Source organism: Curvibacter lanceolatus ATCC 14669 (assembly GCF_000381265.1).
Lineage (GTDB): Bacteria > Pseudomonadota > Gammaproteobacteria > Burkholderiales > Burkholderiaceae_C > Curvibacter > Curvibacter lanceolatus.
In genome coordinates this window covers 1-55772 of sequence record NZ_KB906254.1, presented here as the reverse complement: position 1 = coordinate 55772, position 55772 = coordinate 1, and the positions used below count along the sequence as shown (strand labels likewise).

The 55772-nt window shown below is 64.6% G+C and carries 54 protein-coding genes, 4 tRNA genes and 1 other RNA gene (1 of these 59 running past the window's edge); 17 read left to right on the top strand and 42 right to left on the bottom strand.

Annotated features, from left to right (window positions below):
* From F624_RS0104545 to F624_RS0104535, 4 genes are all read left to right on the top strand, one after another.
* On the top strand, positions 1–221 hold the 3' portion of the coding sequence (locus F624_RS0104545; RefSeq protein WP_019573080.1) for a cell division protein ZapB. 16 nt of this gene lie to the left of the window's left edge; 221 of the gene's 237 nt are visible here — the last part of the coding sequence; its start codon lies beyond the left edge, outside the window; it ends in the stop codon at positions 219–221.
* Positions 218–598, top strand: coding sequence for a cell division protein ZapA (locus F624_RS0104540; protein WP_019573079.1), 381 nt, complete (start codon positions 218–220; stop codon positions 596–598). Before F624_RS0104545 ends, F624_RS0104540 begins: the two co-directional genes overlap by 4 nt.
* A gap of 96 nt (positions 599–694) precedes the next feature.
* A non-coding RNA gene (ssrS, locus tag F624_RS36455) (6S RNA) lies at positions 695–875 on the top strand.
* Between the two features lie 66 nt (positions 876–941).
* Entirely contained in the window at positions 942–1757 is an 816-nt protein-coding gene (locus F624_RS0104535) for a sulfite exporter TauE/SafE family protein (protein ID WP_019573078.1), read from the top strand.
* Between the two features lie 31 nt (positions 1758–1788).
* Here the strand turns inward: F624_RS0104535 and F624_RS0104530 are convergent, their stop codons facing one another.
* From F624_RS0104530 to hemN, 4 genes are all read right to left on the bottom strand, one after another.
* A complete protein-coding gene (locus F624_RS0104530) occupies positions 1789–4227 on the bottom strand; it encodes a sensor domain-containing protein (RefSeq protein ID WP_019573077.1) in 2439 nt (812 codons plus the stop codon).
* A complete protein-coding gene (locus F624_RS0104525; RefSeq protein WP_019573076.1) occupies positions 4224–5543 on the bottom strand; it encodes a cyclic di-GMP phosphodiesterase in 1320 nt (439 codons plus the stop codon). The genes F624_RS0104530 and F624_RS0104525 overlap by 4 nt, the downstream gene beginning before the upstream one ends.
* Positions 5544–5679: 136 nt before the next feature.
* A complete protein-coding gene (locus tag F624_RS0104520) occupies positions 5680–6426 on the bottom strand; it encodes a sulfite exporter TauE/SafE family protein (RefSeq protein WP_420536275.1) in 747 nt (248 codons plus the stop codon).
* 57 nt (positions 6427–6483) lie between these two features.
* Positions 6484–7869 carry an oxygen-independent coproporphyrinogen III oxidase gene (hemN, locus tag F624_RS0104515; protein ID WP_031254091.1) on the bottom strand — a complete coding sequence of 462 codons (1386 nt, stop codon included), beginning with the start codon at positions 7867–7869 and terminating at the stop codon, positions 6484–6486.
* Between the two features lie 117 nt (positions 7870–7986).
* Here hemN and fnr point away from each other — a divergent pair, with 117 nt between their 5' ends.
* Positions 7987–8778: a fumarate/nitrate reduction transcriptional regulator Fnr gene (gene fnr, locus F624_RS0104510; protein ID WP_273425464.1), complete on the top strand. Its 792-nt coding sequence runs from the start codon at positions 7987–7989 to the stop codon at positions 8776–8778.
* 190 nt (positions 8779–8968) lie between these two features.
* On the opposite strand, the gene F624_RS0104505 is transcribed toward fnr, so the two are convergent.
* From F624_RS0104505 to F624_RS0104465, 9 genes are all read right to left on the bottom strand, one after another.
* A complete protein-coding gene (locus F624_RS0104505; protein ID WP_019573072.1) occupies positions 8969–9265 on the bottom strand; it encodes a hypothetical protein in 297 nt (98 codons plus the stop codon).
* Positions 9266–9322: 57 nt separating this feature from the next.
* Positions 9323–9622, bottom strand: coding sequence for a FixH family protein (locus tag F624_RS0104500; protein ID WP_031254089.1), 300 nt, complete (start codon positions 9620–9622; stop codon positions 9323–9325).
* A gap of 12 nt (positions 9623–9634) precedes the next feature.
* The gene (gene ccoG, locus F624_RS0104495; RefSeq protein WP_019573070.1) at positions 9635–11110 is read right to left on the bottom strand and encodes a cytochrome c oxidase accessory protein CcoG; all 1476 of its coding nucleotides are present in this window, start codon (positions 11108–11110) and stop codon (positions 9635–9637) included.
* Between the two features lie 65 nt (positions 11111–11175).
* A complete protein-coding gene (gene ccoP, locus F624_RS0104490; protein WP_019573069.1) occupies positions 11176–12096 on the bottom strand; it encodes a cytochrome-c oxidase, cbb3-type subunit III in 921 nt (306 codons plus the stop codon).
* A gap of 20 nt (positions 12097–12116) precedes the next feature.
* Positions 12117–12254 carry a cbb3-type cytochrome oxidase subunit 3 gene (locus F624_RS0104485; RefSeq protein ID WP_019573068.1) on the bottom strand — a complete coding sequence of 46 codons (138 nt, stop codon included), beginning with the start codon at positions 12252–12254 and terminating at the stop codon, positions 12117–12119.
* A gap of 9 nt (positions 12255–12263) precedes the next feature.
* A complete protein-coding gene (ccoO, locus tag F624_RS0104480) occupies positions 12264–12902 on the bottom strand; it encodes a cytochrome-c oxidase, cbb3-type subunit II (protein WP_019573067.1) in 639 nt (212 codons plus the stop codon).
* 13 nt (positions 12903–12915) lie between these two features.
* Entirely contained in the window at positions 12916–14352 is a 1437-nt protein-coding gene (gene ccoN / locus F624_RS0104475; protein WP_031254084.1) for a cytochrome-c oxidase, cbb3-type subunit I, read from the bottom strand.
* A gap of 62 nt (positions 14353–14414) precedes the next feature.
* Positions 14415–14552: a cbb3-type cytochrome oxidase assembly protein CcoS gene (gene ccoS, locus F624_RS0104470; RefSeq protein ID WP_027476915.1), complete on the bottom strand. Its 138-nt coding sequence runs from the start codon at positions 14550–14552 to the stop codon at positions 14415–14417.
* Positions 14552–16972: a heavy metal translocating P-type ATPase gene (locus F624_RS0104465; protein WP_019573064.1), complete on the bottom strand. Its 2421-nt coding sequence runs from the start codon at positions 16970–16972 to the stop codon at positions 14552–14554. The genes ccoS and F624_RS0104465 overlap by 1 nt, the downstream gene beginning before the upstream one ends.
* A gap of 107 nt (positions 16973–17079) precedes the next feature.
* Between F624_RS0104465 and F624_RS0104460 the strand changes: the two genes are divergently transcribed.
* Entirely contained in the window at positions 17080–17523 is a 444-nt protein-coding gene (locus tag F624_RS0104460; protein ID WP_019573063.1) for a universal stress protein, read from the top strand.
* A gap of 54 nt (positions 17524–17577) precedes the next feature.
* Here F624_RS0104460 and F624_RS36210 read toward each other — a convergent pair whose 3' ends face one another.
* Positions 17578–18288 (bottom strand): pilin, encoded by a 711-nt coding sequence (locus F624_RS36210; protein ID WP_281170924.1) that lies wholly within the window; start codon positions 18286–18288, stop codon positions 17578–17580.
* Positions 18289–18461: 173 nt separating this feature from the next.
* Complete coding sequence (gene acs / locus F624_RS0104450; RefSeq protein WP_019573061.1) at positions 18462–20447, bottom strand: acetate--CoA ligase; 1986 nt, start codon at positions 20445–20447, stop codon at positions 18462–18464.
* Positions 20448–20648: 201 nt separating this feature from the next.
* Here acs and F624_RS0104445 point away from each other — a divergent pair, with 201 nt between their 5' ends.
* Positions 20649–21251, top strand: a complete 603-nt coding sequence (locus F624_RS0104445; RefSeq protein ID WP_019573060.1) for a YqhA family protein — start codon at positions 20649–20651, stop codon at positions 21249–21251.
* A 30-nt stretch (positions 21252–21281) separates the two neighbouring features.
* On the opposite strand, the gene fumC is transcribed toward F624_RS0104445, so the two are convergent.
* Positions 21282–22670, bottom strand: a complete 1389-nt coding sequence (gene fumC / locus F624_RS0104440; protein ID WP_019573059.1) for a class II fumarate hydratase — start codon at positions 22668–22670, stop codon at positions 21282–21284.
* Positions 22671–22838: 168 nt separating this feature from the next.
* Here fumC and F624_RS0104435 point away from each other — a divergent pair, with 168 nt between their 5' ends.
* Positions 22839–24389, top strand: coding sequence for a fumarate hydratase (locus tag F624_RS0104435; RefSeq protein WP_019573058.1), 1551 nt, complete (start codon positions 22839–22841; stop codon positions 24387–24389).
* Between the two features lie 92 nt (positions 24390–24481).
* A complete protein-coding gene (gene murI / locus F624_RS0104430) occupies positions 24482–25342 on the top strand; it encodes a glutamate racemase (RefSeq protein ID WP_019573057.1) in 861 nt (286 codons plus the stop codon).
* Between the two features lie 49 nt (positions 25343–25391).
* Here the strand turns inward: murI and F624_RS0104425 are convergent, their stop codons facing one another.
* From F624_RS0104425 to F624_RS0104395, 7 genes are all read right to left on the bottom strand, one after another.
* Positions 25392–25700, bottom strand: coding sequence for a high-potential iron-sulfur protein (locus F624_RS0104425; protein WP_019573056.1), 309 nt, complete (start codon positions 25698–25700; stop codon positions 25392–25394).
* A 174-nt stretch (positions 25701–25874) separates the two neighbouring features.
* The gene (locus tag F624_RS0104420) at positions 25875–26345 is read right to left on the bottom strand and encodes a YgjP-like metallopeptidase domain-containing protein (RefSeq protein WP_019573055.1); all 471 of its coding nucleotides are present in this window, start codon (positions 26343–26345) and stop codon (positions 25875–25877) included.
* A 111-nt stretch (positions 26346–26456) separates the two neighbouring features.
* Positions 26457–27077 carry a DUF6806 family protein gene (locus tag F624_RS0104415; protein ID WP_019573054.1) on the bottom strand — a complete coding sequence of 207 codons (621 nt, stop codon included), beginning with the start codon at positions 27075–27077 and terminating at the stop codon, positions 26457–26459.
* Between the two features lie 309 nt (positions 27078–27386).
* Positions 27387–27479, bottom strand: a tRNA-Leu gene (locus tag F624_RS0104410).
* A gap of 140 nt (positions 27480–27619) precedes the next feature.
* Positions 27620–27695, bottom strand: a tRNA-Gly gene (locus F624_RS0104405).
* A 60-nt stretch (positions 27696–27755) separates the two neighbouring features.
* Positions 27756–27831 (bottom strand) — tRNA-Gly (locus F624_RS0104400).
* 77 nt (positions 27832–27908) lie between these two features.
* Positions 27909–27984, bottom strand: a tRNA-Gly gene (locus tag F624_RS0104395).
* Between the two features lie 189 nt (positions 27985–28173).
* Between F624_RS0104395 and xth the strand changes: the two genes are divergently transcribed.
* Positions 28174–28947: an exodeoxyribonuclease III gene (gene xth / locus F624_RS0104390; RefSeq protein ID WP_031254076.1), complete on the top strand. Its 774-nt coding sequence runs from the start codon at positions 28174–28176 to the stop codon at positions 28945–28947.
* A 49-nt stretch (positions 28948–28996) separates the two neighbouring features.
* On the opposite strand, the gene ntrC is transcribed toward xth, so the two are convergent.
* From ntrC to F624_RS0104340, 10 genes are all read right to left on the bottom strand, one after another.
* On the bottom strand, positions 28997–30613 hold the full coding sequence (ntrC, locus tag F624_RS0104385) for a nitrogen regulation protein NR(I) (RefSeq protein ID WP_019573052.1): 1617 nt from the start codon (positions 30611–30613) through the stop codon (positions 28997–28999).
* A 40-nt stretch (positions 30614–30653) separates the two neighbouring features.
* Positions 30654–31733: a nitrogen regulation protein NR(II) gene (gene glnL / locus F624_RS0104380; RefSeq protein ID WP_019573051.1), complete on the bottom strand. Its 1080-nt coding sequence runs from the start codon at positions 31731–31733 to the stop codon at positions 30654–30656.
* Entirely contained in the window at positions 31730–32218 is a 489-nt protein-coding gene (locus tag F624_RS0104375; protein WP_019573050.1) for a hypothetical protein, read from the bottom strand. The genes glnL and F624_RS0104375 overlap by 4 nt, the downstream gene beginning before the upstream one ends.
* Positions 32219–32403: 185 nt before the next feature.
* Complete coding sequence (gene glnA / locus F624_RS0104370; protein ID WP_019573049.1) at positions 32404–33819, bottom strand: type I glutamate--ammonia ligase; 1416 nt, start codon at positions 33817–33819, stop codon at positions 32404–32406.
* Positions 33820–34051: 232 nt separating this feature from the next.
* Entirely contained in the window at positions 34052–34930 is an 879-nt protein-coding gene (locus tag F624_RS0104365; RefSeq protein WP_084679411.1) for a competence/damage-inducible protein A, read from the bottom strand.
* Positions 34869–35777, bottom strand: a complete 909-nt coding sequence (locus F624_RS0104360; RefSeq protein WP_019573047.1) for an EI24 domain-containing protein — start codon at positions 35775–35777, stop codon at positions 34869–34871. Before F624_RS0104360 ends, F624_RS0104365 begins: the two co-directional genes overlap by 62 nt.
* A gap of 82 nt (positions 35778–35859) precedes the next feature.
* Positions 35860–36843, bottom strand: a complete 984-nt coding sequence (locus tag F624_RS0104355) for a sterol desaturase family protein (protein WP_019573046.1) — start codon at positions 36841–36843, stop codon at positions 35860–35862.
* A 12-nt stretch (positions 36844–36855) separates the two neighbouring features.
* On the bottom strand, positions 36856–37692 hold the full coding sequence (locus tag F624_RS0104350) for a polysaccharide deacetylase family protein (protein ID WP_084679440.1): 837 nt from the start codon (positions 37690–37692) through the stop codon (positions 36856–36858).
* On the bottom strand, positions 37658–38650 hold the full coding sequence (locus F624_RS0104345; RefSeq protein WP_051107329.1) for a YVTN family beta-propeller repeat protein: 993 nt from the start codon (positions 38648–38650) through the stop codon (positions 37658–37660). Before F624_RS0104345 ends, F624_RS0104350 begins: the two co-directional genes overlap by 35 nt.
* Before the next feature lie 437 nt (positions 38651–39087).
* The gene (locus F624_RS0104340) at positions 39088–39831 is read right to left on the bottom strand and encodes a 16S rRNA pseudouridine(516) synthase (protein WP_019573043.1); all 744 of its coding nucleotides are present in this window, start codon (positions 39829–39831) and stop codon (positions 39088–39090) included.
* A 154-nt stretch (positions 39832–39985) separates the two neighbouring features.
* Here F624_RS0104340 and F624_RS0104335 point away from each other — a divergent pair, with 154 nt between their 5' ends.
* A complete protein-coding gene (locus F624_RS0104335; RefSeq protein WP_019573042.1) occupies positions 39986–40669 on the top strand; it encodes a response regulator in 684 nt (227 codons plus the stop codon).
* 24 nt (positions 40670–40693) lie between these two features.
* Positions 40694–42115: a sensor histidine kinase gene (locus F624_RS0104330; protein WP_019573041.1), complete on the top strand. Its 1422-nt coding sequence runs from the start codon at positions 40694–40696 to the stop codon at positions 42113–42115.
* A 22-nt stretch (positions 42116–42137) separates the two neighbouring features.
* Here F624_RS0104330 and F624_RS0104325 read toward each other — a convergent pair whose 3' ends face one another.
* Entirely contained in the window at positions 42138–43178 is a 1041-nt protein-coding gene (locus F624_RS0104325; RefSeq protein WP_043425549.1) for an ABC transporter substrate-binding protein, read from the bottom strand.
* 182 nt (positions 43179–43360) lie between these two features.
* Here F624_RS0104325 and F624_RS0104320 point away from each other — a divergent pair, with 182 nt between their 5' ends.
* Positions 43361–44338 (top strand): Bug family tripartite tricarboxylate transporter substrate binding protein, encoded by a 978-nt coding sequence (locus F624_RS0104320; protein ID WP_019573039.1) that lies wholly within the window; start codon positions 43361–43363, stop codon positions 44336–44338.
* Positions 44339–44409: 71 nt separating this feature from the next.
* Here F624_RS0104320 and F624_RS0104315 read toward each other — a convergent pair whose 3' ends face one another.
* The 4 genes from F624_RS0104315 to F624_RS0104300 all read right to left on the bottom strand — a co-directional run bounded on the left by F624_RS0104315 (position 44410) and on the right by F624_RS0104300 (position 49319).
* Complete coding sequence (locus F624_RS0104315) at positions 44410–46101, bottom strand: acid phosphatase (protein WP_019573038.1); 1692 nt, start codon at positions 46099–46101, stop codon at positions 44410–44412.
* Positions 46102–46210: 109 nt separating this feature from the next.
* A complete protein-coding gene (locus tag F624_RS0104310) occupies positions 46211–47218 on the bottom strand; it encodes a transporter (protein WP_019573037.1) in 1008 nt (335 codons plus the stop codon).
* Positions 47219–47268: 50 nt separating this feature from the next.
* Complete coding sequence (gene ppk2 / locus F624_RS0104305) at positions 47269–48180, bottom strand: polyphosphate kinase 2 (protein ID WP_031254055.1); 912 nt, start codon at positions 48178–48180, stop codon at positions 47269–47271.
* 113 nt (positions 48181–48293) lie between these two features.
* Positions 48294–49319, bottom strand: a complete 1026-nt coding sequence (locus tag F624_RS0104300; protein ID WP_019573035.1) for a sodium-dependent bicarbonate transport family permease — start codon at positions 49317–49319, stop codon at positions 48294–48296.
* An 86-nt stretch (positions 49320–49405) separates the two neighbouring features.
* On the opposite strand from F624_RS0104300, the gene F624_RS0104295 reads away from it, so the two are divergent.
* The 3 genes from F624_RS0104295 to F624_RS0104285 all read left to right on the top strand — a co-directional run bounded on the left by F624_RS0104295 (position 49406) and on the right by F624_RS0104285 (position 51183).
* Complete coding sequence (locus tag F624_RS0104295) at positions 49406–50371, top strand: LysR family transcriptional regulator (protein ID WP_019573034.1); 966 nt, start codon at positions 49406–49408, stop codon at positions 50369–50371.
* A gap of 86 nt (positions 50372–50457) precedes the next feature.
* A complete protein-coding gene (locus F624_RS0104290) occupies positions 50458–50808 on the top strand; it encodes a hypothetical protein (RefSeq protein ID WP_019573033.1) in 351 nt (116 codons plus the stop codon).
* Between the two features lie 57 nt (positions 50809–50865).
* A complete protein-coding gene (locus F624_RS0104285) occupies positions 50866–51183 on the top strand; it encodes a hypothetical protein (RefSeq protein WP_019573032.1) in 318 nt (105 codons plus the stop codon).
* 67 nt (positions 51184–51250) lie between these two features.
* Here the strand turns inward: F624_RS0104285 and F624_RS0104280 are convergent, their stop codons facing one another.
* Complete coding sequence (locus tag F624_RS0104280) at positions 51251–51781, bottom strand: hypothetical protein (protein WP_019573031.1); 531 nt, start codon at positions 51779–51781, stop codon at positions 51251–51253.
* Positions 51782–51970: 189 nt separating this feature from the next.
* Positions 51971–53149 carry an NAD(P)/FAD-dependent oxidoreductase gene (locus tag F624_RS0104275; protein ID WP_031254054.1) on the bottom strand — a complete coding sequence of 393 codons (1179 nt, stop codon included), beginning with the start codon at positions 53147–53149 and terminating at the stop codon, positions 51971–51973.
* A gap of 175 nt (positions 53150–53324) precedes the next feature.
* On the opposite strand from F624_RS0104275, the gene F624_RS0104270 reads away from it, so the two are divergent.
* Positions 53325–53969, top strand: coding sequence for a helix-turn-helix domain-containing protein (locus F624_RS0104270; RefSeq protein ID WP_019573029.1), 645 nt, complete (start codon positions 53325–53327; stop codon positions 53967–53969).
* 135 nt (positions 53970–54104) lie between these two features.
* Here F624_RS0104270 and F624_RS0104265 read toward each other — a convergent pair whose 3' ends face one another.
* Together F624_RS0104265 and F624_RS0104260 are read right to left on the bottom strand one after the other, a co-directional pair.
* The gene (locus tag F624_RS0104265; protein WP_031254053.1) at positions 54105–55253 is read right to left on the bottom strand and encodes a Fic family protein; all 1149 of its coding nucleotides are present in this window, start codon (positions 55251–55253) and stop codon (positions 54105–54107) included.
* Positions 55254–55532: 279 nt separating this feature from the next.
* Positions 55533–55772 (bottom strand): integrase core domain-containing protein (locus F624_RS0104260; protein ID WP_031254052.1); only part of this gene is annotated, 240 nt, incomplete at its 5' end.

Genomic DNA, 55772 nt, shown 5'->3' with positions numbered 1-55772 from the left:
TGCACCCCATTGACCAGATCGCCGATCGCGTTGAGCGGCTTCTGGTGCGCCACGAAGAGTTGCAACGCACCAACGCCTTGCTCACCGAGCAGGTGGCCGCCCTGGGGCGCGAGCGTGACAGCCTGAAGTCGCGGCTGAATGCCGCGCGCTCCCGTGTCGAGGCCTTGCTGGAGCGCCTGCCACCGCTGCCCACCGAACCGTCCGAGGACAAGGCCGCATGAAGCAAGTCGAAGTCCAGATCATGCAGCAGAGCTATCTGCTGGCCTGCCCCGATGGCCGAGAGTCGCGCCTGCTGGATGCCGTGGAGCGACTGGACACCGCCATGTGCAAGATCCGCGATGCCGGCAAGGTGCGGGCCCGTGACCGCATTGCCGTGCTGGCCGCCCTGAACTTCGCCTTTGAGCTGGCCGATCGCGAAAACGCCGAACTGCAAGCCCAGGCCCAGGCCCGACAGGCCCCCACATCACAGCCTGCACCGCAGCCCGCAGCAGCCGACAACCTGACCGCAGGCGCGCTCAGCGAGCACGATACCCAGCGACTGAACCAGTTGATCCGCCAACTCGACAACGCCCTGGGCGGCGACGGCCACCTGATCTGAATCAGCCCAACGGGTGGCCTGTCAAGCAAAGCCCCCGCATCGATGAAGATCTAGGCCCTCTTGGCGCCAGCACCCCTTCGGCGGGCCTACAATGGCAACCGTCTGCAGTGCATGCCGGGCTTTATATTTCCTTGAACCAATGCTCTTTGAGCCCGGGCTTGGTACATCGGCTGGTGAGCGTGATCGTCTCGCGTCAGATGAACCCAACGCCAGTCTGCCCTTGCCCACCTGAACCCCCGGTTCAGGATGCCGGTCCGGTGGCACTTGCAGACACCTATCTCCTGAACAAGCCGGCCTAGCGCCGGCTTGTTTTTGTCTGCCGTCGCCTCCAGGTGCCATCGCCATGCTGCTTGAGCCCATCCTGATTCTTGAACTGGCCCTGCTGGGCATTTTCTCGGGCTTTCTGGCAGGCTTGCTGGGCATCGGCGGCGGCATGCTGATGGTGCCCTTCATCACGGCCATCCTGGGGCGCCAGGGCGTGTCGGCCGACCTGGCCGTGAAGATGGCGATTGCCACTTCGATGGCCACCATCATGTTCACCTCCATCTCCAGCGTGCGCGCGCACCACAAGCGCGGCGCCGTGCGCTGGGAGCTGGTGCGTGGGCTGGCACCCGGCATCGTGCTGGGGGGCGCACTGGCCAGCCTGGGCGTCTTTGCCTTGCTCAAGGGCAGTGCGCTGGCGATCTTCTTTGCGCTGTTCGTGGGCTTTTCGGCCACCCAGATGTTTCTGGACAAGAAGCCCGCCCCGGCGCGCCAGATGCCGGGCATGGCCGGGCAGTTGGCCGGTGGTGGCGTGATCGGCTTTCTGTCGGGTCTGGTGGGTGCGGGGGGCGGCTTTGTGAGCGTGCCCTTCATGACCTGGTGCAACGTGCCCATCCACAATGCCGTGGCCACCTCGGCCGCGCTGGGGTTTCCGATCGCAGTGGCCAATGTGGTGGGCTACGCGATCGCAGGCCAATCACTCACCCAGTTGCCGCCCGCCTCGTTCGGCTACATCTGGCTGCCCGCGCTGGGCGTGATCGCGGCCTGCAGTGTGCTGACCGCGCCCCTGGGCGCCAAGGCCGCCCATCAACTGCCGGTGAAAAAGCTCAAACGGGTGTTTGCCAGCCTGCTGTACCTGCTGGCTGCCTACATGGCCTGGAAGGGGCTGAGCAGCTGAGCACACACCAACACCGCGAGGCGCGCACGCCTCAGGCGTTCGTGGCACCCCCCTGGAGAAAACCCGAAAACTGCGCTGCAGTGACGCCAGGTGAAAACAGATAGCCCTGGTATTCGTCGCAGCCCAGTTGCTGCAGAGCCGCCCGCTGGGCTTCGGTTTCAACGCCCTCGGCGATCACGGACAACTTGAGGGCCCGGGCCAGCCCGATCATGGCCGCGACGATGGCCACATCGCTGTCGTCGCCAGGCAGGCCGCGCACAAAGGATTGATCGATCTTCAGCTTGCTGATGGGAAACTTCTTCAGGTAGGCCAGGCTGGAGTAGCCGGTGCCGAAGTCATCAATGGCCAGGTGCACCCCCAGGCCTGCGAGCGCCCGCAGCCGCTGCAAGACCTCGTCGGCATCCTGCACCAGAATGGATTCCGTGAGCTCCAGCTCCAGCAATGCCGGTGGCAGACCGAACTGGGCCAGCACCTGGGCCACACGCTCCACAAAATCGGGCTGCCTGAACTGCAGGGCCGATACGTTGATCGACACCTGAAGCGGCGTGCCGGCCCGCCACCAGGTGGTCGCCTGCCGGACAGCCTCGGCCAATACCCAGGCACCAATCTGCACAATCAGTCCGGACTCTTCTGCCAGCGGGATGAACTGTCCGGGCGACACGGCACCCCGCTCGGGATCGGACCATCGGATCAAGGCCTCGGCGCCGATGAGGCAGCCCGAAGCGAGATGAAGCTGGGGCTGATAGTGCAAGTGAAAGGCCTGCCGCTCAATGGCCTGGCGCAGCGCCGTCTCCAGCTTCATGCGGGAAAGCATGTCCACATTCATCTGTGGCCGGTAGAAGCGTATATGCCCCCGCCCCGCACCCTTGACCTCGTACATCGCGGTGTCAGCCTGCTTGATCAACTCGTCCAGGGTGTTGCCGTCACCAGGGTACATGGCCACCCCGATGCTGCAGCCGATGCTGAAATTCATGTCGTCCTGCAAAAACGGACGGGACAGCGCCTCCAGCACGCGCGAGGCGACGCGCTCCGCGCCCGCCACGTCCACGTCATGCAGGTACAGGACGAATTCATCCCCCCCGAGACGACACAGGGTGTCCACATCGCGCAGGCAGGAGCGGATGCGATCGGCCACCTGAATCAGCACCCGGTCGCCGAACTGATGTCCCAGCGAGTCGTTGATGTTCTTGAAACGATCAAGATCCAGGAAAAACACGGCAAAACTGGAGGCATGGCGCCGCGCCATGTTCAGCGCGAAATCCACTCTTTGAGACAGGAGCAAGCGATTGGGCAGCCCTGTGAGCGCATCGCTGTAAGCGAGTTGCTCGATGCGCCGCTGCGCTGCCTGTTGCTCGGTCAGGTCGCGGAAAAAACCGATACTCTGGCGCATGCCGGTCCGCTCGTCATGGAGCTGGACCCAGGACAACTGCACTGGGCAGCGGCTGCCATCGTCGCGGCACAGGCCGACCTCGCCCTCCCAGAACCCTTGCTGCTCACGTCGCTGCCGGATGCGATCCAGCAGCTCAGGGTCGGCAGGATCGGCAAACAAGGCACCCGCCGCACGTCCCACCCAGAGCGCCGCCCCGCCAGCCGTCTCTGCACCTGGGTCTGCCTGGGCCAGGCGCAAGAAGGCAGGATTGACCGCCATCAGGACATCCTCGGCAGTCGCAATGAAAACGGCATCCAGGCTGCATTCAAACACCTTGGCGGCACGCCTGAGCTCGGCCTGCGCAGCGACCTGATCCGTGATGTCCCGAAAAGAAAAAACGCGGCCCACCGCTCGCCCACGACTGATCTGCGTCACGCAGGAGCGTTCCAGAACGCGACCATCCTTCAACAACAAGGTGTCGCTGACCTGCAGGTCGGGGCTGGCCGCCAATTCGGCAAGCTGGCTCTGGTAAAGCACGGGGTCGAGCACGGAAGCCAGCAAATGAGCGTGAAGCGCATCATCGTCGCGACGGGTGTGCAGGGCTTCAGGGATTGCCCAGATCTGACTGAAGCGGCGGTTGAAGGCCCGGACCTCGCCACGCAGGCTGCACACCAGCATGCCATCGGCCGTCGAATCCAGCGTGGCACGCAACTCGGCCACCAACTGCTCGAACTCATGCGCCGCATGCTGCTCGCGGCTCCGGTCCAGCATCACCACCTGGTAGGCGAGCACCCCGTCGGGGAGTTTGGCAACCGTGACACGCCGCTCCACGGGCAGCACCGAACCGTCCGGTCGCCGCAGCAAGGTTTCCGACCACAGCCCGGGATCCTCATCGGGCCGGACCGTGGCCCAGAAAACCATGTCCTCAGGCGAGACCGCCAGATCGGTCACCGGGCGCCCCAGCACCGCCTCGGGTGCGACATGCCCCAGCAGCACACAGGCCGCCTGGTTGACCCAGCACAGGGTGAGCCCTGCGGCCTCCACCAACCAGACCGACTCCAGCAGACCATCCAGGTTGGGCCCGGCCTGGGCGTCGGTCACTGCTCGGCTCCAGCCGGAGAAGGCGCCTCCACGGCCCGTTCAAAAAAGTAGCAGATGCGCTGACGCGGCGACAGATAGTCAAGGGCCGCCTTGGGCAGTTGCGAGGCCTTGAGGCTGCGCTTGATGCCCAACTCGGGCACCTGCTCCAGGTCCAGAATCAGCGCCTCGGAGCGCGGCACCACCGGGTCGTGCACCAACACACGGGGCCGCAACGGGCGGGAGGAATTGACGGACACCACCAGGGCGAAGCGGTCGTTCACCAACTGGACCACCGAGCCGGGCGGATACACCCCCATCATGCGGATGAACGCCCCGAGCACGGAGGTGTCAAACCGAGCTTTCATCTGCGCGAAAATCACCGACAGCGCCTCGTGAGGCGTCAGTGCGATGGCCAGGCGCGCGGGGTTGCACAGGTTGTCATAGCGATTGACCAGGGCCACGATCTTGCCCAGGGTTTCCAGGCGATCCACCTTGTGCCGCATCGGAAAACCGCTGCCATCCGCCATCTCGTGGTGCTGGGAAATGCCCTTGATCACGCCAGGCGAAAGCCCCATGCGCTGCGCCAGCAGCACACCCTGCTCGACGTGTTCCTGGTACATGCGGTACTCGGCGGTGGTGAATTGGTCATCAAATGAGCGCACCCGGTCAGGCAACTCAAGCTTGCCGATGTCATGCAGCATGGCCACCAGACCCAGGTCCTTCAGGCTGGCTTCTTCAAGGCCAAGGGCCTTGCCCAGCAGCAGAGAGATCACCATCACATTGATGGGGTGGGTGGCGCTGCGGTCGCCCGACACCTCGGTCAGGAGACGGATCACCGACTCGCCATTGGCCAGCAACTCGGACACACAGGAGCCCACCAGTTCTTCGCTCTGGCGCCGGGCCTCCTGGGGGCTCAGCCGCAGTTGCTCTCCCACCCTCTTGTACTGGCGGGTAGCATCAAAGAAACGGCGTTCACAGACCTCCAGGCAGCGCTCTTGCGCCAAGCGTGCGGCAAGACGGGCCTGGCGGGCCCGGTCAGCGCCCGAGCCCTGGGGTGTGGCAGGCATCTGATCGGGCGCCGATGCCTCCAGCGCAGGCTCACCGGCCACGGCCGGCAATGCCTGAGGCGGGACCTCATCGACTTGCACGTCGCTGCGTGAGGGCACATAGCGGATCTGACTGAGCCCGAGCGAACGCAGGGTCTGGATCTGCTCGTCAGAGGAGATCTTGAAACTGCCCATCGGAAAGGGATGATCCATCCAGCCGAGCTCAAGCTGCACAAACATGCCTTTGCGCAGTCGCTGAATGTCGATGAGCTTGCTCTTACTGTCTTCCATGGATTCGAGAATAGCTGACCAGTGAGTCAGTGTTACGAAACCATTATGGCGGGATTTTGAGACAACATTTACCTTCAGCAAAGATCCCGATTCAAACCTGTTTCATATGAGACTCAGGGCACGGGCGACCAAGCTGTCACTGACACCATTCGGCCACGCGATGGGCGACGTCCAGCCACAAGGACCAACCCGCCAGAGCGCACAGGAACAGGCCTGCCAGCCGCGTGCCCCAATCCTGCCGCCAGCCGTTGACCCGCTGCTGCAGCGAGCGCCAGAGCCAGGGCCCAGCCAACAAGGACACACTGCCACCGAGGGCGAACAAGGCCATGACCAGGGCACCCTCTGCGGGCCCACCCGCCAACCCGGCCACCAGCAGGGCCGAATACAGCAAGCCACAAGGCATGAAGGCCCAGGCCACACCTGTTGCAAAAACGCCACTCCCACGCGCCGTCAAGGGTTGTACACGCAGCCAGACAGCGCGAGCCGCCCCCTGCACCCAGGCCGGCTGCTCAGCCCGGATGACGAGCCAAAGCCCCCAGGCAAGCACCGCGACGTGGAACAGGCTCCAGACAGGCCGCAGCACCGCCGTCTTGCCACTCAGCCAGGCCAATGCGCCCACTGCCACGGCCGCCAGGGCACCAGCTCCGGCATAGCCGATCAGTCGCCCGATCTGGAACAAGCCTTCACGCCAGGTAGGCAGACTGCTCGGCCGCAAGCCGGCCAACCCTCCGGCCTGCCCTGCCGGCACCCATTGAATCGGCCGAGCGGCGCCACCCGAGGAGCGCCCCAGGGCCGCGCACGCCGCACCACACATCGCCACGCAATGGGGGCCCCCTGCCAAGCCCATCAGCAAAGCCGTCCAAGCCAGAGAGCTCAACACCATCGGTCTCCTTGCAGACAAGCGTCAGCGCAGCCCTGCCGGACCTGCTGACGTCGAGGCTCAGATGATGCGTGAGAAACGGGCACGGTTGCGATCGGCCTGCAAATAGCGGTCAAAGACCATGGCGATGCCACGGATGAAGAACCAGCCATTCGGCGTGACCTCGATGCCCGAGTCGTCCATGGTGAGCAGGCCTTCCTTGGCCAGATCCTGCAACAGGTTCATTTCCGCCGAGAAATAGCTGCGACTGTCGATCAACCAGGCCAGGTCGATCGATTCGAAGACCAGACGGCCCTGACACATGAGCGCCATGATGACGGCACGTCGCACCAGGTCGTCCCGCGACAAGGCCAGGCCCCGCACCACAGGCAGGCGCCCCTGGTTGAGGTAGTCGTAATAATCTTCCAGGGTCTTGGCATTCTGGCTGTAGGTGGACCCGACACGCCCGATGGCCGAAACCCCCAGGCCGATCAGATCGCAATCAGGCTGAGTGCTGTAGCCCTGGAAGTTGCGATGCAAGCGGCCCTGGCGCTTGGCCACGGCCAGCGCGTCATTGGGCAAGGCGAAATGATCCATGCCGACATAGACATAGCCCGCCTCGATGAAGGCCGACAATGAACGCGACAGCATCGATACCTTGGCCGGGCCACCCGGCAACTCGGCCGGGACGATGCGACGCTGGGGCTTGAATCGCTCCGGCAGATGCGCGTAGGCGTACAAGGCAATGCGATCGGGTCGCAACTCGTTCACCTGGGCCAGAGTCCGGTCAAAGGACTCGGGGGTCTGCCGCGGCAGGCCATAGATCAGGTCGACGTTGATCGACTCAAAGCCGATGCGACGCGCCTCCGCCACCAGCTCGAACACCTGCTCGGCAGGTTGGATGCGGTGCACGGCCTTTTGAACGGCGGGATCAAAGTCCTGCACGCCAAAGCTGAGGCGGTTGAAACCCAGGCGGGCCAAGTGAGACAGACGATCCCGTGTGACCGTGCGTGGATCGACCTCGATGGAATACTCACCCCCAGGCGCCAGCGAAAAATTGCGCCGCAGCATGGCCATGAGCTCGCTCAAGCCGTCGTCGGTCAGAAAGGTCGGACTGCCGCCGCCCAGATGAAGCTGACTGACAGCCTGACCCGTGCCGATCTGCTGCACATGCAGATCCACTTCGCGCCCCAGGTAGCGAAGGTACTCGTCAGCTCGCTCGGGGTGCTTGGTGATGATCTTGTTGCAGGCGCAGTAGTAACAAAGCGACTCGCAAAAAGGAATGTGGATGTACAAAGAAAGGGGTAGGGCCAATGCCGCCGCCCCTCCACCACGGCGCTGATCCAGAGCTTGCCGGTAATCTGCCTCCGTGTAAGCCTCAACAAAGCGGTCGGCCGTAGGATAGGAGGTGTACCTGGGCCCCGGCACATCAAACCGACGCAACAGCTCTGGCGAAACGACATTCATGTGGCATTTTTCCTTCTGGACACCATAATGTGCATCAGCCATGGAAAGAGGACTTGATGTGGATCAAGCGAGCAACGCGCACCCAAAGTCACAATTTGAGGCATATCAGGAGGAGCCATGTTTGACACACCTGTAACTACCGAGCTTGCAAAACCGTTAAGCTCAGGCGCTGACTCTTCAACTAGGCGAATGAACCCACAAACCATCAAAGTTGCCTGCTCCAACTGCAATCTGCGCGAGTTGTGCATGCCCATGGGCTTGAAGCCCGAAGAACTTGAACGCATTGATGAGGTGGTGGCGATCCGGCGCAAAGTGAAGCGCGGCACGACGCTGTTCCGCAATGGCGAGAAATTCACGTCGCTGTATGCGATCCGCACCGGTTTCTTCAAAACCTGTGTGGCCACCGAAGACGGCCGCGATCAAGTCACGGGCTTCCAGATGGCTGGCGAGATCATCGGCCTGGATGGCATTGTTCAAGACCACCATACCTGCGACGCCGTGGCTTTGGAAGACGCCGAAGTGTGCGTGATGCCGTTTGACCGCATCGAAGAGCTGTCGCGTGAAGTGACGGCACTGCAACACCACGTGCACAAGATCATGAGCCGCGAAATCGTGCGCGAGCACGGCGTGATGCTGCTGCTGGGCAGCATGCGTGCCGAAGAACGCCTGGCCGCCTTCCTGCTCAATCTGGTTCAGCGCCTGCACGCACGCGGGTTCTCCCAATCGGAGCTGGTGCTGCGCATGACGCGCGAGGAAATCGGCAGCTACCTGGGTCTGAAGCTTGAAACCGTGAGCCGCACGTTCTCCAAATTTGTGGACGAGAACATCGTCGAGGTCAAGCAGCGCCATGTGCGCATTCTGGATACCGACGCTCTCAAGCGCATCGTGAATTCACAAACCTGCCAATAACCCGCCAATAAGGCGAGGGGGCTTGCCCCCTTGGTTTGTCGAAAAACACCCAGGCCTTGTCGCAGGGCGAAAAAAAACACCCGGTCAGCCGGGTGTTTTCACGTCATGAGGCCGGGCTGGCCTGGCACAAAGCAGGCCTGAATGAGCGCCCGTCATGCAGCCCCGAACCCCACTTCAACCCCACTTCAGCTCAGATGCAGGAAGCCTCTTGCTTGGGGCAGCCATCAGGTCGATCCGAGCCCGGCAGCGGGCAGCGATTGACCTCGAACGGAGACTGCGCCAGCAGGGTGGTCAACCCACTGGAAACGATCGCACACGCCCAGAATGCAAAGAAAGCAAGGGTGTACACCCCTTGGCGAGACAGCTCCACAGGCTGGCCGAACCAAGTCAAGTCGTTGGGATCGACGACGGCAAAAACCAGTATTTCAAGCACCCCGGCCACCAAAAAGGCAGGCCAGGCGATCCACATCAAGCGCTGATTCAGCATGAGGCTCTCCGGTTGTTTGAACCATCGTAGCCCTCAGCAGCGCAATAAGTAAGAGGCTTAACGCTTGGGCTCGGGAATATCCTGAGTCGGGGTGGCAGCATGGTTGCGGCCTTGCAGAGCCGGCATCATGGCTTTGGCGTCCACATCGGGCAAGGTTCGGTTGATTTCGATGCCTCGCTTGTAGTAATCAGACTCGATGACAGGATCCGGCGTGCGGATGGCCAGCCACAAGGTGACAAAACCCGCCACCACCACGATGGCGGGCCCGGAAATGATCATCCAGACATGACCGTGGGTCCACCAGGGGCGCGGTGTCGGCTCAGCAGCTGAAGACTTGGAAGAGACGGAAGAGTTCATAAGACATTGACCTCAGCGAGGCACCAGGAAAACTGACTTTTCAGACACATGGGCACCCCCACCGGCTTCGCCGACGGCGAAGTACACAGTATGGGACCCTGGAGGAACAGCGCCATAAGGAATCTGCAGGCGCACCGGCACCCAGCGCGACTGGGCAGGCTCGATGACCACCTGCTGCTCAGAAGCCACCTCGATGCCCTCCAGGCCCGTGGCCTGGATCACGTAGGTCTGCTCTTTTTCGGTCGCATTCATGATCTGCAGACGGTAGACGTTCTCGAGTTTGCCCCCGGACACGATGCGCGAAAGCGCCGCCCGGTCACGCACGATGTCGACCTTGAGCGGAGTGCGGAGCACCAGACTGACCAGCAGCCCCACCGTGAGCGCCAGCAGCACCACCCCATACAAAATGGTGCGCGGCCGGAACACGCGCTGCATGATCTCGGGCCGACCCCACTTGTTCGAGACCGCATTCTGAGTGGAGTAACGGATGAGCCCACGCGGGTAGTTCATCTTGTCCATCACGGTGTCGCACACATCCACACAGGCACCGCAACCGATGCATTCGTACTGCAGGCCTTCGCGGATGTCGATGCCGGTGGGGCAGACCTGCACGCACAGACTGCAATCCACACACGAGCCCAGACCCAGCGCCGCGGGATCAGCCTTGCGGGAGCGCGATCCACGCGGGTCGCCCCGGGCCTCGTCGTAGGTGACGATCAGGGTGTCCTTGTCGAACATGGCGCTCTGAAAACGCGCATAGGGGCACATGTACTTGCACACCTGCTCGCGCATGAAGCCGGCGTTGCCATAGGTGGCAAAACCATAGAACAGCACCCAGAAGATCTCCCAGCCACCCATCTGGGTGGTCAGGAAGGCCATGCCCAGATCACGGATCGGCGAAAAATACCCCACAAAGGTGTAGCCCGTCCAGACCGACAGGGTCAGCCAGACGATGTGCTTGAAGCTTCGCTTGACGATTTTTTCGAGGCTCATGGGCGACTCGTCCAGGCGAATGCGCGCCTGACGATCACCTTCGATGTGGTGCTCGATCCAGAGAAAGATCTCGGTGTAGACGGTTTGCGGGCAGGCATAGCCGCACCAGAGCCGGCCAGCAACGGCCGTGAACAGGAACAGGGCCAGGGCCGAGATGACCAGCAAGCCCGTCAGATAGATGAAGTCCTGGGGATAGAGCACCAGGCCAAATATGAAGAAACGGCGCGCACCCAAATCAAAGAGCACCGCCTGGCGTTGCCCCCACTCCAGCCAGGGCAGGCCATAGAAAACCAGCTGCGTGAAGATCACCAGTGCCCAGCGCCACTGACTGAAAAAGCCACTGACGGAGCGGGGATGGATCTTTTGCTGGGCCGCATACAAAGACACCAGCTCGGCGCTGTCATCGGAAGCAGCGACGATGGGAATGATTTTGCGACGATCGCCGGAGGTGGGTTCCAAACTGCAGTCCCCGATCAGGCCCCACGGAGGCCTCATCACGATTGAAAAGGAAAACCCGCCCGGACGTCAATCAGCGTCCGGGCGGGCGCAAGGGTCAAGCCTTACTTGGCAGCCTTGGCAGGAGCCAGGTTGGACATGCCCCACACGTAGGAGGCCAGCACGTGGATCTGAGCTGCGGTGAGCTTCTCAGCCTGAGCAGGCATCTGGTTGGTCTTGCCATTGTTGATCATGTTGATGATCGCGGCTTCACCATAACCATGCAGCCAGATGTCGTCGGTCAGGTTGGCCGAGCCCAGGGCCTGGTTGCCCTTGCCGTCGGCGCCGTGGCAGGCAGCGCAAGCACCGAACTTGGCCTTGCCCAGCGATGCACGCAGCGAGTCATGGGGGCTGCCCGACAGGCTCAGAACGTAGTTGGCCACGTTCTTCACGTCGTCGGCCGTGCCCACGGCTGCGGCCATCGGAGGCATGTTGCCGATGCGGCCACCGGTGATGGTCTCGGTGATCTTTTCGGGCGTGCCGCCATGCAGCCAGTCGCCATCGGTCAGGTTCGGGAAGCCCTTGCTGCCGCGGGCGTCAGAGCCGTGGCACTGAGCGCAGTTGTTCATGAACAGACGCTCGCCAATGGCCACAGCCTGCGGGTCCTTGGCTGCATCTTCCACAGACATGCTGGTGAAGCGTGCGTACAAGGGCTCGAGCTCCTTGTTGGCCTTGGCCACTTCCTTGTCGTACTCGTTGGCGGTCGACCAGCCCAGCTTGCCGGCAAAGTCACCCAGGCCAGGGTAGAACGTGAGGTAGCCCAGACCGAAGACCACGGTGATGATGAACAGACCCACCCACCAAAGGGGCAGCGGGTTGTTCATTTCACGCAGGTCCTCATCCCAGATGTGGCCAGTGGTGTTGTCCGCCGTGGCGGCCACTTTCTTGCGGGACGCAATCCACAGCAGCAACAGGCAGGCAAGAATGCCCCCCAGCGTCACAGCTGTCACGTACACCGACCAGAAGTTGCTTGTGAAGTCACTCATGGTGCTCTCTCGTTCTGTGTTCAGTCTTGTTCAAACGGAAGCTGGGCAGCCTCCTGGAAACCTGCGGCATTGCGGCGCGAGAAAGCCCACACCATGATGCCGACAAAGGTCACGAAGCAGGCCAGCGTGGCTGCAATACGAAGTGTGGTGATGTCCATCACAGCTCCTTACTTGAGTGCACGACCCAAGGATTGCAGATAGGCCACGAGCGCGTCCTGTTCGGTCTTGCCCTTGACTTCGTCGCCACCGGCAGCGATCTGCTCGTCGGTGTAAGGCACGCCCACGGTGCGCAAGGCCTTCATGCGGGGAGCCACCACAGCGGGATCGATGGTGGACTTGTCCAGCCAGGAGTAAGCCGGCATGTTGGACTCGGGCACCACGTCACGCGGGTTGTTCAAGTGGATGCGATGCCATTCATCGCTGTACTTGCCACCCACACGCTGCAGGTCGGGACCGGTACGCTTGCTGCCCCATTGGAAGGGGTGGTCGTACACGAACTCGCCAGCCACCGAGTAGTGGCCATAACGCAGGGTTTCAGCGCGGAAGGGGCGGATCATCTGCGAGTGGCAGTTGTAGCAGCCTTCGCGGATGTAGATGTCACGGCCCACCAGTTGGAGGGCGGTGTAAGGCTGCACGCCCTTCACCGGCTCGGTGGTCGACTTCTGGAAGAACAGCGGAACGATTTCCACCAGCCCACCGACCGCCACCACCAACAGGATCAGCACGATCATGAGGAAGTTGCTGGTTTCGATGCGCTCATGCGAGAAGGCGCCGGGAGCCGCTTGATTTGCGTTGTGTTGACTCATGGTTTTTCTCTCCTCAAGCGTGGGCGACCACTGCAGGCACCGGGGTGTCGACCGAGCGACCCGAGATGGCAGTCATCCAGGTGTTCCAGAGCATGACAATCATGCCGCCCAGGTACAGCAGACCACCGGTCACACGGATCACGTAGAACGGGAAGGTGGCCTTGACGCCTTCAACGAAGGTGTAGGTCAGCGTGCCGTCGGCATTGATGGCGCGCCACATCAGGCCCTGCATCACACCGGCAATCCACATGGCAGCGATGTACAGCACGATGCCGATGGTGGCGGTCCAGAAGTGGACTTCAATGGCCTTCACCGAGTACATGGTCTTCTTGCCGAACAGGCGCGGGATCAGGTAGTACAGCGAACCCATGGAGATCAGACCCACCCAACCCAGGGCGCCCGAGTGCACGTGGCCCACGGTCCAGTCGGTGTAGTGGCTCAGGGCGTTGACGGTCTTGATGGACATCATCGGGCCCTCGAAGGTGCTCATGCCGTAGAACGACAGGGACACGATCAGGAAGCGCAGGACGGGGTCGTCACGCAGCTTGTGCCAAGCACCCGACAGGGTCATGATGCCGTTGATCATGCCGCCCCAGCTGGGAGCCAACAGAATCAGGGAGAACACCATGCCGACCGATTGGGTCCAGTCCGGCAGAGCCGTGTAGTGCAGGTGGTGAGGACCCGCCCACATGTAGGTGAAGATCAGCGCCCAGAAGTGGACGATGGACAGGCGATACGAGTAGACCGGACGGCCTGCCTGCTTGGGGATGAAGTAATACATCATGCCCAGGAAGCCTGCGGTCAGGAAGAAGCCCACCGCGTTGTGGCCATACCACCACTGCACCATGGCGTCTTGCACACCGGCATAGGCCGAGTATGACTTCATGAAGCCAGCCGGCACTTCAGCGCTGTTGACCAGGTGAAGGATCGCCACGGCAATGATGAAGGCACCGTAGAACCAGTTCGCCACATAGATGTGACGCACCTTGCGGATGCCGACCGTGCCGAAGAACACGATGGCGTAGGACACCCACACCAGCGTGATCAGGATGTCGATCGGCCATTCGAGTTCAGCGTATTCCTTGCCGGTGGTGTAACCCAGGGGCAGGCTGATGGCCGCCGCCAGAATCACCAATTGCCAGCCCCAGAACGTGAACGCGGCCAAGGGGCCCGCGAACAGACGCACCCGGCAGGTTCGCTGCACCACGTAGTAGCTGGTGGCGAACAGCGCACAACCCCCGAACGCGAAGATCACGGCGTTGGTGTGCAAAGGTCGCAAGCGACCATAACTGAGCCATGGAATGCCTAAGTTGAGTTCGGGCCAGGCGAGCTGGGCGGCGATCACGACGCCCACCAGCATGCCAACCACCCCCCAGACCACCGCCATGATTGAGAACTGCCTGACTACGGTGTCGTTGTACAGGGCAGCTTGTGTATTGGATGAATTCATCGGTTACCTCTAAGTTGCTGATCGAGTGTCAGAGCGAACGTGCACAGGTGCATTGACGTGCGTCAATCGTTCCTGAGAATCCGCTCTCCCTCCTGCTCCACGCCCTCAAATTGCCCATGGTGGATCGCCCACCAGAGCCCTCCCAGAATCAGCAGCACCAAGGCCACCGACAGCGGAATAAGCAGAAAAAGAATGTCCATCATTGGCTCCGCAAAGACAGGCTGGGCAAGGACAGGCGGGCCGCGTTGAGCACCACGATCAGCGAGCTCAAGGCCATGCCCAGGCCAGCCAGCCAGGCAGGCAACCAACCCACCACCGCCAAAGGCACACAGATCGCGTTGTAGCCTGCCGCCCAGATCAGGTTCTGACGCACCACACGCAAGGTGCGACGGGCCAGCGCCACGGTGTAGGGCAGGCGCGACAGCTGCCCCCCCATCACCACAAAATCAGAACGGGAACGCGCCAGCGGCACCGCATTGCCGAAGGCGAAAGACACATGCGCCCCCGCGAGCACCGGGCCATCGTTGAGCCCATCGCCCACCATCGCCACATGGTGGCCCTCGCGCTGTGCTTCGCGCATGATCGTCAGCTTGTCGGCCGGGGCACAGTCACCATGGAAGCGCTCAATGCCGACCTGCCCGGCCACCCGACCGGCCGATGCGGCCCGGTCGCCCGAAAGCAAAGCCACACCCACCCCCTGCGCCTGCAGATGACGCACCGCCTCTGCAGCATCCTCACGCACGTCCTCCTGCAGGTCGAAGGTGGCCAGCCACCCTTGCTCATCGGCCAGATAGACCTGCTGGAGGTCGCCGGCGCGCGCCATCTCTGCGGCGCTCAGGCGACACCAACTGGCCGAGCCCAGGCGATAGCTGACCTCGCCGTGCCCGAACAGATTGACCCGGCCTTCCAGCCCTGAGCCAGAGACCTCGCGCACCTGCTCCAGCACAATGGGCGACAGATCTTCGAGGGACAAGCCCTGCTTGTGCAGGGCCGGGCTCAAACCCGCAGCCGAATGCACCGACCGGGACACCGGATGCAGCGAATGCGCTGCCAGCCCGCGGGCCAGCCGCAGGGCAAGCCCGAGGTCAAAGCCTGGCCGCACGCGCATGGCCTGCACGGTCATGCCGTCGCGGGTCAGGGTTCCGGTCTTGTCGAACACAAATTGATCCACCTCGGCCAACGCCTCGAGCGCCTGCAGATTGCGCACCAGCACGCCTTGGCGGGCCAGGGCCCCGGCCGCAGCCAACATGGCCGCCGGCGTGGCCAGTGACAAAGCGCAAGGGCAGGTGACGATCAGCACGGCCACGGCCACCATCAAGGCCCGCCCCGGGTCCACCGACCACCACCAGGCGGCCGAGAGGGCCGCCGCCGCCAGAACAGCCAGCAGGAAAGGCCGGGCCAGCCGATCGGCCAGCAGGGCCAGGCGTGGCTTGTCCATGGAGGCGTGCTCCATCATCGTGACGATCTCTGCAAAGCGGGTATCGGCCCCCAGGCGCGCCACGCGCACCAGCACGGGCGCCGACAGGTTGTGACTGCCCGCCGTCACCTGCGAGCCCATGGCGTGATGCACCGGGCGCGATTCGCCGGTGAGCAAGGCCTCATCGACCAGGGTTTCGCCCTCCAGCACCTCGCCATCGGCCGGAAAACCTTCACCCGGCAGCACGCGAACCACATCCCCCACCACCAGGCGGCGCACCGCCACGCGCTCGAATTGGCCATCGGCACTGCGGCGCTCCACACTGTCGGGCAGGCGGTTCATCAAGGCTTCCAGGGCGCCAGCCGTGCGATCTCTCAGGCGCAGCTCCATCCAGCGACCTGTGAGCAGAAAGAACACAAACATGGTCAGCGAGTCGTAGTAGACCTCGTGACCCAGGGGCCCATTGGCATCGAAGGTGGCCGCCGAACTGACCACAAAGGTGACCGCCATGCCCAGGGCCACCGGAAAGTCCATGCTGATGCGGCGCTGGCGCACATCGCGCCACGCATTGCGAAAGAAGGGGCTGCATGAAAACAGCATCACCGGCAAGGTGAGCACCCACGAGGCCCAGCGCAGCAGTTGCGCCATGTCGTCGGTCATGTCGCCCGGGCTGGCCACGTAGGCCGGCCATGCGTACATCATGACCTGCATCATGCAAAAGCCTGCCACCCCCAGACGCCACAGCGCGCGGCGCTGCTCCTGCTGGCGCAACTCCACGGTGAAGGCATCGCGCGCCGGCAAGGCACGGTAACCCGCCGCCCCCACCGCCGACATCCAGCGAGATGGGGCCACCTGCGCCGGCTGCCACACCACGCGCGCACGGTGCGTGGCGGCGTTGACCTGAGCCTCCATGACACCCGGAACCGCCAGCAAGGCCTGCTCGATGGTCAGGGCGCAGGCCGCACAGTGCATTCCCTCCAGCACCACCTGGGACTCCCAGGGGCCCGATGCAGCAGCCTCGGAGGGCACCTCGGAGGGCCCCGTGTCATCACATCGCCGACCGAACACCGGCCACTCCTGAGGATCGTCCAGCAGGCCCAGCCGCTCGGATTCGCGGGCCGCAGCACCGCCTGCCGGCTGGGCTTCCGTCGGAGACGCCAGCAGGTCAAGCGAAGAAAGGGGCGCGGTGCTTGCTGAATTCATGGGCTGGAGCCTAACCGCGATTCTGTGTCACCCTCTTGATTCAGATCAAGCCCAAAAACACGCTCGATCGCTAATCTGGCCTCACTGAAGCCCAAGGAGATCCTCTCATGTACAAGCGAATTCTTGTTGCAACCGATGGTTCCAAACTGTCCCAGAAGGCAGTCAAGACCGGCATCGACCTGGCCACGCTGGCAGGTGCCGAGTTGGTCGCCGTCAAGGTGGTTCCGCGTTACCCGCAAAGCTACTTCGAGGGCTCGGTGCCTTTGAGCGTGGACGAAGTGGGCCGCATCGAAAGAGAATGGACCGACCATGGCCAGGCCGTGGTCGATGCCGTCAAGAAGGCGGCCACCGAGAACGGCCTCAAGGCCAAGTCGGTGGTGGTCAAGTCCGACCTGATTGCCGAGGCCCTGCTGGCCGCCGCCAAGAAGCACAAGTGCGACCTGATCGTGATGGCCTCGCACGGTCGCAAGGGCATCAAGCGCCTGCTGCTGGGCAGCGAAACCCAGCAAGTGCTGACCCACTCGACCATCCCGGTGCTGGTGCTGCGCTGATCTGAACCCGCCTGCGCCGCGCTGGCATGCCCGCTGGCGGGCGCTGCTGAAGGCTCAGGGGTAGGCGCCCTGGCAACTGCCAGGCAGGTACTTGGCATCGATGGTGGTGCCGCCTTTGACCGGCGTGCTGCCCTCCCGTGCGCCACAGGCCCAGCCATGCAGTTGCGCAGTACCGGCGGTGGTGCCATCCAGAGCCTCAAACCCGCCCTCAGATTTGCGGACCACCGGCGTGAGGGTCAAGACATTGCTGCCCGCTACCAGTTTGGTCAGCGTCGCACTTTTCCCGGTGACTGCGATCTGACCATTCTTGTCAGTCGTCACAGACTCCACGTACTTGGTGGCTTGCGGCGGGCATCCTTCGGTAAAACGCTTGCTCAAATCCACCTCTGGCGCGGTCTGCACCAACTCGCTGACCACTAAACGGCACGGCGCGGCCGCCAAAATCAACTCCGTCACCTTGGTGCGGGTGGTGTAGTCCTGGTAGGCCGGCAAGGCCACCGCCGCCATGATGCCGACGATGGCCACCACAATCATCAGCTCGATCAGCGTGAAGCCGCGTTGCGCAAGATGTCTTCTCATAGGTTCTCCTTGAAGTTGGAACACCCCCAGAAGGCGAGCAAGCCCCTGGTGTTCCAGTCGCAAGGTTGTCAAAGAGAACAGGCTACGAGGCTCCAGGCTGTAACGGACGGCCTGAGCTTTCCAGCTGCGCCATTCACCACGGATGGCATGCAGGGTGAGATGGAATGCTGCAAGCGGCGCACCCACGCCCACCCATCAACCGCTCACCACCATGCGCCTGGCCAATGAGGCCCAGGCCATGCGTTACGCCCGCAGATGGCACTTACACGGGCGTGCAATGGCGTGGGGGCAACGGGGACAGCGCCCAAAAAAAAATCCCCGCACCAGGCGGGGATCAGGCAGCTCAGCTCAAAACCAGATCAATAGGTCTCGTCGAGTTGGGTCAGGATGGCCGGGTTCTCCAGCGTGCTGGTGTCCTGGGTGATGGACTCGCCCTTGGCCAGGCTGCGCAGCAGACGGCGCATGATCTTGCCCGAGCGGGTCTTGGGCAGGTTCTCGCCAAAACGGATGTCCTTGGGCTTGGCAATCGGGCCGATCTCCTTGGCCACATGATCGCGCAATTGCTTGGCAATGGCCTTGGCCTCGTCACCCGTGGGGCGTGGGCGCTTCAACACCACGAAGGCGCAGATGGCCTCGCCGGTGGTGTCATCAGGGCGGCCCACCACGGCGGCCTCGGCCACCAGCTCGGTGCAGCTGACCAGGGCCGACTCGATCTCCATGGTGCCCATGCGGTGGCCCGACACGTTCAGCACGTCGTCGATGCGACCGGTGATGGTGAAATAGCCGGTCTTCTCGTCACGGATGGCACCGTCACCCGCCAGATAGTACTTGCCCTGGAAGTCGGCCGGGTAGTAGCTCTTCACGAAGCGGTCCGGGTCGCCCCAGATAGTGCGGATCATCGACGGCCAAGGCTTCTTGACCACCAGGATGCCGCCCTGCCCGTTGGGCACGTCCTTGCCGGTTTCGTCCACGATCGCGGCCTGGATGCCCGGGAACGGCAGGGTGCACGAGCCGGGCACCATGGGCGTCACGCCGGGCAGCGGGGTGATCATGTGGCCGCCAGTCTCGGTCTGCCAGAAGGTGTCGACGATGGGGCAGCGGTTGCCGCCCACTTCGCGGTAGTACCACTCCCAGGCTGCCGGGTTGATCGGCTCGCCCACCGAGCCCAGCAGGCGCAGGCTGCTGAGGTCATAGCTCTTGGGGTGCACGGCTGCATTGGCCTCGGCCGCCTTGATCAGCGAACGGATGGCGGTCGGCGCGGTGTAGAAGATGCTGACCTTGTGGTCCTGGATCATCTTCCAGAAACGGCCGGCGTCCGGGTAGGTGGGCACGCCCTCGAAGACGATCTCGGTGCCGCCCAGCGCCAGGGGGCCGTAGGTGATGTAGCTGTGGCCCGTCACCCAACCGATGTCGGCGGTGCACCAGAACACATCGTCGGCCTTCAGGTCGAAGGTCCATTGGGTGGTCAGCGCTGCATGCAGCAGGTAGCCGCCGGTGGAGTGCTGCACGCCCTTGGGCTTGCCGGTGGAGCCCGAGGTGTAGAGCAGGAACAAGGGGTGCTCGGCCTCGACCCATTCTGGTTCGCAGGTGGTGGACTGCTTGTCTGCCACATCCGACATCCACAGGTCGCGGCCTGCCGTCATGGCGATGTCGGCGCCCGTGCGCTTCACCACCAAGACGTGTTGAACCGATTCGCAGCCACCCAATGCCAGGGCCTCGTCGACGATGGCCTTCAGGGGCAGGTGCTTGCCACCGCGAACCTGCTGGTCGGCGGTGATGATGGCCTTGGCGCCCGTGTCCTGCACCCGGTCACGCACCGACTGGGCCGAGAAGCCGCCGAACACCACCGAGTGGATGGCGCCGATGCGGGCGCAGGCCTGCATGGCAGCCACGCCGTCGATCGACATGGAGATGTAGATGATGACGCGGTCACCCTTGCCGATGCCGATGGACTTCAGGCCGTTGGCGATCTGGCTGGTCTTGGCCAGCAGATCCTTGTACGAGATCTTGGTGACTTCGCCGCCGTCGGCTTCGAAGATCAGCGCTGTCTTGTCGCCCAGGCCACGCTCGATGTTGCGGTCCAGGCAGTTGTAGGAGGCGTTCAGCGTGCCGTCGGCAAACCACTTGAAGAAAGGCGCCTTGCTTTCGTCCAGCACCTGGGTGAAGGGGGTCTTCCAGGTGATCAGCTCCTTGGCGAGCCGACCCCAGTAGCCCTGGTAGTCGGTTTCAGCTTCTTTGCACAGCGCCTCGTAGGCGGCCATGCCTGACACGTGGGCGTTCTTGACGAATGCCTCGCTGGGCAGATACACGGCGGCGTTGTCGCCTGCTTGGGGGTTGGCACTCATGCTTGTCTCCTTCAGTTCGATAGGGCTATTTGCGCGTAAATGTGGCCCTTGGCCCTTACAGCGCTCTGACTGGCGTCAAGCTTACAGCCGCTCAACAGCAGGCTTGCTGACATGACCGGTATTCAGCATGGGCATTGCGTTTGTTTTTGGTGTCGTTTGTTACAACATAGCCTTGGCCACAATCGTTCAAAAAATTCAATCATGAGTTCACCCACTCCACCCAAAGTCTCGCCCCTGCGCCCGCTGCCCGCCCTGATCTTTGCCAGCCGCTGGCTTCAACTGCCGCTGTACCTGGGCTTGATCGCCGCCCAGGGTATCTATGTGTTCCACTTCTGGGTAGAACTGATTCATCTGATCGAAGCGGCCTTTGGCAGCCAGACGGCGCTGCAGGCCCTGGTGAACAGCATTGGCTACAAGACGAGCGCCGACGTCCACGCCTTGAATGAGACCATCATCATGCTGGTCGTGCTGGCCTTGATCGACGTGGTGATGATTTCCAACCTGCTGATCATGGTGATCGTGGGCGGCTACGAGACCTTTGTGAGCCGCATGAACCTGGAAGGCCATCCGGATCAGCCGGAATGGCTGAGCCACGTGAACGCGTCGGTGCTGAAGGTCAAACTGGCCACGGCCATCATCGGCATCAGCTCGATCCACCTGCTCAAGACCTTCATCAACGCCGACAACTACTCGGACCGCGTGCTGATCGCCCAGACCGCGATCCACATCACCTTCTTGCTGTCGGCACTGGCCATCGCACTGACCGATCGGCTGATGGGCGGGCAACACGCCGACCCGCACTGAAGCCAGGCCGGGCCCACCGCCCTGCCCCGCTCAACCCGGCCGGGTCATGGCAGCCGGCACCACCCAGGCATCGAACTGTTCGGCGGTGACAAAGCCCAAGGCCAAGGCCGCCTCGCGCAGGCTCACCCCATCGTGGTGGGCCGACTTGGCCACCTGGGCCGCGCGGTCGTAGCCGATGTGCGGGCTCAGCGCCGTGACCAGCATGAGCGAGCGCTCCAGCAACTCGGCAATGCGCCCACGCTGGGGCTCGATGCCCACCACGCAATGCACCCTGAAGCTGTTCATGCCATCCGCCAAAAGACGCACACTTTGCAAAAAGTTGTGGGCAGCCATGGGCCGGAAGACATTGAGCTCGAAATTACCGCTGGCGCCCCCCAGGTTGATCGCCACATCGTTGCCCATGACCTGGGCCGCCAGCATGGTGAGGGCTTCGCACTGGGTGGGGTTGACCTTGCCCGGCATGATGGATGAGCCCGGCTCGTTCTCGGGCAGGGCGATCTCGCCAATGCCACAGCGCGGCCCGCTGGCCAGCCAGCGCAGGTCGTTGGCAATCTTCATCAGGCTGGCGGCCAGCGTCTTGAGCGCGCCATGGGCGTGCACGATGCCGTCCATCGAGGCCAGGGCTTCAAACTTGTTCGGCGCCGTCACAAAGGGCAGCCCCGTCAAGCCAGCCAACTCTTCCGCCACGGCCTGCGCGTAGCCTGGCGGCGCATTCAGCCCGGTGCCCACCGCCGTGCCACCCAGCGCCAACTCGTACAAATGCGGCAGCGCATCACGCAGGTGGCGCTCGGCGTGCTGCAGTTGGGCCGCGTAGCCCGAAAACTCTTGCCCCAGGGTGAGCGGGGTGGCGTCCTGCAGGTGGGTGCGCCCGATCTTCACGATGTCGGCAAACGCCAGCGCCTGCTCGCTGAACACGGTCTGCAATTGCAGCAGCGCCGGCAGCAGGCGATGGGTCAGCCCGTCCACCGCGGCCACGTGCATGGCGGTGGGAAACACATCGTTGGAAGACTGACTGCAGTTCACCTCATCATTCGGGTGCACCAGCCGCCCCTGCCCGCGCGGCCCCCCCAGCAACTCGCTGGCCCGGTTGGCCAACACCTCGTTGAGGTTCATATTGGTCTGCGTGCCCGAGCCGGTCTGCCAGACCACCAACGGAAACTGATCGTCGTGCCGCCCTTCCAGCACCTCTTCGGCCGCCGCAATGATGGCCATGGCCTTGGGGGAAGGCAGCAGCCCCAGGCGCTGGTTGACATAGGCACAGGCCCGCTTGACCTGGGCCAGCGCCATGATCAGTTCGCGCGGCTGGCGCTCCCCAGAAATGGCAAAGTTCTGCAGGGATCGCTGGGTCTGCGCGCCCCACAGGCGATCGGCCGGAACGTCAATAGGGCCAAAGGAGTCGACTTCGCTGCGAGTTGACATGACGCGACCTCGGGTTGTTTCAACCTGTCAAAATACCGCCTGCCCGTGATTCGGGCAAGCTGCTGGCGACCCCGGTATGCGCGCTCACCCCTGGGATAATCGCGCGGGACCGCCAGACGGCCAGCCCTCACCGGATCCCGCATTGTCCCTTCCAGCCCACGAAGAACCATGACCACCATCAAGCAAAGCGACCTCATCGACTCCATCGCCGGGGCCCTGCAGTACATCAGCTACTACCACCCCACCGACTACATCGCCCACCTGGCCCGCGCCTATGAGCGCGAGCAAAGCCCGGCGGCCAAGGATGCGATCGCTCAGATCCTGACCAACAGCAAGCTCAGCGCCACGGGTCAACGACCGATCTGCCAGGACACCGGCATCGTGAACGTGTTCCTGAAAGTGGGCATGGACGTGCGCTGGGAAGGTTTCACCGGCAGCCTGGACGACGCCATCAACGAAGGCGTGCGCCGCGGCTACAACCACCCCGACAACACGCTGCGCGCCTCGGTGGTGGCCGACCCCCAATTCGCTCGCAAGAACACCAAGGACAACACCCCGGCCGTGATCTTTGCCGAGATCGTGCCCGGCAACACCGTTGAAGTGACCGTGGCCGCCAAGGGCGGCGGCAGCGAGAACAAGAGCAAGATGGTCATGCTCAACCCTGGCGACAGCGTGGTCGACTGGGTGCTCAAGACCGTGCCCACCATGGGTGCCGGCTGGTGCCCGCCGGGCATGCTGGGCATCGGCATCGGCGGCACCGCTGAAAAGGCCGTGCTGATGGCCAAGGAAAGCCTGATGGACGACCTGGACATGTACGAGCTGCAAGCCAAGGCCGCCAAGGGCGAGAAGCTGACCCAGGTCGAAGAACTGCGCCTGGAACTGCTCGACAAGGTCAATGCCTTGGGCATCGGCGCCCAGGGCCTGGGTGGCCTGACCACCGTGCTGGACATCAAGATCAAGATGTACCCCACCCACGCCGCCAGCAAGCCCGTGGCCATGATCCCCAACTGCGCCGCCACCCGCCATGCCCACTTCGTGATGGACGGCTCGGGCCCGGTCTTCCTCGACCCGCCGAGCCTGGACCTGTGGCCCAACGTGGACTGGACCCCCGACTACAACAAGAGCCGCAAGGTCGACCTGAACACCCTGACCCCGGCCGAAGTCGCCAGCTGGAAGCCCGGCGACACCCTGCTGCTCAACGGCAAGATGCTGACCGGCCGCGATGCGGCCCACAAGCGCATCCAGGACATGCTGGCCAAGGGCGAGAAGCTGCCGGTCGACTTCACCAACCGCGTGATCTACTACGTGGGCCCGGTGGACCCGGTGAAGGACGAGGCCGTCGGCCCGGCCGGCCCCACCACCGCCACCCGCATGGACGGCTTCACTGAAATGATGCTGGCCCAGACCGGCCTGATCGCCATGGTGGGCAAGGCCGAGCGTGGCCCGGTCGCCATCGAGGCCATCAAGAAGCACAAGTCGGCCTACCTGATGGCCGTCGGCGGCGCCGCCTACCTGGTGTCCAAGGCCATCAAGGCCGCCAAGGTGGTCGGCTTTGCCGATCTGGGCATGGAAGCCATCTACGAATTCGACGTGGTGGACATGCCCGTGACCGTGGCGGTGGATGCCGGTGGCACCAGCGCCCACATCACCGGCCCGGCCGAGTGGCAAAAGCGCATCGCCACGGGCGAGTTCAAGGGCATCTCGGTTGCGGGTGCCTGATCGCCGCAAGTGAGTGCCGGGCCGCATGGGCTGGCACTCACCTGGAGTCAGCCCCTCCTCGCGAGGGCCTGACCAGCGCCCTGGGTTCATCCATGTCGAGCACACCTCTTCAGGCGCCTCACCAGGGCGTCACCGCCCCCATCGGGGTTTTTGACAGTGGCATTGGCGGTCTGAGCATCCTCAAGGCCTTGCGCCAGCGCATGCCACAGGAAGACTTCGTCTACATCTCGGACCGCGGCCATGCCCCCTATGGCGAGCGCAGTGATGATTTTGTGCGTGAGCGCTCCCGGGTGCTGACCGAAGCGCTGGTGGCGCAGGGAGCCAAGGCCGTCGTCGTGGCCTGCAACACCGCCACCGCCGCCGCCATCCACGAGTTGCGACAGCACTGGCCCCAACTGCCCCTGATCGGGGTGGAGCCGGCCCTCAAACCGGCAGCCCTGCAAACGCGCACAGGCCATGTTGCGGTTGTGGCCACACGGGGCACCCTCAACAGCCCCAAGTTCCAACACCTGCTGGGTCAGCAAGACCCGGCTCTGGACATCCGCTGCCAGCCTTGCGATGGCCTGGCCGATGCCATCGAGCATCGAGACGACAGCCGCATTGCCCACTATTGCCGGCAATACCTGGCCCAGACCGGGCCCTGGGCGGAGGGCCCCAGCGCACCCGACACCCTGGTGCTGGGGTGCACCCACTACCCGCTGGTCCTGCAACATTGGCTGTCTGAACTGCCGCCCCATGTGACGGTGCTGGACACCGGGGCGCCGGTCGCTGAGCAGACCTACCGGCGGCTGCTGCAAAGCGGGCAGCTGCGCCAGCCAAGCCGCTTCGAGACACCGGCGCCCTCAGGCCGGGTGAGTTGGTTCACCACCAGTGAGGTCGAGCACCTGGAGCGCGCCGTTCACCATTGGCTGCCGGAGGCCTCCGGGCCCTGCCAGCCCCTCCCCAAACGATGAAAGCCGGCACAAGGCCGGCTTTCATCTGATTCAGACCGCGAAAAGGCGATCAGGCCTTCTTGGCGTAGGCGCTGCACCAGCCCTTGGTGGCCACTTGCTTGCCGGCAAACAGGGGGCAGCCACCGGCCGCGTCAGAGGCCTTGCCCTGGAACAGCGCGCAGCTGCCGCAATGGTCGCCAGCGGCGTACTTGGGGAACTTGGACTTGTCGACCTTGGTGGCGTCAGCCTTGTAGCCCAGGGCAGCAGCTTGCGGGTCGTTCTCAGCCACCAGCGGAGCGGCAGCGCGAACAGAGGAAGCGGCCAGCACAAAGCCGGTACCAGCACTCAGTTGGAAGAAGAATTGACGACGATTGGACATGGCAAACCTCAGGTGGGGAGAGTCTTGATTTGTGAAACGCCAGCGCCTTGCGAAGCTGGCAAGGCATTGTGAACCCACCCCGACCAGCCCACCTTGAGCCAAAGCAAGACCAAGCACCAACCCTGGACAATTTCTGGATCGCCTGTATCGCAAGCCTACCCAGCGGTTAGCTCATCAAGCCGACGCCGGGTCCGGCAGCCCCCACAGCCGCGCACCGCCAGACTCCAGATGGGTCAGGTAAAGACGCACATCCAATTCAAGCTGGTGGTAGGCCGGCTCCAGGTGCTCACAAAGCCGGTAGAACGCCTTGTTGTGCTCGCGCTCGCGCAGGTGCGCCAACTCATGAACCACGATCATGCTGAGGAAGGGCGGCGGAGCGTCCTTGAACAAGGCGCCAATGCGGATCTCATGCTGCGCCTTGAGGCGCCCGCCCTGCACGCGAGCGCTGATGGTGTGCAAGCCCAGCGCGTTGCGCACCACATGGATCTTGCTGTCATACACCACCCGGTCCAACCGGGGCGTCTGCCGCAGATGCTCCTGGCGCAGCGCCTCGACATGGCGGTACAAGGCGCCATCGGTGCGCAGGCCGTGCGGTGTGGGATAGCGCTCCATCAACCATTCGGGCAAGCGCCCTGAGGCCAGCAAGCGTCCAGCCTGCTGCTGCAATGATTCAGGGTAAGCCGCCAGGTACTTGGAGACCGCCACAGTCTCCGTCACAGCGACCGCACCCCCATCGACACCACCTGAGCCATCGACTCAGTGCAAATGCCGGGGCCGGCGGCCACCGCCATGCCCGGAGCCCCCCGAACCTCTCGGCGGGCGGCCGATCTCGAGCGAGTTGACCAGGTCATCAAAGCGCTGCGAGAACAGCTTGTCGATCTCGGCCACCACCCCGCCCAGCTCGGAGCCGTCGAAGTGTCGCTCCATCATGTTCACGACATCCTGCACCAGCAGATCACGCTGCACCTGCATGATGGCGGCCGGGTTGGGGCCCACGAACAGCATCAGAAAATCATCGCGCGACTCGGCGCCACGGTCTTCTTCCTCTTCGTCAAACTCGGCGTCGTAGAAAGTGACTTCGATCGCGGCACCCAGCTCGGAAATCTCGTTGAGATTCATGCACATCTCGTCCAGCGACTGGCGGAAATCCTCGTCGCCGCGCACCGTCCAGCACATCTGCAGCAGATGCTCCTTGGGGTCGAACTTGATCCCGGGCTCCTCGTCGTAGGCGCTGGTCGCCCCATCGGCCAAGGAACGCGCGCCGGCGTAGTGCCACAGGGGCTTCAGGGCCTCTTGCAACTGGTCAAACTGGACATCACCACGCAACTGCACCTGACCGTGCACGTGGATTTCAAAGGGGGCGTTGTAACTTGACATGATTCAATGGTAATAGTGCCCCGAAACAGACCCATCGGGTCCGAACCTGATTGGCGAATGGTCCTGGCTAGGGGGGGAACCACTGGCTGAGCGCCAAGCAGACCTGCACCCATTTTGGCACGGCGTCAGACCGACGAAAGGCATTTGAGAGACCGAAGCAGGCCCCAATCGCGCACTTTGCGTGCTGCAAACAAGGCCCGACGAGCCAGCAACAGCCCGCGTACGACCTGGGTTCGAACCCAAAAAAACCCGCTACGCCTTGCAGCGCGCGGGTTTTGAGGTGGTGTGAGATGGCTTGAAAGCCAACTTTGGTGCCCCGAGCCGGGGTCGAACCGGCACGCCCCTTTTACGGAAAGCGGCGGATTTTAAGTCCGCAGTGTCTACCAATTTCACCATCGGGGCACACCGATCAGGCCAAGGGCCACAGGTGAGCAGCATGTTGCCTGATCGGGTCAGGCGCGCATCATAACGCGACACGGCACGGTCAGTGGCTGCCACACAGGCAACAAAAAAGGGAAGCCTGGGCTTCCCTTTTTGAAATCTGGAGCGGGAAAAGAGTCTCGAACTCTCGACCTCAACCTTGGCAAGGTTGCGCTCTACCAACTGAGCTATTCCCGCAAATTTCGACCGGATGTCTGATGACCTCCTGATCGTGGCGATCCGAAGATCCCCAAGAACTGGAGCGGGAAAAGAGTCTCGAACTCTCGACCTCAACCTTGGCAAGGTTGCGCTCTACCAACTGAGCTATTCCCGCGTGTTCTGCACGCTCTCTGTGATGGCTGCACGGCAGGTTTGGTGCCTGCCAGCTTGTCAATCACAAAGACTGAAACCTGGAGCGGGAAAAGAGTCTCGAACTCTCGACCTCAACCTTGGCAAGGTTGCGCTCTACCAACTGAGCTATTCCCGCGTTTTTCACAGTGTATGCAGTTTAACTTGCGTTGCCCTGCGTATCCAGCGAAGCCTCGAATTATACATATTTTTTGCCCGACTCAAGACAGTCCCAAAAAGTTTTCGTTGCCCCGTGATCAGCACGGCTGGCGACAAGCCTGCGCGAATTCCACGATACTCATCGCCCAAGCAGACCCTCGAAGCCATCATGAAAATCGCCACCTGGAACGTCAACTCCCTCTCGGTCCGACTGCCGCAAGTGCTGGACTGGCTCAGCGCCCATCCGGTGGACGCGCTGTGCCTGCAGGAACTCAAGCTGAGCGATGACAAGTTCCCGGCCGCTGCGCTGCAGGAGGCAGGCTACCACAGTGCCTTCATGGGCCAGAAGACCTACAACGGCGTGGCCATCCTGAGCCGCACGCCAGTCACCGAGGTGGTGAAGAACATCCCGGGCTTTGCCGACGAGCAGTCGCGTGTGATCGCGGGCACGCTGCACACCGACACGGGTCCCGTGCGCCTGGTCAATGGCTACTTCGTGAATGGGCAAGAGCCTGGCTCGGACAAGTTCGACTACAAGATGCGCTGGCTGCGGGCCCTGCAGGACTGGCTCAAGGAGCAGCTGCAAAGCCACCCGCGCCTGGTGCTGGTGGGCGACTTCAACATCACCGCCGATGACCGCGACACCTGGGACCCGGAAGGCCTGCGCGAGACCATCCACCACACCACGGCCGAGCGCGATCATTTCAAGGCCTTGCTGGGCCTGGGCCTGCACGATGCCTTCCGCCTGTTTGATCAGGCTGAGAAAAGCTACTCGTGGTGGGATTACCGCGACTTTGCCTTCCGGCGCAACCGCGGCCTGCGCATCGACTACACCCTGGTCAGCGAGGCGCTCAAACCCCTGGTCAGCGCCTGCGAGATTGATCGGGCCACGCGCAAGAACGAACGCCCCAGCGACCACGCACCGGTGATCGTGACCCTCTGATCACCCGCAGGGCGGCAGGCCATTGGCCCGCCACCCCGCAGAGCGGAATTCACTCCAGGCCCAGTTCCTGGATCTTGCGGGTGATCGTGTTGCGACCGATGCCCAGCTTCTGAGCCGCCTCGATGCGACGGCCCCGCGTGTTGGCCAATGCCGTGAGGATCAGTTTGGACTCGAAGCGTCGGGTCAGCTCGTCCCACACATCGTGGCGGCCGCTGGCCAGCAGCTCCAGAGCCTCCAGCTCCAGGCCCTGCTCCCAGGCTGCCGAGCGCCCCAGGCCCGCGACCGGCAAAGAAACCGACTCGCCACGCCCGGCATCCGACAGCGCCATGTCCGAGGCCGGGATGGCGATCGGCTGAGCCAGCACCGAGGCCGGCAAGACGGTCGCGGCAGGCGAGGCAAATGCCGTGGCCGGCTCAGCCACCGGCTCTGGCTCCAGCACCGGCGCCGCGGGGTGGAAACTGGTGCTGTTGATGGCACCGGATGCGCCTTGCATGCCCAGCACTTCAGGCGGCAAGTCCTTGGCCTCGATCACCTGGGCCGGCGCCATCACCGTGAGCCAGTGGCAGATGTTCTCCAACTGCCGCACGTTGCCCGGAAAGTTGAAGGTCCCCAACTGGGCCAGAGCGTTGTCGGCAATGCGCTTGGGCTCCACGCCGAGTTGTTTGGCGCTTTGCTGCAAGAAGTGCCGGGTCAGCATCGGAACGTCTTCCTTGCGCTCGCGCAGCGCCGGCAGACGCAGCCGGATCACGTTGAGGCGGTGAAACAAATCCTCGCGGAACACGCCGTCTTTGACGCGCTGCTCCAGGTCCTGGTGGGTGGCCGCAATCACGCGCACATTGGCCTTGACGGCGTTGTGCCCGCCCACGCGGTAGAAATGCCCATCCGACAGCACACGCAGCAAACGCGTCTGCAGGTCAAACGGCATGTCGCCGATTTCATCGAGGAACAGCGTACCCCCCTCGGCCTGCTCGAAGCGACCGCGGCGCATGGTCTGCGCGCCCGTGAAAGCGCCGCGTTCGTGACCGAACAGCTCCGACTCCAGCAGATCCTTGGGAATGGCTGCGGTGTTGATGGCCACAAACGGGCCATTGGCGCGCGGCGAATGCTTGTGCAGCGCGCGGGCCACCAGCTCTTTGCCTGAACCCGACTCGCCGGTGATCATCACCGTCACATTGCTCTGGCTGAGCCGGCCGATGGCACGGAACACGTCCTGCATGGCGGGCGCCTGGCCCAGCATCTCGGGCGTGGCGGCCATGCGCTCTTCGGCGACCTCTTCGCGCTGGCTTTCTTCCACCGCGCGGCGGATCAGCTCCACCGCCTTGGGCAGGTCAAAAGGCTTGGGCAGGTACTCAAACGCGCCGCCCTGGAAGGCCGACACGGCGCTGTCCAGGTCCGAGAAGGCGGTCATGATGATGACCGGCAAGCCCGGATGGCGTTCCTTCACCTTGGCCAGCAGATCCAGGCCCGAGCCGCCGGGCATGCGGATGTCACTCACCAGAACCTGAGGCCCCTGGTTGTCGACGTCTTCGTCACCGATCTCATCCAGCGCCGCCAGCACCTCACGGGGGTTGGTGAAGCTGCGGGTGGGCAGCTCTTCCCGCAACAGCGCTTTTTCGAGCACAAAGCGGATCGATTGATCGTCATCTACTATCCAGATCGGCTTCATGTGCAAATACCACCTCAGGTCAAATTGTTGTCAATCACACTCAGGGCAACGGAATCAACATCTTGAAATCCGTTCTCCCTGGCACGCTATCGCACTCGATCAAACCGTGGTGTTGCTGAACAAAGGTTTGCGCCAAAGTCAGCCCCAGCCCTGATCCGCCATCCCTGCCCGACACCAGCGGGTAAAAGATGCGGTCTTTGATCGAGTCCGGCACGCCGGGCCCGTTGTCGATGACATGCAATTCCAATGCCAATCGGTAGCGTTGCTTGCCAAAAGTAACCTGTCGCGCAATCCGCGAGCGGAAAGTGATTTGCGCATCGCCCGCAGCCACCCGGTCCGCCAGGGCCTGGGCCGCGTTGTGGGCGATGTTGAGCACCGCCTGGATGAGCTGCTCGCGGTCGCCGCGGAACTCGGGGATCGAGGTGTCGTAGTCGCGGATCACCCGCAGGCCGCGCGGAAACTCCGCCAGGATCAGCGAGCGCACGCGTTCGCACACCTCGTGGATGTTCACATCGCCCACCACATGCGGGCGCCGGTGCGGCGCCAGCAGGCGGTCCACCAGGGTCTGCAGTCGATCGGCCTCGTGGATGATGACCTGGGTGTATTCGATCAGGTCACGCGACTCGATCTCCATCTGCAGCAATTGCGCCGCCCCGCGGATGCCGCCCAGCGGGTTCTTGATTTCGTGGGCCAGGTTGCGGATCAGCTCCTTGTTGGCCTGGGCCTGGTCGATCAGACGCTCTTCACGGTCTTGGCGGGCTTGCTGCTCCAGCGGCAGCAATTCGATGATCACCTCGCCGGGCTGATCGGTCTGCGCCACGATCACATGCACCAGCACCGGGTCGTGGGTGAAGCGCTTCAGCCAGGCGTCATAGCGCAGGGCTGCAAACTCGTTGCTGCCCGCGCCCTCCAGGGCGTTGCGCAGGATCTGGGGTTCGGAAAAGAAATCGGCAAACTGCGAGCCTTCGATGGTGCGGCGCGAGGTGCCGATGGCGTCCTCCAGGGCCGCATTGGCAAAGATCACCGTTCCATCGATGCGGACCACCGCCACCAGCGTCGCCAGCAGGTCATAGGCATGGAAGGCATCGGCCACCGGGTCTGTGAGGGTGAGCCGGTTCATTTGAGACGCGCGATTTCACGCTTGATACCGGCCACATCGGCCTCGGCACGCGTCACGGCCTCTTTGAGCGCCGCCACCCGATCAAGGTACTTCTGGTAATTCTTGGCCTCGCCGCCCTGCTTCTCGGGCTCGCCATTGTTGTATTCCTTTTGCAGCTCGGCCAGCCGTGCCTCGGCCTTGCGCAGCTCAGACTCCAGAATGGCGCGCGCATCGGCGTCGCGCGCCTTCTGCTCACTGTTGTCCACCTTGGGCGAGCCTGCGGGCGCCGTGACCACCTTGGCGGCATCGCCGCCGGCGGGGGCCTGGGCGGCCGGCCGGGTGCCCGGCACCACGGTCACATTGCCGCCCTCGATCAGCTTGCATTCCTTGGCCCGATTGGCCGGGACCGTGTTGGTGTATTCATTGCCGCAACGGTAGATGCGGTCTTGCGCCATGGCGGCGCTGCAGATCAGGGTCAGCAGGGAAATCAGTACAGCGTATTTCATACATCCAGTTCAGCACCCCATCGGGCGGCGAGCCAAGTATCTCCGAATCGGCTGGCGAGGCAAAGGCAAAGCCCACCCCGAGCGCGCCGGGTACATGGGCGAGCACATGAGCCTACACCCAGGCCGGCAGCAAGAAAAAAGGGCAGCCGAAGCTGCCCTTTTTGCTGACGTGGCCTAGCCTCGCATCACAGCGAGTAGTACATGTCGAATTCGACCGGGTGCACCGACATGCGGTAGCGGGTCACTTCCTGCATCTTCAGATCGATGTAGGCGTCGAGCATGCTGTCAGTGAACACGCCGCCCTTGGTCAGGAAGGCACGGTCCTTGTCCAGCGCTTCGAGGGCTTGGTCCAGGCTGTGGCAGACGGTCGGCACCAGTGCGTCCTCTTCGGGCGGCAGATGGTACAGATCCTTGGTGGCGGCTTCGCCCGGATGGATCTTGTTTTCCACGCCGTCCAGACCGGCCATCAGCAGGGCGGCAAAGCCCAGGTAGGGGTTCATCAGCGGATCGGGGAAGCGGGCTTCCACGCGACGGCCCTTCGGGTTGGCCACGAAGGGGATGCGGATCGAGGCCGAGCGGTTCTTGGCCGAGTAAGCCAGCTTCACCGGGGCTTCGAAGTGCGGCACCAGGCGCTTGTAGCTGTTGGTGCCCGGGTTGGTGATGGCGTTCAGAGCACGGGCGTGCTTGATGATGCCGCCGATGTAGTACAGGGCGAAATCAGACAGGCCTGCATAGCCGTCGCCAGCGAACAGGTTCTTGCCGTCTTTCCAGACCGACTGGTGCACGTGCATGCCCGAGCCGTTGTCGCCATGGTAGGGCTTCGGCATGAAAGTAGCGGTCTTGCCGTAGGCATTGGCCACGTTGTGCACCACGTACTTTTGCAGGATGGTCCAGTCAGCGCGTTCCACCAGGGTGCTGAACTTGGTGCCGATTTCGTTCTGGCCAGCGCCCGCCACTTCGTGGTGGAACACTTCGACCGGAATGCCCAGCGATTCGAGGATCAGGGACATCTCGGCGCGCATGTCTTGCGTGCTGTCGACCGGGGGCACCGGGAAGTAGCCGCCCTTGACGGTCGGACGGTGACCACGGTTGCCGCCTTCGAGCTTGGCACCGGTGTTCCAGGGGGCTTCGTACTCTTCGATTTCGTAGAAGGTGTTCTGCGGATCGGTGCTCCAACGGATGCCGTCGAAGATGAAGAATTCGGGTTCCGGACCGAAGAAGGCGGTGTCGCCCAGGCCGGAGGCCTTCAGGTAAGCTTCAGCGCGCTTGGCGATCGAACGCGGGTCGCGGTCGTAGGCCTTGCCGTCGGCGGGTTCCACCACGTCGCAGGTCAGGATCAGGGTGGTCTCTTCGAAGAAGGGATCGATGTTGGCCGAGTTCGGATCCGGCACCAGCAGCATGTCCGAGGCTTCGATGCCCTTCCAGCCGGCAATCGAAGAACCGTCAAAAGCATGGCCTGACGTGAACTTGTCTTCGTCAAAGTGGGACACGGGAACCGTGGTGTGCTGTTGCTTGCCACGGGTATCGGTGAAGCGGAAATCAACGAACTTGACTTCGTTTTCCTTCACCAACTTCATCACGTCTGCGACGGTCTTTGCCATCAGGATCTCCTGTTCGAGGCTGGTTAAAAATTCAATGACGCCGGAAGGAATGCAGTTTTTATGCCAATCCTTGGTGCATGGCACCGGACGCCGACTTCGGTATTTTGCCCTGCCTGAACGGTATTGCCACCCGTTTGCAGGCTCCGAAATGCACTCGGGTGGGGATTTTTTGTCTCAGGCCGCAATGCACCAATTCAATGCAAGCAACAATGCATCAAATTGGTGCAAAGCATCAACGCACCAATTCGGGGCCCAGCTTGAGATCAAAGCGATGCAGGCCGGCCAGCAAGGCCGGGTAGGCCGCCAGCACCCCGGTCGGGTCACCCTTCACCCCCAGTTCGATGTGCCGGCCGTATTGCGGGTGGTCCACGCTGGGCAGGCTGAACACCTTGACACCGGCATGCTCGCGCTCGATGGCCTCCATCAAGGGCGTGAGCGTGGCCTCCATCGAACCGAACACGATGACCGACTTCTCCACATGCGCCACGCGGTTGAAGAGGTGGGCGTAGTGCGTGTCCAGCACCCACTCGACCATCGGCCAGGCCATCACCGGAAAGCCAGGCACAAAGTGCACCGCGCCACCGCCCTGCCCCACGCAGGTGAAGCCCGGGATCTTGTTGTAAGGGTTGGGAATGATCTGCGCCGAGGCCGGAAACACGCCCATGTTCAGGCGGTGCACGTTGTCATCGCGCTCGGGCTCGTAGGGCACGCCTTGTTCGCGGGCCACGTCCTGCATGCGTTCGCGGATCAGATCGGCGGCACGCGGGTGCAGTTGCAAGGGCTCGCCGAGGGCCCGGGCCGCGCATTGGCGGGTGTGGTCGTCGGGGGTGGCCCCGATGCCACCACATGAAAACACCGCGTCGCCCGAGGCAAAAGCCCGCGCCAGCGTGGCCTCGATACGCTCGGGCGAGTCGCCCACATAGTCGGCCCAAGCGAGCTGCAGGCCCCGCGCGCCCAGCAGTTCGATGACCTTGGGCATGTGCTTGTCGGCCCGCTTGCCCGACATGATCTCGTCACCGACGATGATCAGCCCGAAATTTCGGGGGGCTTCAGGGATGGGACGGGGGCTCGAGGCCGCCGTTGCTGCTGGAGTGGAGGGTGTTGCGCTCATCCTGCCATCCTACCGGCACCGGCTCAGCCACCACGGTGGCGGCCTCAGAAACCGACTCGGCCCGAAGCCTTTCGAGCGCCGCCAGGCAATAGTGGGCAAACCACAGCGAAGAAAACGCAAACACCAGGGTGTAGATCCAGATCGCCACCGGCACCAGGATCACAAAGGCCGCAGCAAACAGCGCTCCTGAGGCCCACACCAGGCTGGGCGCGGCCCCCAGGTAGCCCGTCATCACGCCCATGGCCAGCAAAGACATGCGGTGCCGCTTGAACAGCACTTGCCGCTCGGCCTTGCTGGCATGCACGGCCAGGGCGTCATAGGCCATCACGCGGTAGGTCAGCCAGCCCCAGATCAGCGGGGGCAGGATCAAAATCAGGGGCGGCACCAGCCACAGGGGGATGGAGGCGATCAAGGCCACCAGCGCCAGCAGCACCGAGCCCAGCGACCAGGCCAGGCTGCCCAGCGTCGAGCCCCCGCGCAGGCGCTGCAGATTGGAGAAGCGCCGCTCACCCACCATGGCCACCAGCGAAGGCACCATCAGCACCGCCACCACCAGCAGCGACATCACCACCAGCACGGGCGTGACCACCGCGATCACGATCAGCGGCGCCACCACGGTCTTGAGCTGCCCCACCCCGGCGCCCTGCAACCAGGCCCAGAACGAGTTGAGCAGATCGGAGGACTCCAGCATCTGCCGCACGCCGTCCACCGCGGGTTCCCAATAGAAATAGCCCAGGCCCAGGGCCATGCCCACCAGCAGCAGCAGGGGCAGAAACGACAGGGCAATCACCCGGGGGTGCAGGCAATACACCACCGAGCGCCAGAAAGAATCAAGCAAAAGCGTCATGCCGGCAGCATAACGCCATGACCTGCCCACCGGGCAGGCGCAAGCGCCCGGGCAGCCCCCGAGACGCCAACAAGTTCTGAGTTCAGGCGCGACCGAACAGCCTTTTCAAACCCAGCCACTGCTGGGCCACAAAGCCCTGGCCGTAATCACGCAGGCCCTGGGGCCCAGGCTCCACCTGGTCGCGCACCCCGGTGGGCTCGTAACGCAGCTCGAAATTGGCGGTGCCGAACAGCATGTCCCACCAGGGCAGCAACACCCCGAAATTGCAGCCCCCCAGCACCGGCCGGCCCGAGCGGCCGGTGAATTCATGCCCGATGCCGATGGCGTGGTGCATGCGGTGAAAGCGCGGGCTCACCCACAGCCGCTCGCCCCAGCGGCCAAACCAGCAGCGCAGGTTGGCGTGCTGAAAATTCTCGCTGAGCTGGGTGATGGCCACCACCGCCACAAACTGCCCCGGCGCAATGCCGATCAACTGAGACACCACCACCAGAATGCAATCACCCAGCAAGTCGTCCAGCAGGTGGTTGCGGTTGTCCGTCCACATCGTCATCTGGCGCTGCGAATGGTGCAGCGAGTGCAGGCGCCACCACAGCTCCGACTGGTGCTGGGCGCGGTGCACCCAGTAGCCCACAAAATCAAACACCACCAGGTACAGCGCCAGGCTCACCCAGGGCTGGTCGGTGATGCCGGGCCAGAGTTCATCCAGGTGAAAGGTCTGCCAGCCCGCCACCCGCAGATGGCCGAACAGCTCATCGAACAGCGGGTCAACCATGAAGAACAGCGCTACCCGCACCAAGCCCAGGCGGTGCAGCAGGGTGTAAAAAATGTCGGTGCGCACGGCGGCACGGTCGCGCAAAGGCTCGGCCGGCCGCAGGCGCTGCAAGGGGCCGAACACCGCCACCATCACCGCCAGCTGGATCAGGCCCACCAGCAGCCAGCCGGTGGCATTGAAGCCGTCTTCCAGGAAGTTGCCCAGGCCGGCGTGGAACATCACCGGCTGCACCACCGCCTCAAACAGGCCGGTCTGCGCCTGGCCAAACCAATCGATCAAACTGTCCATCATCATTCAAACACGGTCTCAACGCCCGTTGCGGGCCAGCCAATCCCGGTAGGCTGGGTGCTCACGCAAGGTTTCAAAACAAAAACCTTTGGCCTTCAGGCCCTGGATCAGCGGCTCCAGCACCGCCGGCGCCCAGGGGTCGCGGCGCGACCAGATGCCCAGGTGGGCCATCAGGATGTCGCCGGCGCGCAGGTTCTTCAGGGCCCGCTCCAGCAACTGCGCGTTGCTGAAGCGCTCGCTGGGCAGCTCATCACCCAGAAAACCCGCCGGCGCCCAATCCACATGGGCATAGCCACACTGGCGGGCCGCCGCCAATAACTGGGGCGAGGTCTTGCCACCCGGCGCGCGGAACAAGGGCAAGGGGGCCTGCCCGGTCAGGGCCTGCAGGCGTTGCGAAGAGCGGTCGAGTTGCGCGCAATAGGCCGGGCCGTCGATCACCGACTCACGCCCGGCCTCGGGCCCGGCCGAGGGCTTGACGCGAAAGCGCCACTGCCCGGCGGGCGCCGGCAGATCGGCGCGCCAGTAGACGTGGTCGTAGGTGTGGCTGGCAAAGGTATGGCCCTCGGCGGCGCGCTCGCGCCACCAGTGGGCCCAGTATTCGCCCAGCGTGCCGTCCCCCTGCTGGGTGGGCTCGTTGGCGGCAAAAAAGGTGACCCGCACCTGCTGGCGCTTGAGCACCTCGGCAATCAGGGGCGCCACGCCCATGTGGCCGGTGTCAAAGGTCAGGTACAGCGGCTTGGCACAGGTGGCGGCCGCCTGGGCAGCCGAGGCCAGCCCCAACAGCAGCCCGGCCCCCAGGCCCAGCCACCGGTGGCAACGATCAACGCGGTGCGTGGTCAAGGGTCCAGACGCCATGAGGAGACTTGCCCACGCTGATCTGGCGCAGCACCTTGCGGGTTTCGGTGTCGATCACCGTCATCTTGCGTCCCCAGCGCGAGCTCAGCAGGATCAGCCGGCCATCGGCCGACACGTCCATGCAGTCCGGCCCGGTGGGGCCGGGCAGCTGGGCCACCACGGTCTGGGTCTGCATGTCGATCTTGCTGATGGTGTTGGCCACGCGGTTGCTCACATAGATGTGGCGGCGGTCGCCCGCACCACGGAAAGCGTGCGCGCCCTTGCCGGTGGGGATGGTCTTGACCAGGCGGGCTTCCTTGCCCCCGCTGACGTCGTACACCTCCACCCCCTCGCCACCGGTCAGGCCGATGAACAAGGTCTTGTCGTCGGGGCTGCCATACACGTCGGCCGGCAGCGAGCCAGTCTTGACGCGCCACTTCAGGGTCTGGGTGTTCAGGTCGATGGCCACCAGCTCATCGCTGTCCTGCATGGTCGAGTAGACGATGCTGCTGGTGCTGTCGATCCACAGGTGGCTGGGCGTCTTGCCGGTGGAAATGCGCTTGGACAGCGTCACGTCCTTGCCGTCCCAGCGGTAGATGTCGACGTGGTTCAGGCGGTTGCCGGCCGTCACCATCCACTTCATGTCGGGCGAAAAGCGCAGCTGGTAGGGGTCAACGATGCCGCGCACCGTGCGCTGCACCTCGGCCGTGCGGGGGTCCAGAAAGGTCAGCGAGTCGCCCAGCGCATTGGCCACGATCAGCGATTTCTCGTCGGGCGTCAGGTACAGGTGATGCGGCTCTTTGCCGGTCGGGATGCGCTTGGTCTCGGTCCAGGTCTGCGGGTCGATCACGCTGATGGTGGCATCGAGCGAGTTCAGCACAAAGATCGGGTGGGTCAGACCGCCATTGCCCGAGGCTGCAGCCGCAGTGGCACCGGCTGCCGGTGCAGGCGTGCTCGCCGGAGTGGCGGTGGCCGCCACAGCGGCGGTGGCAGCACCTGCGGTGGCCGCAACGGCAACCGCCGCCTCAGCCTTGGCCGGGCGCTTGGCGTCGGCCTTTGCAGTGGCCTTGGCATCGGCCTGTGCCTTGGTGGCGTGGTGGGTGCTCGGTTTCGCAGCCGGCTTGGCCTTGGGCTTGGCGCTTTCGGTCGCCACGGGCTTGGGTGCCTCGGGGCTGGAGGTCACCGGGCTGGGGGCCTCGCCGGCCGTACCGGCAGGCACCTGGGCCCAGGCGGGGGCCATGGCGGCGCCCAAAAGCAACGAAGCGGCCATCACGGCATGCCCGTGGGCACGCGAAAGACCAGAGACACGACGGCGGGCAAACGACTTCACAAACATCCACTTTCAGATCAGGCCGCCAGTGTAGCCGGGGCTCGGCCGGGGCCTGTTACATCGACACACACAGGTAAACGAATTGCTCAGGCCTTGAGCAAATCGAGGTCGGCCGGGCTCAGAAAGCGCCATTGGCCCGGGGCCAGGTCCTCGGGCAGCGCCAGGCCGCCGATGCGCGAACGGTGCAGGCCCTCCACCCGGTTGCCCACGGCGGCCACCATGCGCTTGACCTGGTGGTACTTGCCCTCCAGCAGGGTCAGGCGCAGGTGCAGCGGGCTGGGCGCCTCGCAGGCCGCGGCGCGCACGGGCTTGGGGTCGTCGTCCAGCACCACGCCAGCCAGCAGGCGCTGCACCTGGCTGTCGTCGATCGGGTGCTTGGTCACCACCTCGTACACCTTGGGCACATGCTTCTTGGGCGAACTCATGCGGTGGATGAACTGGCCGTCGTCGCTCAGCAGCAGCAGGCCCGTGGTGTCCTGGTCGAGCCGGCCCACGGCCTGCACGCCCTGCACGGCGCTCTTGCTGGGGCGCTGGCGCAAGGCCGCGGGCAGCAGGGTGTAGATGCTGGGCCAGGCCGAGGGCTTTTGCGAGCACTCGGTGCCGGCCGGCTTGTGCAGCATCACGTAGGCCTTCTCGTGGAAGGCCCAGGGCACGCCCTGAACCTTGAAGCGCAGCCCCTCGGGCTCAAAGTCGCGGGCCGATTCGGTGATCACCACCGCAGTGTCGGAAGACGCCGACTCGAAAACCTCGACCAGGCCTTGTTGAACCAGGCCCGCGCAGACACGGCGCGTGCCGAAGCCTTGTGAAAAAAGAATATCCTGCAGTTGCATGGGCCCGATTGTTCCAGAAGTCATGGCGGCTCCTGACGCAAGGCCCGGCCAGCACGCGGCCCGCAGGCGTTAGGATGGCGCCCGACAGCCGCAGGCAGCCCGCCACCGCCCTGCCCTCCCTGCCCTCACTGCACCACCGTTCAACACCCTGCCCATGCGCATCCTGCTGGTCGAAGACAACCGCCCCCTGTCCGAGTGGCTGGCCCGCACCCTGCAAAAAGACCGCTACGTGATCGAATGCGCCTACGACGGTGCCGACGCCCACGCCCGGCTGCTCAGCGAGCGCTACGACCTGGTGATCCTGGACCTGGAGCTGCCCGGCCTGGCCGGCGACGAGGTGCTGCGCCGCCTGCGGGCGCGTGACAACAACGTGCCGGTGCTGATCCTGAGCGCCCGCGACACCCTGGCCGGCCGCGTGGCCGGGCTGGACAGCGGGGCCGACGACTACATGGGCAAGCCCTTCGAGGTGGCCGAGCTGGAGGCCCGCATCCGCGTGCTGCTGCGCCGCCACGCCAACCACAAGAACCCCGTGCTGCGCTGCGGCGCACTCAGCTACGACAGCAACACGCGACTGTTCAGCCTGGGCGAGGGGCCCGAGGCCGCGCCGCTGTCGCTCACCCCGCGAGAGCACGCCCTGCTCGAAGCGCTGCTGCTCAAACAGGGCCAGACCGTGAGCAAACAGGCCCTGAGCGAGGCCTTGTTCACGCTGGACGACAACGTCTCGCCCGACGCGGTGGAAATCTATGTGCACCGGGTGCGCAAAAAACTGCTGGGCAGCGAAGTGGCCATCATCACCCTGCGCGGCCTGGGCTACCTGCTGAAATCCCAGGCCCCCTGAGGCCGCCGGCGGCAGACTGTTCCCATGGCCTCCACTGAACCACCCCACCGCACCAGCCTGCTGCGCCAGCTGATGGGTTGGCTGCTGCTGCCTCTGGCCCTGCTGGCGGCGCTGGACCTGTGGATCACCTACCGCGATGCGCGCCACACCGCCACCCTGGTGCAGCAGCGCATGCTGCTGGGCGCCGCCCGCATGATCGGGCAGCAGATCGAGATCCAGGACGGCCTGCCCAATGTGGTGCTGCCACCCGCCGCGCTGGAACTGTTTGCCTCGCCCTACGCCGACCGCGTCTACTACCGCATCACCCGCGCCGGTGGCGAGCTGCTGCTGGGCTACCCCGAGCTGCCGCCACCGCCCCAGCCCCCCGCGCCCGACGAAGCCGTGTACTTCGACACCTGGCAGAACCAGCAGGCCGTGCATGCCGTGGCCTTCAGCCAGCCGGTGCTCAGCGCGCCCACCCAGACCACGCTGCTGATCGAGGTGGCCCAGACCCTGGTGGGGCGCGATGCCCTGGCCGGTGAGATCTGGCGCAGCGCGCTGTGGCGCCAGTTGGGCCTGCTGAGCGGCGTGGCGCTGCTGCTGGGGCTGGGGCTGCGCCGGGGCTTGCGGCCGGTGACCGGCTTGCGCGACCAGGTACTGGCGCGCCAGCCGGGCACGCTGGAGCCCCTGCCCTCGCGCCACCTGCCCACCGAGCTGGCCCCGCTGGCCGACGCCATGACCGACTACGCGGCCCGGCTGGACCACCACATGTCGGCCCACAGCCGCTTCATTGCCGATGCCGCCCACCAGCTGCGCACGCCCCTGACGGTGCTGAACACCCAGTTGGTGTTTGCGCTGAGGCAAAGCGACGAGCCCGCCCGCCAGGAGGCCCTGCGCGCCGCCCAGACCACGCTGCAGCACGGCACCCGCCTGGTGCAGCAGCTGCTGAGCTTTTCGGCGGCCGAGGCCAGCCGGGGCCACCCAGACGATATGGGCCCACTCGACCTGGGCCAGACCGCGCGCGAGGTGCTGGAGCACCTGGCCCTGCTGGCCGCCCAGCGCGAGATCGACCTCGGCTTCGAGGCGCAGGGCCGTGATGGGCGCAAGGACGACAGCTTTGAGGTGGCGGGCTCGGCCCGCCTGCTGCACGAGTTGTGCGCCAACCTGATCGACAACGCGCTGCGCTACACCCCGCCGGGCGGCGCCGTCACCCTGCGCCTGCGCCGCACCGCGGGGCAGGTGCTGCTGGAGGTGGAAGACAACGGCCCAGGCATCCCGCCCGCACTGCGCGAGCGCGTGTTCGAGCGCTTCTTCAGGCTGGACAACCAGCAATCCGATGGCTGCGGCCTGGGCCTGGCCATCGTGCGTGAAATCGCCCAGGCCCACGGCGCCAGCGTCCAGCTGGGCGATGGCCCCCAGGGCCAGGGCCTGTGCGTCACGGTGGCATTCCCGGCCTGCACCACCTAGAGAGCCGGGCCCCCACCTGAGGTCAGGGTGCGGCCAGCGGGCCCAGGCTGATGTTGGCCTGCTGAACAAAGGTGTTGGTGAAGGTGCGCCCCAGGTCCAGCCGCCGCTCGCGCTGGGCGCGGTTGACCTGTGCGGCCAGGCGCAGCACCTGCTGCGGCCCGCCCTCGGGCATCAGCCCATCGGCCGAGAACATGGCCCGACTTTCGCTCAAGGCTTTGGTGTAGGTCGCGGCATCGTCTCCCGCCAGGCCCAGTGCCGCAGCCACTTCGGCCGGGCTGCGCTGCTGGATGAAACGCAGCGCCCGCACCAGCGCCGTCACCAGGCGCTGCACCTCGCCGGGGTGGCTGCTCACCCAGGCCGTCTGCATGTACAGCGAGGCAAAAGGGTAGCTCTGGCCCAGGGCCTTCTGGGCCGCCTCGGGGCTGCGCAGGTCTACCAGCAGGCGGGCCTCGCCGCTCTGGATCAGGCTGCTGGCCACGGGCTCGGTGCTCATGCCGGCGTCGATGCGGCCCTGGCGCAAGGCTGCCGCAAAGGCTGTGCCGCTGCCCACCGGCAGCACGGTGTAGTCCTGAGGCTTGAGGCCATGGCGCTGCGCCAGGGCATGGGTGAGCACGTGGGTGGCCGAACTCAGGCCGGTCACGCCCAGGCGTCGCCCCTTCCAGTCGGCCGGGCTGTTGATCACGCCGGCATGCCGGGTGGCCACCAGCTCGACCTCGCCCGGCGACAGCGTGAAAAGGATCACCGACTGCACCGCCTTGCCGCGCGACTGCAGGTCCAGCGTGTGGTGGTAGGCCCCGACCACGCCCTGGGCGCCGCCCACCAGCAGCACGTCTTCGGCATTGGCGCCCGAGGGCTCGGTCAGCAAGTCGACCTCCAGCCCCTGCTCCCGAAAATAGCCCAGGTGGGCGGCCAGGCGCACCGGCAGGTAAATCTGCTTGTCCAGCCCCGCCACGATCAGCGCCACTCGCTCAGCCGAGCGCTCGGCTGCCACGGCCGGTGTCAGCGCAGGCGCCAGCCAGGCGCATCCGAGCAGCACGCACAGCCAGCAACGCAACAGGTTCATCGAGCAGGTCTCCTTGACGGGGGTCTTCGTGCCCCGGTGAAAGCAGGGATTGTGGCGCATATGGTGCAAACCCTGCCCCCACTGAAAGCAGACTGAAAGCCTGGGCACGCTAGAGTCAGGCCACTCTGGTGCCCCGACCCTGTCAGGGGCTCGAACAACGAGACAAACAAAGGAAGACAAGCATGAAACGCCGCACCCTGCTGCAACTCGCTGGCGCCGCCAGCCTGCCCGGCCTGGCCGACTTGGCCCTGGCCGAGGACAAATACCCCAGCAAAGCCATCACCTGGATCTGCCCCTACGCTGCAGGCGGCAACGCCGACATCCGCTCGCGCCAGGTGGCCAAGGCCATGAGCGCCCTGCTGGGCCAGCCCATCATCATTGACAACAAGGCCGGCGCTGGCGGCAACATCGGCACCGAAGCCATCGCCCGCGGCAAGCCCGATGGCTACACCCTCGGCATGGGCAACCTGGCCCCGCCGTCGGTGAACCACGCGCTGTTCAAGAAACTCAATTTCGACCCCTTCAACGACATCACGCCCATCATGCTGATCGAGAAGGGCCCGCTGATCCTGATGGTGCGCAACGATTCGCCCTACAAGACCCTGAAAGACCTGGTGGCGGCCGCCAAGGCCAGCCCGGGCAAGATCATCTACGCCTCGGGCGGCATCGGTGGCTCACACCACCTGAGCGGCTCGCTGTTCGAGCACGCCGTGGGGGTGGACATGATCCACGCGCCCTACAAGAGCGGCTCGGCCGCCGCCACCGACCTCATGGGCGGCCAGGTCGATTTCATGTTCGAGCAGATGTACGCCGCCATGCCCTCGATCAAGGCCGGCAAGATGCGCGCCCTGGGCATCACCAGCAAGACCCGCTCCACGCTGCTGCCCGAACTGCCGACCATGACCGAACAAGGCTTCCCGGCCGTCGAGGTGCTCAACTGGCAAGGCCTGGTGGGCCCCAAGGGCATGCCCGCCGACCTGGTGAAGATGCTCAACGCCGTGGGCAACAAGGCCCTGCAAGACCCCGACCTGAAACAGAAGATCACCAGCCAGGGCAACGACGTGGGCGGCGGCACACCCGAAGCCTTTGCCGCCCTGATCAAGGCCGAGGCCCCGCGCTGGGCCAAGGTGGTGCGCGACGCGAAGATCGAACCCGAATGATCCACGCCGGTTGATCCGGTCTGCTGGATCCCCCAGCCTCACAACGGCCCGCCTTGGCGGGCCGTGTCGTTTCAGGCAAAGCTGAAGGCCGCGCTCAAGTCGCCCGGCGGGCGCTCGCCGCGGGCGCGGAAGGCCGCATCGCGCGCCGCCAGGCCCTCGAGTTGCGGCAGCCCGTGCAGGCGGGTGATGAAGCGCAGGATCGAGGTGGTGTCGTAGAAAGTGTGGTCCACATGGCCCTTCTTGACGTGCGGCGACACCAGCAGCGCCGGCACGCGCGAGCCCGGGCCCCAGCGGTCGCCGGGGGGCGGGGCCACCGGGTCCCACCAGCCGCCGTTTTCGTCAAAGGTGACCACCACCAGCATGTGGGGCCACTGCGGGCTCTTCTTCAGGTGCTCAATCACATTGGCCACGTGCTGGTCGCCCGACTCCACATCCGAATAGCCTGCGTGCAGGTTCAGATTGCCTTGCGGCTTGTAGAAGGTGACCGCGGGCAGCCGCCCGGCCACCACATCGGCCAGAAAGCGGTTGGAGATGGGGCTGTCGCCAGAGCCGCCATCGCGCAGGTGCAGCGCGCGCTCTGCCGTGCCCGGGCCGAACTGCTTGAAGTAGTTGAAGGGCTGGTGGTGGTACTGGAAGTTGGGCCGCTCGCCCCCGCCCTTGTGGTCCAGTGCAGCCTGCCAGGCGCCGCCATACCAGGCCCAGCTCACGCCCTTGCGCGACAGCAGGTCGCCAATGGTGTCGTAGGTCTGGGGCGGCAGGGTGCGGGCGTCAGCGGGGTCGGCCAGGGCTGGGTCACCCCCCGGGGCCGGCTTGATATAGCTGGGCTGGAACGGCGGCGCCATGGTGTTGACGGCGTAGCCGTCGGGGGTGATGGCGCCGTCGTTCACGTACTTGGGCTTGCCGTCCAGGGCCGAGGCCGGGCTGTCGGGCGCCAGCGCCAGGCGGGTGCCGGTGGGGCCGTCTTCGGTCACGGCGATGCGGCTGCGCGCCGCGGTGTTGGCGACGTTGAAATATTCGGGCGTGCGCCCCGACACCAGAAACTGGTGGTTCAGGTACGAGCCGCCAAAGGCCGCCATGAAGAAGCGGTCGCACAAGGTGTACTGCTGGGCCAGCTTCCACAGGCCGAGCTGCTGGCGTGAGGCGCCGTAGTAGCCCATCACCAGCCCGCCCGCATCAGACCAGGCCACGAACTCGTCGTTCTTGCCACCATGGATCTGCATCTGGTTCTGGTAGAAAAGGTGGCACAGGTCGCGCGTGATCACCGACTCGGGCAGGGGCTGGCCCTCGGCATCCTTGAGCACATAGGGGGCGTTGGGCAGGCCGCTGATCTTGCTCTCATCGATCATGTAGGTCTTGCCGCCCAGGCTCTGGCTGCGCGGCACCATGCCGCCCCACACCTTGGGCAGGCTGGACAGGGGCTGGCCATTGCGGTCGCGCTGCACAAAGCGCTCGGGCGGCAGGCTGGACAAGGGCTCCAGCGTGCCGGGGAAATCGGCAAACAGGTTGTTGAAGCTGCGGTTTTCCAGGTAGATGACCACCACATGCTGGATGTGGCGCTGCAACTGCTGCTGCAGCGAACGGGCCGGGGCCGGCTTGGCGCCGGCAGGCGGGCTGGGGCTTTGCGCCTGGCTGGCGGCCAGGCCGCCTGCGGCCGCGGCACCAGCCCCGGCCTGCAACAGGCGCCGCCGCGAGGGGCTGCTGGGTGAATCGGACTCGGGCGCACGGGCGCCGTGGCCCTGTGGCTGATCGGGTGCTTGGCTCATGAAGATCCCCTGATGACGGTGCCCGCCACCGGACGGCGGGCCGGCCGACATTTTGACGCAAGCGCCCAGGGGCTTGCAGGCCCCTGCCCAGCCCGCGCTAAGCCCTCGCTCAGTCGTCGCGCCGCCGGATCGCCCAGGCCCCGGCCAGCACGGTGAAGGTGATCACAATGCCCACGATCACCGCAAAGCCGTGGGGGTGGTCGGCCAGCGGAATGCCCCCCACGTTCATGCCCAGCAAGCCCGCCACCAGGTTGATGGGCAGGGCCAGCACGGTGACCATGGTCAGGGTGAACACGCTGCGGTTGGTCTGCTCGCCCACCTGGGCCTCGATCTCTTCCTGCAGCAGGCGGATGCGCTCTTGCAGCTCGGCCGCGTCGCGGATCACCAGCGAGAACTCTTCGGTGGCCTGGCGCAGCTCCTCCAGGTCTTCGGGGGTGATCCAGGGCGGCGGGCGGCGCAGCAGGCGGAACAAGGCCCCTGGCTCGGGCGCCAGCAGGCGCTGCAGCCGCACCAGCACGCGGCGCAGCTGCCCCAGCTCGGCCCGCTTGCGTTGCAGCCGGCCCAGCAACAGCTGGTCTTCGACATGGTCCACCTGCAGGGTGGCTTGGCGCACGATGCGCAGCAGCACATCGCCCTGGTCGTGCATGAGACGGTTCAAAAACGCCACCGACGAGCCGAACACATGCCCGTCGCGCACCGACTGGCGCAGCACATCGATGGTGCGCAGCGGGTGCAGGCGCGCCGTCACCGCCAGGTGCGGCCCCACATGCACCCACAGGGTCTCGATGTCGGAGGGGTCGAAAGAAAACTCATACGACACATCGTTGACCACCGCCACCAGGGTGTCGTCGGCGTCTTCGATGCGGGTGGAGCGCGAGCCCTCGTGCAGTGCCTCGAAGAACTCGGGCACCACCGGCAGGTGATTGCGGATCCAGGTCTCGGCCGCGGCGTCGCTGAGCTTGAAATGCAGCCACACGAACTCGCCCGGCGCACGCGGGCCGGGCCGGGCCAGCCACTCCAGCGTCTCGTCCAGGCCCAGCTCCTGACCGCGGGCACCGGCCTCGAAGCGGTAGCCGCAGATCAGGCCGTTGCGTGAGGCACTGTGGGGGGGCTTCATGGGCGCCCCATCCGGTCGGGGGCCTGGGCCCGCAGATCCGGTGCCATGGCTCAATACACCTGAGGGACGATCATGTCTTCAGGCACGGGGTTGCGCAGGTAGTCCTCATGGCGCTGGCGCTGCGGCAGTTCGATGGCGGGGTGTGGCACCTCTTGATACGGCATCTGACTCAGCAGGTGGTTGATGCAGTTGAGGCGGGCCTTCTTCTTGTCGTCGGCCTGCACGATCCACCAGGGTGCCTCGGTGATGTGGGTGCGCTCGAGCATGATCTCTTTGGCCTTGGTGTAGTCCTCCCAGCGGCGGCGCGACTCCAGGTCCATGGGGCTGAGCTTCCATTGCTTGAGCGGGTCGTGGATGCGGCCCAGAAAGCGCAGGCGCTGCTCGTCGTCCGAGATCGAGAACCAGTACTTGATCAGCTGGATGCCCGAACGCACCAGCATGCGTTCGAACTCGGGCGCCGAGCGGAAGAACTCTTCGTACTGGTCGTCGTTGCAAAAGCCCATCACGCGCTCGACGCCGGCGCGGTTGTACCAGCTGCGGTCAAACAAGACCATCTCGCCGGCGGCCGGCAGGTGGGCGGCATAGCGCTGAAAGTACCACTGGGTGCGCTCACGGTCGTTGGGGGCCGGCAGGGCCGCCACACGGCACACGCGTGGGTTCAGGCGCTGGGTGATGCGCTTGATCACGCCGCCCTTGCCGGCGGCATCGCGCCCCTCGAACACGATCACCACCTTGTGGCCCGTGGCCACCACCCAGTCTTGCAGCTTGACCAACTCGGCCTGCAGGCGGAACAGCTCACGGAAATACAGCCGGCGCAGTTCGCGGTACTCGCTGGTCTGCACCGACTCGGCGCCGCCGGTGTACTGGTCGATGTCGCGGTCTTCCAGCTCCAGCTCAAGCTCCTCGTCGTAGCTGTCGTGGGCTTCCTGGTGGATGCGGCGGATGAGGTCGTCGTCAGAGATCAAAGCGGGGCCTTATGAAGCAACAAGGGGGAATGGGTACGCCGGCAGAAAACAAAAGCCCCGATAACGTACCCACGCCATGTGTCCGCTTCATGACAAAGCGCCCAAACACCTCAGCCCAGCACCGCGTGCGCCACCTGCATGTAGAACGGCACCCCCAGCAGCACGTTGAGCGGAAAGGTCAAACCCAGCGACAGGCCAAAGTACAGCGCCTGGTTGGCCTCGGGCACGGCATAGCGCAGCACGGCCGGCACGGCGATGTACGAGGCGCTGCCCGCCAGCACCATCAGCAGGCCTGCATCACCGGCCGGCAAACCGGCCAGGCAGGCCAGGCCCAGGCCCATGAAGGCGTGCGTGAACGGCCCCAGCACGGCATACAGCAGCACCCAGGGCGATTGCCCGCGCAGCTGGGGCAACTGGCGCGCCGCGTTCAGGCCCATGTCGAGCATGAAGAAGGCCAGCATGCCCTTGAACAGGTCGCCCGAGAAAGGCTGCATGGCGGCCTTGCCGGCATCGCCCGACACCAGGCCCACCGCCATGGCCCCGAGCAGCAGCAGCTGGGCGCCATCGGTGAACGACTCGTGCAGCAGGTGGCCAATGCGGTTGCCCGGTGCCCTGCCCTGGCCGCCCCAGCCCCCGGCGCTGAGGCTGGCGGTGCCGCCGCCGTTGAACTGCACCGAGCCGGCCGCCTGGCCCTGGCGCACGTGGTTGGCCATCAGCACGGCCAGCACGATGGCCGGCGACTCCATCAAGGCCATGGCGGCGGCCATGTGGCCGCCGTAGGGCAGGCCGTTGCGCTCCAGGTAGGCCACCGCGGTGATGAAGGTGACGGCGCTGACCGAGCCATAGGTGCTGGCCACGGCCAGGGCATCAAAGGGCTTCAGAAAGCGGCGCAGCACCAGGTAGCCCAGGGCCGGCACGGCCAGCGCCAGCAGCACCGCGCAGAACAGGCTGTGCAGCACCTCCGCACTGAAGCCCGAGTGGGCCAGCGCAAAGCCGCCCTTCAGGCCCAGCGCCATCAGCAGGTAGAGCGACAGAAAGCGCGACACCGCGGCCGGGATCTCCAGGTTGGAGCGCACCAGGCCGGCCAACACCCCGAAGACAAAAAACAGAATGGCTGGATCCAACAGGTTTTGCATGAATGACTCCTCAATGCGCCGATGTTAGGAAGCCCAACCCATTAAGTAAAATCAGTTTTAAGTCCATAAACCATCGAGAAAACTCTATGCATGTGAGCTTCAGGCAGCTTCAATTGTTTCTGGCCCTGGCCGATCAGGGCAGCATCAGCGCCGCCGCCCGGGCCTGCCATGTGACCCAGCCCACGGTGTCGATGCAGCTCAAGGAGCTCAGCGAAACCCTGGGCCTGCCCTTGTACGAGCAGGCGGGCAAACGCCTGTTTCTGACCCAGGCCGGCGAAGAGCTGGCCCGCAGCGCGCGCAACATGGTGGACGAGTGGAGCGGCCTGACCCAGCGCATCGACGCCATGAAAGGCCTGCAGCGCGGGCGCCTGCGCGTGTCGGTGGTGAGCACCGCCAAGTACTTTGTGCCGCGCATGCTGGGCGCCTTCTGCCAGCGCCACCCCGACATCGACATTGCCCTGCAGGTGCTGAACCGCGACGGCGTGCTGCAACGCCTGCGCGACAACCTGGACGACCTGTGCATTATGTCGATGCCGCCCACCGACTTGGACATCGAGCAGCAGGTGTTCATGCCCAACCCGCTGGTGGTGATTGCCCCGGCCGCGCACCGGCTGGCAGGGGTCAAGAACATTGAGCTGAGCGAGCTGGCGAACGAGCGCTTCATCTTGCGCGAGCGCGGCTCGGGCACCCGGCTGGCGGGCGACGCCCACCTGAGCCAGCTGGGCTTTCAGCCCCAGGTGCGGCTGGAGCTGGGCAGCAACGAGGCCATCATGCAGGCGGTGGCCGGCGGGCTGGGCCTGGCCCTGGTGTCGGAGCACGCGCTGGGTGAGCACCGGGTGGACGAGGCCCTGACCGTGCTCGACGTGAAGGGCTTCCCCATGCACGCGCACTGGTACATGGTGTACCTGAAGGGCAAGCGGCTGTCACCGCTGGCGGCGGCATTCCACAGCTACCTGGGGGCCCAGGCCGCCCAGGCTGCGGCGCAATTGGCATCGCAGGCCGGTGCCTGGCTGGGCGGTGGAACCGAAAGCGAGATTTCGTCGCCTTCTTGACGCTTTGGGCTGGCGGGTGTCACGCAAGGCTGGTAATTTGAGACCGATAGCCGTTCAATTAACATCTTTAACCGCCTGTACCTCTGATGACCTTGAAACACATTCCCGATCCGACCGACACCCGCAGCCAGCGCATGGTTTACGCGCTCAAGCAATTGCTGCAGTTCAAGCCGGCCCAAGAACGCGAAATGGCCATCCATGTGCTGAGCGGCGTGGTCGTGACCCCGCTGGACGACCCTCACCGCCAAGGCCACGGCCTGCTGAACCTGACCTTTCCGGGCGGGCGCAGCGAAGCCGTGATGGGTGACGCCTACCTGAAGCTGCAGATGATCGAGCACTGCCGGCTTGAACGCGACGGGCTGGAGGGCGAAGGCCCGGTGGCCGCCCGCGTGCAAGAGCTGGCCCAGAAGCTCACCCAGATCTACGAACTGGGCTGAACACCCCGGGCTGGGCCGGCCCAGCCCGCCCCGACCGAACCCGCAAGGAACCCACCCATGACCCAGCCGCTGACGACCGATGAGATGCTCAAGATGCCCAACACCTTGCTGTACGACCCAGTGGGTGAGGTGGGTGCCGCCTACGACGGCCTGCACCGCCTGATCACCGAGAAAGCCAGCCCCGAGCTGGTGCACTACGCCCTCAATGACGGCTACCAGGACGCCCCCTGGGACCCTGCCAAGCACGACCCGAATGGCGACTGGAACCCCCTGCCCTCGTGGCTGCAGGGCGAGGTGCTGCACCGCTGCGTGCTGTACTGGATCAAGAGCGGCGACGAAAGCGACGAAGACCTGCTGCGAATCCCCGCAGCGTGAGGCCCTGGCTGAGCCCGCGAGCCGGGCCAGCCCCTCACCTCATCAAGCCATCAGCCCATCACCCCGCTCAGGGCTTGCCGACCGCCACCGGGGCCATGGTGACCCGGGGCATGACCTTGAAATCTTCCAGCGCCGTGACCGTGAACGCCACCCGGCCGTTGTCCCAACCCCGGTTGGGCGTGAAGCCCACGCGGGTGACGCGGCCCAGGTTGCCGATCACCTTGGGCGGCACATCCACCAGGCGGTCGTAATCCACAAAGGCGTAGGCGCGCCAGGTCATGCCGGCCTTGGGCAGGGGCTCATTCGACAGGTTTTCGGCCACCCAGGCGTCTTGCACCCAGCATTGGGGGCCTGGGCGGATGGGGTCGATGATCTCGGTCACCACCTGCATCTCGTCGCGTTTTTCACGCTCTTCCTTGAGGGTGCGGGCCGTGGTGAAGCGAATCACGCCATCGAGCACCAGCGTGCCGCGCGCATCGGGCCCAACCGGCGTATTGGCATCGCGGCACAGGCGCACCTGGCCCGACTCGCCCCGCGCCTGCACGCCACCGGCCGCCAACAGTGCCGACGCACACACCACAGCCATCAGAAACTTCATGTGAACCCCTCTGCGGCCTGGGCTTGGCCCCTTTTCAACAAGGGCCCCGCCCGGCACATCGATTATTTGTAACTGGGGGGCATTTCATCACAAATACCCCGCACAGAGCCATCGACGAACAGCCCAGGCCGGACTTGTTGCACATTGCCGGGCCCCTAATTTGGAGCCCAACAGCCCCATCAGGCCCCCTCAGGCCCCGGCCTGGCGCAAACGCGCCGGCGACAGCATGGCCGCCGTCAAGCCAAAGCCAGCCAGCCGATCGGGCAGCGGCAGGCCCCGCGCCAGCGCCGCACAGGCCTCGCCCATGGCGGCCGAGGTTTGAATGCCATAGCCCCCCTGCGCCGCCACCCAGAAAAACCCCGGCAGCTGCGCATCAAAGCCGCCCACCAGATCGCCATCGGCCACAAACGAGCGCAGGCCGGCCCAGGTGCGCGCCGGGCGGCGGATGCTCAGCGTGGTGGCCTCTTCAATGCGGTACAGGGCCAGGGCGATGTCCATCTCTTCGGGCTGCACATCCTGCGGCGGCACCGGGTCGGCATTGGCCGGCGAACCCAGCAACATGCCCGCATCGGGCTTGATGTACCAGTCTTCACCAGCACCGATCACCGCCGGCCAGGCCGCCACGCTCAGGCCTGCGGGCGGCGCAAAGGTGAAGGCCGAACGCCGGCGCGGCTCCAGCCCCAGGGGCTGCGCCCCTGCCAGGGCGCCCAGCACATCGGCCCAGGCGCCCGCGGCATTGAGCACCACCGGTGCCTGATAGACCACGCCACTGGCGCGCACCTGCCAGGCCGAACCCACACGCTGCAACTGATCCACCTCGGCGTTACACACCAGTTGGCCGCCCGCCTGCCGCATGCTGCGCAGGTAGCCCTGGTGAATGGCATGCACATCCATGTCGGCGGCATCGGGCTCGTACACCGCGCCCACCACCTGATCGGGCCGCAGCGCGGGCACCATGGCGCAGGCCTGCTCGGGGCTGAGCTGGCGCGCATTGGGCGCCATGGCCTGCAGCACCGCCCAATGCGCCGCCAACTCGGCCTCTTGGCCCGGGGCCGCCACAAACAGCACGCCGCGCGGGCTCAGCAAGGGGTGCTCGCCAAACGCGGCCGGCGGCTGCTCAAAAAACGCCCGGCTGGCCAAGGTGAGCGCCCGCACCTGCGGCGTGCCATAGCTCTCCATGAACAGGGCCGCCGAGCGACCGGTGGAGTGGTAGCCGGGCTGGTCTTCGCGCTCCAGCACGATCACCTTGCCATGCGGCGCCAGCCAATGCGCCACCGAGGCGCCCGCAATACCGGCCCCCAGCACCAGAAAATCGGCCTGCACAGGGGAGGAAGGGCTTGAAGACGATGAAGAAGTGGGTGATGTCATGGCGCCCAGTCTAGGCAAAAATTTGCATATACGCAAATTTTCAAGCAAAAAAGTCAGGCACGCGGCCACCCGCCCACCCCGCGCCCAACCCGCGTAAACCCCACGCAAGCGGCCTGCCACTGGCAAAATCACCGCACAAGCCCTGCCCCACATCCCCTGCCCCACCCACCCCACCATGCCCGCCCCCTCGCAACAAAACGCCCTGGACCGGGACACCTTTGGCCAACGCCTGCGCCAGGCGCGCAAGCAAAAGGGCTGGACGCTGGCCCAGGTGGCAGAGCGATCGGGCGTGTCGATCACCACCATCTCCCGCGCCGAGCGCGGCCAACTGGCCCTGGGCTACGACAACTTTGCCGCCCTGGGCCAGGCCTTGCAGATGGACATGGGCTCGATGTTTGCCAAGGCCGACGACGCCACAGCCCCCCAGCAGCCAGCCCCCAGCCCCCTGCAACAAGGCCCCGTGCTCACCCGCGCCGGCCAGGGCGTGGTCTACCAGGGCCCCGCCTTTGCCTACGAGTTTCTGGGCACCCAGGCCGTGGGCAAAAAGATGATCCCCACCCTGGGCACCGTGCACGCCCGCCGCATCACCGGCCCACAAGACTTTGCCCGCCACCCCGGCGAAGAGTTTGTGTACGTGCTCTCAGGCGCCATCGAAGTGCACTTTGAAGACGGCCAATGCCTGCCCCTGAGCCGCGGCGACTCGCTGTACTTTGACAGCCGACTTGGGCACGCCTACGTCAGCGTGAGCCGACAACTGGCCAAGGTGATCGGGGTGGTGACGGATGAGAGTGGGTTGATGAGAGAGGCGCGGGGGGAGTGAGGGCGGGCCTGGCTGGCTTGCGCGGCCAGATGTCCATTCGATCATTCGGGCGCACGCTCTGTGTCGTCTGGTGCCTGGGCTGGGCAAGATCGGCGAAAACCAGGCGTGAAGCACGTACGGGCTTACGGGTGTCTATCACCGCGAGAGCAGTTCAACGTAGGCCTGATAGCTGTAAATCCGGTTTTTCTTCTGCCCAGTCATTTCCATCACGATGCCCAGCTCTTCCAGCACCTTGACCGCTGCCGTTGCGGTGGGGAAGCTGGTGTCAAGTTGCTGGCGAACGCGTTCGATGGTGAAGCGCGGCATCATCGGCAGCATTTCGAACAGCCGATAGCTCGCCGGGCCGGCCTTGGTGGATTGCAACAAGCGTCTGCGATCACTGGCCACGAGGCTGGCCACTTCAATGAAGCTTTTTTCGGCATCGCCCGCAGAGATAGCCACGCCTTCCAGAAAGAACCGGATCCAAGACTCCCAATCTCCCTCCGTGCGGATGGCAGACAAGCGACGGTAGTACTCAGCCTGGTGCTGCTTGAGGTAGCCACTGAGGTACATCAAGGGCTCGGACAACAGCCCCCAGTGCTCAAACAGGGCGGCGATCAGCAGCCGGCCAATGCGTCCGTTGCCGTCGAGAAATGGATGGATGGTTTCAAACTGCGCGTGGATCAGAGCCGCCTTGACCATCGGCGGCAAATCCGTCGCGGTGTCATGAATGAACCTTTCCATGTCGGCCAACAGCATGGGAACCTGCTCCGGCGGAGAGGGTACGAAAATCGCATTACCGGGCCGTGTGCCACCGATCCAGTTTTGTGACCGACGCAGCTCGCCCGGTTGCTTGCCTGCGCCGCGAGCACCGTCAAGCAGGCGACGGTGTGCCTCGCACAACAGCCGCACGCTGATGGGCAGCCCTTTGGGATCGCGGAGCTGCTCCTGAGTCCAACGAAAAGCACGAAGGTAGTTGGTCACCTCCTCCACGTCGTCGGTATTGTTGACTTTGAAGCCCGCTTCTTCATCGAACAGATCTGTCAGCGTGGCTTGTGTGCCCTCGATCTGCGACGTGAGAAGTGCCTCCTTGCGGATGGCGCTGTACAACAGCCAGTCAACCGAAGGCACCAAGCCAGACACACCCGCTAAACGTGCGAGCGCCAGCTCGACTTGCCGGTTGAGGTCGGCAAATACCTCGGGCGCCAGGCCTGGATCAGACGGTGGCAAGGCATGGGGCACGAATGCGCGCACTGACTCGCCCAATGTCGTGGAAATCGAATAAGCCCCGGTGAGGCGTTTCATTGAAAGCAGCCTTGAGTAGAGTACCGCCTTATTAAAGTATTCTTTAATTTAACTTGCAACAATTAAAGCCAGCTTTCATTGGCTCAAGGCACATCGCTTCACACTGCGCAAGCTCAATCCCTGGGTCAGATGGCTTGCCGAAACGTCAGATGCGGTCAAAAGGCGCGGTGACTTACTTTACTTCGACAGCCGCCTGGGCCACGCCTACCTACACCAGCGTGAGCCGGCAACTGGCCAAGGTGAATCGCCCCGGTTTTCAAGGAGGCTGTTTGGTTTAAGTCAGACCGCCACCGCGGTGGACTGACTGGCGAGTTGCCGATAGTAGTTTGCCTCGGCTTCTGCGGGCGGGATGTACCCGATGGGTTCGAGCAGGCGATGGTGGTTGAACCAGGACACCCATTCGAGCGTCGCGAACTCCACAGCCTCCTTCGTCTTCCAAGGCGCTCGGCGATGGATGAGCTCGGCCTTGTAGAGACCGTTGATGGTCTCGGCCAGGGCGTTGTCATAGCTGTCGCCCTT

What these genes read in the sequence shown, in the direction of transcription:
- F624_RS0104500 (WP_031254089.1), bottom strand. Translation starts at nt 9,622, where the DNA reads ATGAACTCTTCCGTCTCTTCCAAGTCTTCAGCTGCTGAGCCGACACCG.
- ccoN (WP_031254084.1), bottom strand. Translation starts at nt 14,352, where the DNA reads ATGAATTCATCCAATACACAAGCTGCCCTGTACAACGACACCGTAGTC.
- F624_RS0104325 (WP_043425549.1), bottom strand. Translation starts at nt 43,178, where the DNA reads ATGAACCTGTTGCGTTGCTGGCTGTGCGTGCTGCTCGGATGCGCCTGG.
- hemN (WP_031254091.1), bottom strand. Translation starts at nt 7,869, where the DNA reads ATGAATGTCGTTTCGCCAGAGCTGTTGCGTCGGTTTGATGTGCCGGGG.
- F624_RS0104460 (WP_019573063.1), top strand. Translation starts at nt 17,080, where the DNA reads ATGTACAAGCGAATTCTTGTTGCAACCGATGGTTCCAAACTGTCCCAG.
- F624_RS0104350 (WP_084679440.1), bottom strand. Translation starts at nt 37,692, where the DNA reads ATGGCGTCTGGACCCTTGACCACGCACCGCGTTGATCGTTGCCACCGG.
- F624_RS0104340 (WP_019573043.1), bottom strand. Translation starts at nt 39,831, where the DNA reads ATGCAACTGCAGGATATTCTTTTTTCACAAGGCTTCGGCACGCGCCGT.
- F624_RS0104265 (WP_031254053.1), bottom strand. Translation starts at nt 55,253, where the DNA reads ATGAAACGCCTCACCGGGGCTTATTCGATTTCCACGACATTGGGCGAG.
- F624_RS0104505 (WP_019573072.1), bottom strand. Translation starts at nt 9,265, where the DNA reads ATGCTGAATCAGCGCTTGATGTGGATCGCCTGGCCTGCCTTTTTGGTG.
- F624_RS0104535 (WP_019573078.1), top strand. Translation starts at nt 942, where the DNA reads ATGCTGCTTGAGCCCATCCTGATTCTTGAACTGGCCCTGCTGGGCATT.
- glnA (WP_019573049.1), bottom strand. Translation starts at nt 33,819, where the DNA reads ATGGCAAAGACCGTCGCAGACGTGATGAAGTTGGTGAAGGAAAACGAA.
- acs (WP_019573061.1), bottom strand. Translation starts at nt 20,447, where the DNA reads ATGAGTGCCAACCCCCAAGCAGGCGACAACGCCGCCGTGTATCTGCCC.
- F624_RS0104320 (WP_019573039.1), top strand. Translation starts at nt 43,361, where the DNA reads ATGAAACGCCGCACCCTGCTGCAACTCGCTGGCGCCGCCAGCCTGCCC.
- F624_RS0104310 (WP_019573037.1), bottom strand. Translation starts at nt 47,218, where the DNA reads ATGAAGCCCCCCCACAGTGCCTCACGCAACGGCCTGATCTGCGGCTAC.
- F624_RS0104425 (WP_019573056.1), bottom strand. Translation starts at nt 25,700, where the DNA reads ATGTCCAATCGTCGTCAATTCTTCTTCCAACTGAGTGCTGGTACCGGC.
- F624_RS0104365 (WP_084679411.1), bottom strand. Translation starts at nt 34,930, where the DNA reads ATGAGCGCAACACCCTCCACTCCAGCAGCAACGGCGGCCTCGAGCCCC.
- F624_RS0104525 (WP_019573076.1), bottom strand. Translation starts at nt 5,543, where the DNA reads ATGGAAGACAGTAAGAGCAAGCTCATCGACATTCAGCGACTGCGCAAA.
- F624_RS0104285 (WP_019573032.1), top strand. Translation starts at nt 50,866, where the DNA reads ATGACCCAGCCGCTGACGACCGATGAGATGCTCAAGATGCCCAACACC.
- fumC (WP_019573059.1), bottom strand. Translation starts at nt 22,670, where the DNA reads ATGTCAACTCGCAGCGAAGTCGACTCCTTTGGCCCTATTGACGTTCCG.
- ccoO (WP_019573067.1), bottom strand. Translation starts at nt 12,902, where the DNA reads ATGAGTCAACACAACGCAAATCAAGCGGCTCCCGGCGCCTTCTCGCAT.
- F624_RS0104275 (WP_031254054.1), bottom strand. Translation starts at nt 53,149, where the DNA reads ATGACATCACCCACTTCTTCATCGTCTTCAAGCCCTTCCTCCCCTGTG.
- murI (WP_019573057.1), top strand. Translation starts at nt 24,482, where the DNA reads ATGTCGAGCACACCTCTTCAGGCGCCTCACCAGGGCGTCACCGCCCCC.
- ccoP (WP_019573069.1), bottom strand. Translation starts at nt 12,096, where the DNA reads ATGAGTGACTTCACAAGCAACTTCTGGTCGGTGTACGTGACAGCTGTG.
- fnr (WP_273425464.1), top strand. Translation starts at nt 7,987, where the DNA reads ATGTTTGACACACCTGTAACTACCGAGCTTGCAAAACCGTTAAGCTCA.
- F624_RS0104335 (WP_019573042.1), top strand. Translation starts at nt 39,986, where the DNA reads ATGCGCATCCTGCTGGTCGAAGACAACCGCCCCCTGTCCGAGTGGCTG.
- ccoS (WP_027476915.1), bottom strand. Translation starts at nt 14,552, where the DNA reads ATGGACATTCTTTTTCTGCTTATTCCGCTGTCGGTGGCCTTGGTGCTG.
- glnL (WP_019573051.1), bottom strand. Translation starts at nt 31,733, where the DNA reads ATGAACCGGCTCACCCTCACAGACCCGGTGGCCGATGCCTTCCATGCC.
- F624_RS0104315 (WP_019573038.1), bottom strand. Translation starts at nt 46,101, where the DNA reads ATGAGCCAAGCACCCGATCAGCCACAGGGCCACGGCGCCCGTGCGCCC.
- F624_RS0104280 (WP_019573031.1), bottom strand. Translation starts at nt 51,781, where the DNA reads ATGAAGTTTCTGATGGCTGTGGTGTGTGCGTCGGCACTGTTGGCGGCC.
- F624_RS0104270 (WP_019573029.1), top strand. Translation starts at nt 53,325, where the DNA reads ATGCCCGCCCCCTCGCAACAAAACGCCCTGGACCGGGACACCTTTGGC.
- F624_RS0104485 (WP_019573068.1), bottom strand. Translation starts at nt 12,254, where the DNA reads ATGGACATCACCACACTTCGTATTGCAGCCACGCTGGCCTGCTTCGTG.
- ntrC (WP_019573052.1), bottom strand. Translation starts at nt 30,613, where the DNA reads ATGAAGCCGATCTGGATAGTAGATGACGATCAATCGATCCGCTTTGTG.
- F624_RS0104355 (WP_019573046.1), bottom strand. Translation starts at nt 36,843, where the DNA reads ATGATGATGGACAGTTTGATCGATTGGTTTGGCCAGGCGCAGACCGGC.
- F624_RS0104300 (WP_019573035.1), bottom strand. Translation starts at nt 49,319, where the DNA reads ATGCAAAACCTGTTGGATCCAGCCATTCTGTTTTTTGTCTTCGGGGTG.
- F624_RS0104375 (WP_019573050.1), bottom strand. Translation starts at nt 32,218, where the DNA reads ATGAAATACGCTGTACTGATTTCCCTGCTGACCCTGATCTGCAGCGCC.
- F624_RS0104415 (WP_019573054.1), bottom strand. Translation starts at nt 27,077, where the DNA reads ATGTCAAGTTACAACGCCCCCTTTGAAATCCACGTGCACGGTCAGGTG.
- F624_RS0104290 (WP_019573033.1), top strand. Translation starts at nt 50,458, where the DNA reads ATGACCTTGAAACACATTCCCGATCCGACCGACACCCGCAGCCAGCGC.
- xth (WP_031254076.1), top strand. Translation starts at nt 28,174, where the DNA reads ATGAAAATCGCCACCTGGAACGTCAACTCCCTCTCGGTCCGACTGCCG.
- ccoG (WP_019573070.1), bottom strand. Translation starts at nt 11,110, where the DNA reads ATGAGGCCTCCGTGGGGCCTGATCGGGGACTGCAGTTTGGAACCCACC.
- F624_RS0104295 (WP_019573034.1), top strand. Translation starts at nt 49,406, where the DNA reads ATGCATGTGAGCTTCAGGCAGCTTCAATTGTTTCTGGCCCTGGCCGAT.
- F624_RS0104330 (WP_019573041.1), top strand. Translation starts at nt 40,694, where the DNA reads ATGGCCTCCACTGAACCACCCCACCGCACCAGCCTGCTGCGCCAGCTG.
- F624_RS0104520 (WP_420536275.1), bottom strand. Translation starts at nt 6,426, where the DNA reads ATGGTGTTGAGCTCTCTGGCTTGGACGGCTTTGCTGATGGGCTTGGCA.
- F624_RS0104465 (WP_019573064.1), bottom strand. Translation starts at nt 16,972, where the DNA reads ATGAATTCAGCAAGCACCGCGCCCCTTTCTTCGCTTGACCTGCTGGCG.
- F624_RS0104360 (WP_019573047.1), bottom strand. Translation starts at nt 35,777, where the DNA reads ATGACGCTTTTGCTTGATTCTTTCTGGCGCTCGGTGGTGTATTGCCTG.
- F624_RS0104435 (WP_019573058.1), top strand. Translation starts at nt 22,839, where the DNA reads ATGACCACCATCAAGCAAAGCGACCTCATCGACTCCATCGCCGGGGCC.
- F624_RS0104540 (WP_019573079.1), top strand. Translation starts at nt 218, where the DNA reads ATGAAGCAAGTCGAAGTCCAGATCATGCAGCAGAGCTATCTGCTGGCC.
- F624_RS0104445 (WP_019573060.1), top strand. Translation starts at nt 20,649, where the DNA reads ATGAGTTCACCCACTCCACCCAAAGTCTCGCCCCTGCGCCCGCTGCCC.